Genomic DNA, 55,836 nt, shown 5'->3' on the forward strand with positions numbered 1-55,836 from the left:
ACGCTGGCCGGCGCACGTGGCGGGACGGGCAATTTCTCGATCGTCGTTCGCGGTCGCGCCGCCCATGCCGGGCGCAATCCCGAGGACGGACGAAACGCGATCGTCGCGGCCAGCGCGCTGGCGGTGCGGCTGCATGCGGAGCGCTCGCCCCGACTGGCGGTCAATCCCGCCCGGATCGAGGGCGGCGGCCCCAACAATGTCGTGCCCGATCTGGCGGTGCTCCGCGTCAACTTCCGCCCGGCCGATGACGCCGAGATCACGCGCGCGCAAACCGCAATCGATGCCGCGGTCGCCGCGGTGCAGGCGGCACATGACGTGTCGATCGCGGTGCATGGCAGCTTCAACCGCCCGCCCAAGCCGATCGACGCGGGCGCGGCGCGGTTGTTCGAGCTGGTGCGCAGCGCGGGTGCCGATCTGGGGCAGCCGATTGCGTGGCGCGACACCGGGGGCGTCTGTGACGGCAACAACATCGCGGCATGCGGCGTGCCGGTGGTCGACACGATGGGCGCGCGGGGCGGCGCGATCCACTCGAACGACGAATTCCTGATCGTCGACAGCCTGGCCGAGCGGGCCGCGCTGTCGGCAGTGACAATGCTGCGACTGGCCGAAGGAGCGCTGGCATGACGTTCGTGATCCGCGCCGCCGACGCGCACGATCTGGCGCATCTGTACGAGATGGCGAAGCTGACCGGCGGCGGTTTCACCAACCTGCCCCCGGATCGCAATGCGCTGACCGCGAAGCTCGAGCGGAGCGCGCTGGCGTTCGGGCATGACGATACGTCGATGTCCGACGAGCTGTTCGTGCTGATGCTGGAGAACAACGTCACCGGCGACGTGCGCGGGACGGGCCAGTTGTTCACGCATGTCGGGCAGAAACATCCCTTCTACAGCTATCGGCTGGGGACGCTGGCCCAGCACAGCCGCGAATTGTCGCGGACGTTCCGGGCCGAGATGCTGTCGCTGACCACCGATCTGGAAGGGGCGAGCGAGGTCGGCGGGCTGTTCCTCCACCCCGGCGAGCGCGCGGGCGGCCTCGGATTGCTGCTGGCGCGGAGCCGGTACCTGTTCATCCGCACGCATCGTCCGCGCTTCGCCGACCGGACGCTCGCCGAACTGCGCGGCGTGATCGACGAGGCGGGCGGGTCGCCGTTCTGGGACGGGCTGGCCGGGCGGTTCTTCGGGATGGGCTTCCAGGAGGCCGATGAATTCAATGCCGTGCACGGGCACCAGTTCATCGCCGACCTGATGCCCAAGCATCCGATCTACACCGCGATGCTCTCCGACCATGCGCGTGCCTCGATCGGGCTGCCGCATCCCTCCGGCCGCGCCGCGATGCGGATGCTGGAAAATGAAGGGTTTGCGTACGAGAATTACATCGACATCTTCGACGGCGGCCCGACGATGACGGTCAAGACCGACCAGATCCGCACCGTTCGCGATGCGCAGGATGCGGCCGTCGTGGCGGTGCGCGAGGGTGGCACCGAGGAAGCGCTCGTGGCTACCGGGCGGCTGGCGGCGTTCCGCTGCGCCTATGCCCGGATCGGGACGGTCGACGGGGGTGTGACGCTGGACCCCGCTGCGGCGACGGCGCTACGGCTGCGCGAGGGCGACCGCGTGAGCTGGATCGGACGGATATGATACGCGAGATCAACTTCGACGGGATCGTCGGCCCCAGCCACAATTATGCCGGGCTCAGCCCCGGCAATCTCGCCGCCACCGCCAATGCCGGACAGGTTGCGCATCCGCGCGCGGCGGCGTTGCAGGGGGTGGCGAAGATGCGCGCCAATCTCGCGCTCGGGCTGGTGCAGGGCGTGCTGATCCCCCCGCCCCGCCCCGACCACGACTGGCTGGCGCGGCTGGCGATCGATTACGATGCAGCGCCGGCGCACCTGAAGGCGCAGGCGTTGTCCGCCTCCTCGATGTGGGCCGCCAATGCCGCGACCGTTTCTCCCGCGCTCGATACCGCGGACGGTCGCTGCCACCTGACCGTCGCCAATCTGGTGACGATGCCGCATCGCAGCCATGAGTGGCGCGCGACGCTGGCGCAGTTGCAGCTCGCCTTCGCCGACGCCGCGCATTTCGTCGTGCAGCCGCCGGTGCCGCCGCCGTTCGGTGACGAGGGCGCGGCGAACCACATGCGGCTGTGTGCCGCGCATGATGCGCCGGGTGTCGGGGTGTTCGTCTACGGCGTGGCGGGCGGCGCGTTTCCGGCGCGGCAGCATGTCGAGGCCAGCCGTGCGATCGCGCGGCATCATGGGCTCGACCCGGCGCGGACGCTGTTCGTTCAGCAATCGGTCGAGGCGATCGCCGCTGGCGCTTTCCACAACGACGTGGTCGCGGTCGCCAACGAGCGCATCCTGCTGGCGCACGAACAGGCGTTTGCGGACCGTGACGGCTTCTACGCCGACCTTCGCCGCTTGCTGCCCGAGGTCGAGATCGTCGAGGTGCCGGCGGCGGAGGTGAGCCTGACCGACGCGATCGGCTCCTACCTCTTCAACGCGCAACTCGTCACCCCGCCCGACGCCGTACCGACGCTGATCGTGCCCGAGGAAGCACGCGCCAACCCGCGCGTGTGGCAATGGATCGAGGCGCATCTGGCGGGCAACGGGCCGATCCGGCGCATCGAGGTGGTGGACGTTCGCGAGTCGATGGCCAATGGCGGCGGGCCGGCGTGCCTGCGCCTGCGCGTCGTCTGCGATCCCGCGACGGTCGATCCGCGTTTCCTGGTCGACGAACAACGGCTCGACCGGATCGCGGCGGTGATCGAACGGCATTGGCCCGAGGCGATCGCGCCGGACGATCTTGGCGACGGCGCCTTGCTGGAGCGGATCGCCGCCGCCCGCGCGTCGCTCGTCGAGGAATTGGGCCTGCCGGAGTTACAGGGATGACCGCGCGGTTGCAGCGCTGGTGGCGCGGGTTCGCGCGACTGTTCGTCGTCAAGACGAAGTTCGAGGCGTTCATGCTGATCTACGCGATCGCCACCGGCGCGGTCGAACGGGGGATGACCTATCTGCATCGCTTCCCCGGCACGTCGGGCTGGATCATGTTCGGCGCCTGCACGATCGTCGTGTTCATGGCCGGTGGCAAGATCATCGACGGCGTGGAGCGTGACGCCAACACCTGAGCGGATCGGCTATTGATATGTTGTAACATGCCGCTAATGGGAGACCCATAAGGGAGTCGCCCATGAAGACCATGTTGTTTGCCGCGGTCGCGCTTGCACCGCTCACCCTGCCCGCCGCCGCCCAGACCGCCGACCCGGCGCGACAGTCCGACCCGCATCGCTCGGACGAGGTGATCGTCACCGCGCCGATCCAGACGAGCGAGACCGATGTGCTGCAGGGCACGTCGGTGCTGACCGGCGCGAACCTGACCCGCGAGCTTCGCCCGACGATCGGCGAAACCCTCGCGCGGCTGCCGGGCGTGTCGGCGACCTCGTTCGGGCCGAACGCGTCGCGGCCGATCCTGCGTGGTTTTCAGGGCGACCGTATCCGGGTGCTGACCGACGGGATTGGCTCGATCGACGTGTCGAATACGTCTGTCGATCATGCGGTGGTGATCGATCCGCTGCTCGCCGAGCGCGTTGAGGTGCTGCGCGGGCCGGCGGCGCTGCTGTATGGGTCGTCGGCGGTGGGCGGTGTGGTCAATGTCGTCGACCGGCGGATTCCGCGCGCGCTGCCGCAGAACGGCTACCGCGCCGATGCGATCGGCACCTATGGCAGTGCGGCAAACGAGCGCTCGATCGGCGGCGCGGCGGACGTCACCGCTGCTGGACCACTCGTGCTGCACGTCGACGGATCGTACCTGAAGGCGGACGATCTGCGCACCGGCGGGTTCATCCTGTCCCGCGCCGCGCGCCGCGCCTCGCTGGCGCTGGCAGGCGCGCCGCAGAACGGCGACGAGCCGATCGACTTTGCGGCGAACGCGGCGCTGAGCGGCAAGCTGCCCAACAGCGGGGCGGAGACGTGGACCGCTGGCGCGGGTGCATCGATCATCACCGATGGCGGGATGCTGGGCGTCTCCTATGGCCATTACGACAGCCTGTATGGCGTCCCGGTCCGCTATGCGACCGCACTGGGGCAAGAGCAGGAGGCGCCGCGGCTCGACGTGGTGCAGAACCGCTATGATTTGCGCGCCGAGGTGACGCCGCACGGCTCGCTGATCGATACCATCCGCATCCGCGCCGCTCACGCCAATTACCGGCATTTCGAGCTGGAGGAAGACGGTTCGATTGGCACCGCCTTCTACAACAAGGGGCTGGAGGGACGGCTCGAGCTGGTGCAGGCCAAGCGCGGGGCGTGGCAGGGTGCCAGCGGCGTGCAATATTTCAGCCGCGCCTTCGACGTGGTCGGCGACGAGGCATTCCTTCCGCGTAACCAGACCGAGCAGACTGGGCTCTTCACGCTCCAGCAATATGAGGACGGCCGGTTCAAGGCGGAGGGCGGGCTACGCTACGAACGGACCCGGCTCACCGCCGATCCCGGCTTCCGCGAAGGGACCGAGCGGTTCACCGGCGCGGATCGCAGCTTCGGGACATGGTCGGGGTCGCTGGGCGCGGCCTACACGCTGGCGGACGGTGTGCGGGTCGGGTTGAACGGATCGCGTACCGCGCGCGCACCGTCCGCAGAGGAGTTGTTCGCCAACGGGCCGCACGCTGGGACGCAGGCGTATGAGCTGGGGAACCCCAACTTTCGTGCGGAAACGTCATGGGGTCTGGAGGCGACACTTCACGCGCACAATCAGATCTTCAGCCTTGATGCGTCGGCCTATTACAACTGGTTCGACAATTACATCTATGAGTCGCAGGTCGCCGGAGCGGCGTGCGTAACCGCGGCGCAGGGCGAGGTCGACTTGCCGTGCTTCCGATACGATCAGGCGAAGGCGCGCTACTACGGCTTCGAAGCGGATGCCTCGGCGCGGCTGGCGACGATTGGCACGCATGTCATCACCGCCGATCTGCTCGGCGATTACGTCCATGCCGAGGTGGTGGATCGCGGTCCGGTGCCGCGCATCCCGCCGCTGCGACTGCTCGGCGGGATCGAGGCGCGCAGCGACACCAGCGCCGCGCGCGTCGAGGTCGAGCGCGCCTTCGCGCAGAACCGCACCGCGCCCTTCGAGACACGGACCGACGGCTATACGATGGTCAATGCCTCGCTGTCGTTCCATCCGTGGGGCGGCAGCGACCGGCGCAGCATCCTGCTGGCCGCGAATAACATCTTCGATGTCGAGGCGCGGCGCGCCGCGAGCGTGCTGAAGGATTTCGCGCCGCTGGCCGGGCGAGACGTGCGGGTGACGTTCCGCGTGGGTATCTAGACCATGATGACGTGAGGTCGACCGTATCGTTCGTCAATGCGAGCGTAGCGAAGCAATCCAGGGCCGGACCAGGACGCCCTGGATCGCTTCGCTACGCTCGCAATGACGGATCAGGCTGACGTCATCACGTTTGAAGATTGTCGTCGCCCGGCTGAATTGCGGGACGACGCGATTATATCGCGCGCGCGTAGATCAGATCGTCGTGCCACGTTGCGCCAACGCGGAAGCGGCGGGTGCCCGCTACCGTAAAGCCCTGCTTTTCGTAGAAACGCTGCGCACGCTTGTTGCGGCCGTAGACGCCGAGCAGCAGTCGCCGACAGCCCCGCATCCGCGCATCTTCTATCGCGCGGGCCATCAACGCCGGCCCTAGACCCGTGCCGTGGGTGGGGAACAGAGCATAGATGCGCTTGAGCTCGACATCACCGGCTTCCGGCCCGACCGGCAGGTCGGGCGTGGTCAGCAGGGTGTAACCGATTGGCGCACCGCCCGCTTCGGCCTCGGCCAGCGTCGCAATCGCGCCATCGGCCAGATACGCCTCGAACGCCGCCACGCTGCTGTTGCGCGACACATGCGCAACGATATCCGGGCCGTCGAGAATGCCCGCGAACGCTTCGAGAAAGGTGGCGCCCGCTACCAGCGAGAGCGCGGCGGCCTCCGCCGGCCCCGCACGGCGCAGGCGCCAGTCCATATCAGCCGACGATTTCTTCCGGCTTGAAGAAATAGGCGATCTCGATCTCGGCATTTTCGTCCGAGTCCGACCCGTGCACGGTGTTCGCCTCGATCGACTCGGCCAGTTCCTTGCGGATCGTGCCCGGTGCGGCGTTCTCGGGGTTGGTGGCGCCCATGATGTCGCGGTTGCGCTGCATGGCGTTCTCGCCTTCCAGCACCTGCACGACGACCGGGCCCGAGATCATGAAGCCGACCAGATCGTTGAAGAACGGGCGCTCCTTGTGGACGGCGTAGAAGCCCTCGGCCTGCTCCCTGGTCATCTGGATGCGCTTGGACGCGACGACGCGCAGGCCGGCCTCCTCCAGCATCTTGGTGACTGCGCCGGTCAGGTTGCGGCGCGTGGCATCGGGCTTGATGATCGAGAAGGTACGGTTCGCGGCCATGACGGTCACGGGCTCCTGAAATGAATAGGATGGAAGTGGCGTCGCCCTAGGCGGACGCGCGCGGTGATGCAAGCGAGCGCTCAGGCGGCCTGTTCCCAGCGCCCCGCGTCATTCTGCTTCCAGTAGCGCCGCTCGACGCCGTCGCGCGCCGCCAGTTCCTTCCACGCCCCGCGGGCGGCACGGATGTGTTCCTCGTCGAAAAAGTGGAAGGCGCGGTCGAAGTCGAGCGCGGCATCACGCCACTCGCCGTCAACCAGCGCGATGTAGCGCGCGCGATTGGCGGGGTTGACGTCGGCGGCGATCAGGATCGGCTGGCGCTCGTCTGCCGCACCGCCCTGCTGGGCGTGCGGCAGGAAGCTGTCGGGCGCGTAGTTCCACAGCAGCCGGTCGAGCGCCGCGCGCCGCTCTTCGTCGGCGGCAACGATCAGCAACCGCGCGCCCGACGCCACCACCTTCGCCGCGATCTGCGGAAGCGCACGCTCCAGCGGCATGCGGGTCAGGTGGTAGAAGTCGACCTGCATCGCCCGGCCCTAGCGCTCGCAGGTGTCGGCGACGAAGCGGTCGAGGACGCGCACGCCATAGCCGGTCGCGCCCTTCGCCCAGGTCGGACCGTCCTTGTCCGCCCACACCATCCCGGCGATGTCGAGATGCGCCCAGGCGACGCCCTCGTCGACGAAGCGCTGCAGGAACTGCGCCGCGGTGATCGATCCCGCGCCGCGCGGTCCAACGTTCTTCACGTCGGCAATCGGCGAGTCGATCAGCTTGTCGTACGCCTCAGAGAGGGGGAAGCGCCACAGTTTGTCGCCGGTGCTGAGGCCCGCCGCCAGCAGCTGCCCGGCCAGCGTGTCGTCGTTGCTGAACAACCCGCCAAATTCGTTACCGAGCGCAACGATCATAGCCCCGGTCAGCGTCGCAAGGTCTACGATCCGCGTCGGCTTATGGGTATTTTGGACCCAGGTGATGCAATCGCATAGCACCAACCGCCCCTCGGCGTCGGTGTTGATGACCTCGATCGTCTGGCCCGACATGCTGGTGACGACATCCCCCGGCCGCTGTGCATTGCCGTCCGGCATGTTCTCGACGAGCCCCATCACCCCGATAACGTTGGCTTTCGCCTTGCGCGCAGCGAGCGTCAGCATCGCGCCGGCCACCGCCGCCGCGCCGCCCATGTCCCACTTCATGTCTTCCATTCCGGCCGCTGGCTTGATCGAAATGCCGCCGGTATCAAAGGTCACGCCCTTGCCGACCAGCGCGGTCAGCGGCACGTCGCTTTCCGCCCCGCTCCACTTGAGCGCGAGGACGCGCGCCTCCCGCCGCGAGCCCTGCGAGACGCCGAGCAGCGCCCCCGCGCCCAGATCAGCAAGTTCTTTCTCGCCGAGGACGGTAACCTCGAGTCCGAGACCGTCCACAGCCTCCAGCACCCGCTCGACGAAGCTCTCCGGGTAGAGGATGTTCGGCGGCAGCGTCGCCAGCGTCCGCGCGAGCTCCAGCCCGCGCGTCACCGCCTCACGACCCGGCCACTCGGCATCGTCGCCGACGATCGTGATCGCGGTCAGCGTCGGCTTCTGCTTTTCGGGAAGTTTGGTGCGATATTCGTCAAAGCGCCACGCGCGCTGCGCCACCGCGGCCGCGAAGCGCGCGGCGGCGAGCGCCGGCTCGCCGTGCAGATCCGCGACCGCAGTGGTGACGCCCGAGGTGAGCAGCCGGGCGGTCAATGCGCCGCCCGCACGCTCGAACGCAGCATCATCGCCGTTGCCGACACCCAGCAGGAGCACGCGCTGCGTGCCCTGCGCGGCGGTCACGAACACTTCCGCAACGCTGCCCACCTCACCGGTGAAACGCTGTCCCTCCGCTGCAGCAGCGAGCAACGTGTCGGCGCCCGCGATCAGCCCGGCGGTGCCCGTGTCCTTGCGCACCGGCAGCGCCAGCACCGCGGCATCGGCGGGGCGTTCGGCGGTGAAGGCGATCTGCATTCGTGTATCCTCTTCCAGCATGCCGCCTACCTAGGCACCGCACCACCAAATGGCAAAGCGTTGCAGGCTCGACGTGGCGATGCGATAGGCGGCAAGGGCGTGGCCGCCATTCCGGTCGGTCGCGCAAACGGGGCAACGACGACGACGTGATGCGTTTCGATCTTCTCGCCGGCGGTGCGCTGTGCCTGGCGCTCGCCGGACCGGCCGCTGCGCAGTCGCTTTTGGGTCGCGCGGGCGGCGCCCCCGCCCCGGCGGCGGAGGCATCCGCCGCCGACGACCAGGTGCAGTTCAGCGCCGGCGCGCTCGAATACGACTATAACGACGATGTCGTCACTGCGACCGGCGAAGTGCGCATGTCGCGCGCCGGTGAGCGGCTGCGCGCCGAGAAGGTGCTGTGGAACCGCAAGAGCGGCAAGGTCGTCGCCACCGGCAACGTCGCGGTGACCAACCCGCAGGGCGATATCGCCTATGGCGATTCGATCGAACTGACCGATACGCTGAAAGACGGCGTGGTCGACAATTTGCTCGTCGTGCTCGAACAGGGCGGCCGGCTGGCGGCGGTCCGCGGCGTCCGCAATGCCGACGGGACGATGAATCTCGACCGTGCCGTCTATTCGCCGTGCGCGGTCACCGGATCGGATGGTTGCCCGCGCGAGCCGTCATGGAAGATCACTGCGGTGAAGGTCGTCTACCGCCCTGACAAGAAGCGCGTCTATTATGAGGGCGCCCGCTTTCATCTATTCGGAATGACCAGCCCGGCGCTGCCACGCTTCAGCAATTCGGTCGTCGCGAGCAACGACACCGGATTGCTGACCCCGTCGATCGGATTGACCCGATTGAACGGCGCCGAGCTGGTGCTGCCGTTCAATCTGGCGCTCGGGCCCAGTCAGTCGCTCGTGCTCGCTCCCCACATTTTCACGTCCGAAGTCCCGATGATGGAAGCGCGTTACAGCGGGTTGAACGAGCTGGGTGCCTATACCATCCGGGGCTTCGCGACGAGCAGCCGACGCACGCAGAACCTTACCGATCTGGCCACCAGCGATACGGAGCGCGCGTTTCGCGGCTATCTCGATGGGGCGGGCCGGTTCCAGTTCGACCCAAATTGGAGCCTCTCTGGCTCGTTACGGCTGGTGACGGACCGGACTTTCCTGCGCCGTTACGACATCTCGAACGAGGACCGGCTGCGCACAACGCTGGCGCTCGAGCGTGTCGATACGAATAGCTACCTGTCCATTGCCGGTTGGGCGGTGCAGACGCTACGCGTCGGCGACCGGCAAGGGATGCAGCCCGTCGCGTTGCCCGAACTCGACTATCGTCGCCGCGTGCCGGACGCGCTGCTCGGCGGGACGTTGCAGTTCCAGCTCAACTCGCTGGCGATCGGCCGCAAGGCCGGACAGGATACGCAACGTGCGTTCGGCAGCGCGCGGTGGGACTGGCGCGGGATCACCGTGCTCGGGCAGGAAGTGACGCTGACCGCTTTCGGGCGTGCAGACGCCTATGATACGCAAAACGTCGCGGCAACCTCGATCGCCAGCTATCGCGGCATCGAAGGCTTTCAGACCCGCTTCATCGGCGCCCTGGCGGCAGACGTTCGCTGGCCGTTCGTCGGCGAGCTGTTCGGCGGCTTCCAGCGCTTCACGCCGCGCGTGCAGATCGTGGCGACGCCGAAAACCCGCAACATCCAGGTGCCCAACGAAGACGCTCGCGCAGTCGACCTAGAGGATTCTAACCTCTTCGCGCTCAATCGCTTCTCCGGTTACGATCGCTGGGAGGACTCGAGCCGCGTCACTTACGGCGCCGAATGGGCGCTCGACCTCGACCGGATCGCGATTTCGGCAAACGTCGGGCAAAGCTATCGCCTCAACGAACGGCCGAGTATCCTGCCCGACGGCACCGGGCTGTCGGATCGCTTCTCCGACATCGTCGGCCGCACCAACATCCGCTTCGGCGAGTTGGTGACGCTGACGCACCGTTACCGCATCGACAAGGACAATTTCGCGATCCGCCGCAACGAAGTGGACGCGACGGTCGGCACGCGCCAGACTTACGCCACGGTTGGCTACCTGCGGCTCAATCGCGACATCAACGTGCTGGAGGATCTGCAGGATCGGGAGGAAGTACGCGTCGGCGGCCGCGTCGGGATCACGCGTTTCTGGTCGGTGTGGGGCTCGGCAATCGTCGATCTCACCAATCGCGCCGAGGACCCGCTGTCGACCTCGGATGGCTTTTCTCCCATCCGCCACCGCGTCGGCGTCGCCTATGAGGACGATTGTCTCAATCTGGGGCTGGCATGGAAGCGCGATTATCGCAACGTCGGCGATGCGCGGAGTGGCAACAGCTATCTCTTGACGCTTTCCTTGAAGAACCTCGGTCGCTAAGCCGCGGTTCAGTTGTTTTCCGGCACAAGCGCCGCGGCGGCGACAGGCGCACCTCATCGGGATTTCGAAACGGACGTGATGATGAAGACGAATGGCGCGGCGCTGACCCGCCGGTTGCTGGCAACGATCGTGGCGCTTGGCGTGACGGGCGTTGCGCTGGCGCAGGATGCCGACAGTGCGCGCGACGCCACCGGGCTCAATCTGCCGAAGGATCTCCAGATCTTCGGCAAGGTCGATCCGAACATCCGCAAGGCGACCGCGATCGTCAACGAAGCGATCATCACCGGAACCGACGTCGATCAGCGTGTGAACTTCATCGCGGCGGCGAATAGCGCCAAGCTGAACGCCGAAGAGCGCGAGAAGCTGCAATTGCAGGTGCTGCGCCAGTTGATCGACGAGACGCTGCAGATCCAGCAGGCCAAGGTCGCGGATATCACCGTGACGAAGGGCGAGATCGACCAGGCGTTTGCCGGGGTCGCGCGCAACCTGCAGAAGACACCGGCTCAGCTGACGACGTGGTTGCGCGAGCAGGGCTCATCGGATCGCTCGCTGCGTCGCCAGATCGAGGGCGAGCTGGCGTGGAACCGCTATCTGAGCAAACGCGTCGAGCCGTTCGTCAACGTCGGTGATGAGGAGGTGAAGGCAATCCTCGACCGGCTGGAGGCCGCCAAGGGCACCGAGGAATATCACCTCAACGAAATCTATCTGGCCGCGACCCCCGACCGTCAACAGCAGGTGTTCGATAACAGCAAGCAGCTGATTGCGGAGATCAGCAAGGGGCAGGCGCCATTCAGCTATTTCGCGCGTAACTTCTCCGAGGCATCGACGCGCGGCGTCGGCGGCGATCTGGGCTGGGTGCGGGCCGCGCAGCTGCCCGGACCGCTCGCCGAGACCGCACAGATCATGCAAATCGGGCAGGTCGCCGGCCCGGTCTCGACGCCGGGCGGTTTCTCGATCCTCTACCTGGTCGACAAGCGGCAGGTGCTGACCGCTGACCCGCGGGACGCGCGGCTCAGCCTCAAGCAGCTGACGATCAAGTTCCCGGCTGGCACGACGCAGACGCAGGCCACGGCGCGCACCAGCGCCTTCGCCGAGGCGATCCAGAAGCTGCAAGGCTGCGGCTCGGTCGCGAAGGTCGCCGCGTCGCTGAACGCCGAGGTGGTCGACAATGACGCCATCCGCATCCGTGACCTGCCGCCGCCGTTGCAGGCGATCATGCTGAAGTTGCAGGTCGGCCAGGCGACACCGCCGTTCGGCTCGCCGAGCGAGGGCGTCCGTACCCTGGTGATGTGCGGACGCGACGAAGCGCAAGGCGGGCAGCTGCCGGGCGCGCAACAGATCCAGAACCAGCTCGAACAGCAGCGCGTCAACTTGCGCGCGCAGCAAGCGCTGCGCGATCTGCGGCGTGATGCGGTGATCGAATATCGCTGAGGCAGCAATGATGGATGGGCCGATCGTCATCTCGATGGGGGATCCTGCGGGGATCGGGCCGGAGACGATCGCCAAGGCATGGGACGCGCGTGTCGAGCGCGCGCTTCCTCCATTCGTCGCGGTCGGTGACCGGCGCGCCATCGCACGCGTCTGGAACGGGCCGGTTGCGGCGGTGTCGGACCTGAACGCGGTGGCCGACGTCTTCGCTGCGGCACTTCCGGTATTGACGGTGCAGGATGCCGGCGAGATCGTTCCCGGCGTACCGGACATCGATGGCGCGCGCTGCGCGGTTCGCGCGCTGGAGCTGGCGACGGGACTGGTGCGATCCGGCGCGGGGCGTGCGCTGGTGACCGGGCCGGTGTCCAAATCGCAGCTCTACCAAACCGGTTTCACCTATCCCGGACAGACCGAATTTGTCGCTGAGCGCTGCGGGATCGCGCGCGACAATGCGGTGATGATGCTCGCCGGGCCGGGGCTGCGGGTGGTGCCGATAACGACGCATGTGCCGCTGGCGGCGGTGCCTGGGTTGCTGACCGCCGAGCTGATCCTCGCCAAGGCGCGGGTGACGGCGCGCGCCATGATGCGCAATTTCGGCATCGAACGTCCGCGGCTCGCCTTCGCCGGGCTCAATCCGCATGCGGGCGAGTCCGGGGCGTTGGGGCGCGAGGAGATCGATGTGATACAGCCGGCGATCGAGCAGCTGCATGCCGAGGGCTTCGACGTGCGCGGGCCGCTGGCGGCGGATACGATGTTCCATACCCGGGCGCGCGCCACTTACGACGTCGCACTGTGCCCTTACCACGATCAGGCGCTGGTGCCGTTGAAAACCCTGTTCTTCGACGATGGCGTCAATATCACGCTCGGGCTGCCGATCGTGCGGACCTCGCCCGATCACGGCACGGCCTTCGGGATCGCCGGCAAGGGTCAGGCGCATCCCGGCGCGACGATCGCAGCGATCCTGATGGCGGCCGAGGCGGCGACACATCGTGCGCGCTCAGCAATCGCATGAGCGCCGCTGAGTTGCCGCCGCTGCGCGATGTGATCGCGCGGCATGGTCTGTCGGCGTCGAAAGCGCTGGGGCAGAACTTCCTGTTTGACGCGCAATTGCTGGCACGGATCGCGCGGATACCGGGTGATCTCACTGACGCCGAGGTGCTGGAGATCGGCCCCGGCCCCGGCGGGTTGACGCGGGCGTTGCTGGCGAAGGGCGCGCGGGTGACCGCAATCGAGCGCGATCGGCGCTGCATCCCGGCGCTGGCCGAGCTGGAGGCGGCGTATCCCGGCAAGCTGCGCGTGATCGAGGGCGATGCGACCGAGATCGAGGCGCGGACGCTGTTCGACGGCGCACCGCACATCGTTTCCAACCTGCCCTATAACGTCGGCACCGCTTTGCTGATCGGCTGGTTGTCGGCCGATTGGCTGCCGTGGTGGACGTCGCTGACGCTGATGTTCCAGCGCGAGGTCGCGGAGCGGATCGTCGCGCCGGTCGGGGGTGATGCTTACGGGCGACTGGCAGTGCTGGCGCAGTGGCGGTCGACGGCGCGGATCGCGATGCCGGTGCATCGCTCCGCCTTTACCCCGCCGCCCAAAGTGATGTCAGCGGTAGTGCACATTACCCCCACCGAAGCGCCGGGAGATGTCGCGCTATTCGTCCTCGAACGAGTGACCGCGGCGGCGTTCGGGCAGCGGAGGAAGATGTTGCGGCAGTCGCTGCGCGGGGTGCCGGGCGCGCTGGAAGCGCTGGAGGCCGAGGGGATCGAGGCGACCCGGCGGGCAGAGACAGTGAGCGTCGCCGAGTTCGTCGCCGTCGCCAGGCGGCTGAGCTGACGCCTTAATCATCCGATGTCGGCGCCGCCCCCGTCGCGGCAGTGGTGGTGTTCGCGCCGACCTGCGCCGTGGTGACCGGTGGACCTTTCGCGATCACTGCCGCGAGCGTCGTCGCCTGCGGGCAGCCGCCCTTGCACAGTGACCGTACCTTGGCGAGATTCTGCCGCGCGCGCTCGACCGCGCCCTTGGCGACCATCGCCTCGCCCTGCCCGGCCAAAGCGTTGACGTCATTGGGTTCGAGCAGCAGCGCCTCGCGATAAAGACGGATCGCCTTCCCCGGCAGGCCACGCGCCTCCGCCACATCGGCCAGCGCGACGAAAGCCTGACGGTTGCGCGGGTCGACCGTCACCGCGGTTTCGAGCAGATCGGTCGCACCGTCGAGATTGCCCGCCGCGCGCGCCGCCTTGCCCTGCTGCAATAGCGCCATGCTGCGCGCATCGATCTGGTCGTCAGGCCGCTGCCCGTGGAGCGCGGTGGAGATCGACACCAGCGCCAGCGAGGCGGCCATGGCGACGGCGGTGAAACGCATGAACGGCTCCAGCTTCGACACGATCCGGCCCGGTTAGCATGGCGCCCGCAGCCGTGCGACGAAAAAACCGTCGGTATCGTCACCCGCAGGGGTCAGGCGGGTGCCGGCATGATGCGGGCGGCCGAACGGCAGGACGAGCGGCTCGGCCTGCCAGCCCGGATAGGCCGCGAGAAAGGCGTCGACCTGCGCCGCGCCCTCGCCCTCGAGCAACGAACAGACGATGTAGACGAGCGCGCCGCCGGGCTTCACCGCCCCCGCGCCAATCGAGAGAACGTGGCGCTGAGTTTCGATTAGCCGGTCGAGCCGCGCCGGGGTGAGGCGCCAGCGCGCCTCGGGGTTGCGCCGCCACGTGCCGGTGCCCGAGCACGGCGCGTCGATCAGCACCACGTCCGCCTGCACGTCCGCCAGCGCTTCGGCTTCGTGGTTTGGATCCAGCAGCCGCGTTTCGATGATCGTGGCGCCGGCCTTTTCGGCGCGCGGGGCGAGTCGCGATAGGCGGGCGCGGTCGATGTCGCTGGCGATGATGCGGCCTTCGTTCGCCATCTGCGCCGCCAGCGCGAGGCTTTTGCCGCCAGCGCCGGCACAGAGGTCGAGCACGGTCATGCCGGGCGCGACCGCCGCGGCGAGCGTGACAGTCTGGCTCCCGGCGTCCTGTACCTCGAGCGCGCCCGCGTGCGCGGCGATGTCGCTGCCGGCGGGAAGCCGGCGCGCGAGCGGAAGGCCGGGGATCGGCTCGGCACCCGGCAGGTCGAGATCGGCGTGATCGGGGTGGAGGCGAATGTCGAGGGGCGCACGGTCGATCAGCGCCGCCTGCTCTGCGTCGTCGATGCCGGCAGCGGCGAGCCGCTCGCTCAGCCAACGCGGATGGAGGCCCTCGGCGGCGGGGGCTTCGTCGCCGATCGGTGCGGGGCCGTGGGTCGAGCCGTCGAAGGTGGCGGCAAGCGACGGATCGGTCGCCGCGAGCGCGAGCATCGCGGCGCGGCCGTCGGCGGGACGCTCGCCGAGGCGGCGGACCGCGGCATAGACGAGTTCGCGCACGGCGCGGCGGTCCTTGGAGCCGGCGTAGCGGCGTTGCGCGAAATAGCGGGAGATCAGCGTATCGGCGGCCGCCCCGCCCTCACGCGCGGCGGTGACGATCGCATCGAGCAGGTCGATCGCGGCTTGGGTGCGGGCGGCGGGGGTCATTGCAATGCTTTCGGCAGGAGATGCGGCGCGGTGGTGGCGAGCGGCCCTTCGAGACGCGGCTTCGACAGGCTCAGCCGTTCCGCAGGGCGAACGGTGGGTGGAAGCGAATGTTGCGAATATTGAGACGCGGGTGGGGTGTTGATGAGGCGGATGGTGGGGTGAACGGGGACGCGCTTGCGGTTTGGCACTCTGCGTCCGTCGCTTCCGTCACCCCGGCGCAAGCCGGGGTCCAGTCGGGAAAACGCCCGTGGCTGCCACGGCCGTTCCGTTGCTGGACCCCGGCCTGCGCCGGGTTGACGATGAGGAGAGGAGTAGCGCGTGCGAATGTTGCGAATGCTCAGACCGTCGCGCGGTGTCGATGGCGTCCTCGCCCGGCCAGGACTAAGAAGCGGGATCCCGGCTTTCGCCGGGATGACGGCGTCGGGGCCGGACGTGAGCGCCACGCCGCCACGTCGGCGCTGCCCGCAATCTTGCGCGATCGTCATTCCGCCAATCTGCCAGACGCGCGCCGCGTAGGACAGCGGCGCGCGCCTCGGCGCCTCAGCGGGTCGGATAGTTCGGCGCCTCGCGGGTGATGGTCACGTCATGGACGTGGCTTTCCTTGAGCCCGGCCCCGGTGATCTGGACGAATTGCGCGCGCGCCTGCAGGTCCTTGATCGTCGCCGAGCCGGTATAGCCCATCGCCGCCTTGATGCCGCCGACGAGCTGGTGGATCACGTCGCGCGCCGGGCCCTTGTACGGCACCTGCCCTTCGATCCCTTCCGGCACCAGCTTGAGCTGGTCGCGCACCTCACCCTGGAAATAGCGGTCGGCCGAGCCGCGGCCCATCGCGCCGACACTGCCCATGCCGCGATAGGATTTGTACGCACGCCCCTGATAAAGGAAGGTCTCTCCCGGCGCTTCCTCGGTCCCGGCGAGCAGCGAGCCGACCATGCAGGTCGAGGCACCTGCCGCCAGCGCCTTGGCGAGATCGCCCGAGGTGCGCAGCCCGCCATCGGCGATCACCGGCACGCCGGCCTTTGCGGCGGCTTCGGCGCAGTCCATCACCGCGGTGAGCTGCGGCACGCCGACGCCCGCGACGACGCGCGTGGTGCAGATCGAGCCCGGGCCGATTCCGACCTTGATCCCGTCCGCGCCCGCATCGATCAGCGCGCGGGTCGCCTCGCCGGTGGCGACGTTGCCCGCGATCACCTGCACCGAATTGGAGAGCTTCTTGACGCGCTCGACCGCGCGCGCGACCTCGCTGTTGTGGCCATGCGCGGTGTCGATGACGATCAGGTCGCACTCGGCGTCGACGAGCGCCTCGGTGCGGCCGAAGCCCTTGTCGCCGACCGTCGTTGCGGCGGCGACGCGCAGGCGGCCGGCGGCGTCCTTGGTCGCCTCGGGGTACATGACCGCCTTTTCAATGTCCTTGACGGTGATGAGCCCGACGCAGCGATAGGCGTCGTCGACGACGAGCAGCTTCTCGATACGGCGCTGGTGGAGCAGGCGGCGCGCCTCTTCCTTGGCGACCCCGGTCGAGACGGTGACGAGATTCTCGCGGGTCATCAACTCGGCGACCGGCTGGTTGGGGTTTTCCGCGAAGCGCACGTCGCGGTTGGTGAGGATGCCGACCAGCTTGCCGTCGCTCTCCACCACCGGGATGCCGCTGATGCGGTGCGCGGCCATCAGCGCCTGCGCCTGTGCCAGCGTCGCCTGCGGCGCGATCGTGATCGGGTTGACGACCATCCCGCTCTCGAAGCGCTTGACCTGCCGGACCGCCGCGACCTGTTCGTCGACGGTCAGGTTGCGGTGGAGCACGCCCATCCCGCCGAGCTGCGCCATGACGATCGCCATGTCGGCCTCGGTGACGGTGTCCATCGCCGAGGACAGCACCGGGATGTTGAGCGAGATGCCGCGCGTCACCTGCGTCCGCGTATCGGCCTCGCCAGGGAGCACGCTCGACTCCGCCGGCACGAGCAGCACGTCGTCGAAGGTAAGGCCGAGGCGGATGTTCATGGAACGCCGAATCCTGTGGGGTGAGGAAGTGGCGCGCCATGTAACCGCAACGGGGGCGAAGGGCTAGTACCCTGCCCACGCCGAAGCCCCAATCCGTGTCGTCGCCCCGAAGGATGGCCAGGCTTTACGGCGTCGCTAGCCCCTCCCCTTCAGGGGAGGGGTTGGGGTGGGGCTGTTACAAACGACTGTCTCGGTGAGACACGCCCCACCCCCGACCCCTCCCCTGAAGGGGAGGGGTGAACACCTTCAGGCGTCGGCCCTTACCGCCTTCGGCGCGGCTTCACGAACGCCCTGGTCGACGTGCTCGGCGAATTGTGCGAAATTGTCGTTGAACAGGTCGACCAGCTTCGCCGCGGTCGCATCATACTCGGCCTTGTCGGCCCAGGTCGCGCGCGGATCGAGGATCGCGCTGTCGACGCCGGGCACCGACACCGGCACCTTGAACCCGAAGTTCGTGTCGGTGCGGAAGTCGGCGTGGTTGAGGCTGCCGTCGAGCGCGGCGTCCAGCAGCGCGCGGGTCGCCTTGATCGGCATCCGGTGGCCGGTGCCGTATTTGCCGCCGGTCCAGCCGGTGTTGACCAGCCAGCAATCGACCCCGCCCTTGGCGATCCGCTCCTTGAGCAGATTGCCGTAGACCGACGGATGACGCGGCATGAAGGGCGCGCCGAAGCAGGTCGAGAAGGTCGCATCCGGCTCGGTGACGCCGATCTCGGTGCCCGCGACGCGCGCGGTGTAGCCCGAGAGGAAGTGGTACATCGCCTGATCGGGGGTCAGCTTCGCGATCGGCGGCAGGATGCCATAGGCGTCGGCGGTCAGCATCACGATGCTGCGCGGCGTGCCACCCATATTCTCCTCCGACGCATTGGGAATGAAGTCGATCGGATAGGCACCGCGGCTGTTCTCGGCGAGGCTGTTGTCGTCGAGGTCGAGCTGACGGGTCACCTCGTCCATCACGACGTTTTCGAGCACGGTGCCGAAGCGCTTGGTGGTGGCGAAGATCTCGGGCTCGGCGTCGGCCGAGAGGCGGATCATCTTGGCGTAGCAGCCGCCCTCGAAATTGAAGACCGCGTCGTCGGACCAGCCATGCTCGTCATCACCGATCAGCATGCGCTTCGGATCGGCGGACAGCGTGGTCTTGCCGGTGCCCGACAGGCCGAAGAACACCGCGGTGCGCCCGTCCGCGCCCATGTTCGCGGAGCAGTGCATCGGCATCACGCCGGTCGGCGGGAGCAGATAGTTGAGGATGCCGAACACCGACTTCTTCATTTCGCCGGCATAGCGCGTGCCGCCGATCAGGATCAGCTTCTCGGTCATGTTGACCGCGATCACCGTCTCGCTGCGGCAGCCGTGGCGCGCGGGATCGGCGCGGAAGCTGGGCAGGTCGATGATCGTGTAATCGGGGACGAAGCCCTTGAGATCCTTCTCCTCGGGGCGGACCAGCATCGTGCGGATGAACAGATTGTGCCACGCCAGCTCGTTGATGACGCGGACGCGAACACGGTGCGACGGCTGCGACCCGCCGAACAGGTCCTGGACGAACAGGTCGCTCTTCGACCCGAGCGCGGTGAGGAAATCGGCCTTGAGCGCGGCGAAATGCGCCGGGTCCATCGCCTTGTTCGACTTGCCCCACCAGACGGTCGTTTCGGTTTCGGCGTCGCGGACGATGAACTTGTCCTGCGCCGAGCGGCCGGTGTGTGCGCCGGTTTCGACGACCAGCGGGCCGTCGGCGGAGAGCTTGCCCTCGCTGCGCGCGACGGCGGCTTCGGTCAGGCGCGCGGTGACGAGATTCCAGTGCAACGTGGCGCGGGTTTCGATGCCCTGCGTCTCCAGCCCGGCGTCGGGAATGCGATGGCTCAAGGGTCCGTCCTCCAAAGTGCGCCGTCATGGGCGCGTTCGATAACGGCGAAATACGCCGGTCCGTCGGCTGCGTCAAACATGTTAAACACACCGTTGTCCTGTTGTACTTGCCATTGAGCGACGCCGCGCTTTGGCTTACCCCGAACGTCGTGATGCACGGGACCAATCCATGACCGCCACGATCGCGCTGGTCGACGACGATCGCAACATCCTGACCTCGGTGTCGATCGCGCTGCAGGCCGAGGGGTTCATGACCCGGCTGTATTCGGACGGCGAGGCGGCGTTGAAGGCGCTGACCGACAATCCGCCCGATCTCGCGATCTTCGACATCAAGATGCCGAAGATGGACGGGCTGGAGCTGCTGCGGCGGCTGCGCGAAAAGAGCCGGCTGCCGGTGATCTTCCTGACCAGCAAGGATGACGAACTCGACGAGGCGTTGGGCCTTGCGATGGGTGCCGACGATTATATTGCCAAGCCGTTCAGCCAGCGGCTGCTGATCGCCCGCATCCGCGCGATCCTGCGCCGCACCGAGCCCGCCCAGGCCGGCGCCGAGGGGCAAGCCGACGCGGAAGGTCCGATCGAGCGCGGGCGGCTGGTGATGGACCCCGCGCGGCACCGCGTCACCTGGGACGGCAAGCCCGTCACGCTGACCGTCACCGAATTCCTGATCCTCGAGACGCTGGCGCAGCGTCCCGGCATCGTAAAGACCCGCAACCAGTTGATGGATGCGGCCTATCAGGATGACATCTACGTCGACGATCGCACGATCGACAGCCATATCAAACGCGTGCGCCGCAAGTTCCGCGAAGCCGACCCCGCCTTCGATTCGATCGAGACATTGTATGGCGCCGGCTACCGCTTTTCGGAGGAGTGACGCCGCCGAGCAGGCGCGCGCGTGGTCGGGCAAGGTCTCGCTCACGCCGCGCATTCTGGCGGTCAACGTCCTCGCGCTGCTGTTGCTGGCAGGCGGGTTCTTCTACCTTGAATCGTTCCGCAGCCGCATTCTCGACCAGCGCTCGACGCAGGCCGGGCGCGAGGTGCGGCTGATGACCGAGGCGCTGACGCCAATCGCGCTGGATGCGCGCGACGCGACGATCGCGCGGCTGGCGCGGGAGACCGGGACGCGCGTGCGGCTGTACGATCGGGGCGGCGCGCTGCTGGCCGACAGCCGTGCGCTCGGGATCGGCAATTTCCGCCTCGACGATCCCGACGACGACCCGCTCGCCCGGCGCAGCGCGCGCTGGCTCGACGCCGCGATCGACCGGATCGTCCGCGCCCCGCTCGCGCCCGGCTATCGCGAGCAGCGCGACGGCCGGCGCTGGCCCGACGTCAGCGCGGTCTTCACAGGCGCGGCGAGCGCGCAGACGCTGTGGCGCGCGCCCGACCGCACCCCGGTCATCACCGCCGCCGCTCCGCTGGGGCCGCACCTTGCGCTGCTGACCGCGGTCAACGCGCGCGACGTGACCGAACGCGTGCGCGCCGAGCGTTACCGGCTGAGCGTGGTGGTGCTGGTGGCGAGCGCGATCTCGATCGGGCTGTCGCTCTACCTCGCCCGGACGATCGTGGTGCCGCTGCGGCTGCTGGCGCGCGCGGCGGTGCGGGTGCGGCTGGGGCGCGCACGCGAGGTGACGGTGCCGCGGCTGCCCGAACGCCGCGACGAGATCGGGATGCTGGCGCGCGCGCTGTCCGACATGACGCTGGCGCTGCGCGCGCGGATCGACGCGACCGAGGCGTTCGCGGCCGATGTGACACACGAGCTGAAGAACCCCCTCGCCTCGTTGCGCTCCGCCACCGATGCGCTCAGTCGCGTCGAGCAGCCCAAACTGCGCGCCAGATTGCTCGCGATCGTCAACGACGACGTCCACCGGCTCGACCGGCTGATCAGCGATATCTCCGACGCCTCGCGGCTCGACGCGCAATTGAGCCGCGCGACCTTCGAGCCCGTCGACGTCGCGGCGATGCTGGCGGCGATGGTCGCGGAGCGTGAGGCGCGCGGGCCGGCGCATCACGTTCGCGTGCGCTTCGATCCGCTCGACGACGAGCTGGTCGTGGCGGGTGAAGGCGCGCGGCTGGAGCGCGTGTTCGCCAATCTGATCGACAATGCGATCTCCTTCTCGCCAGACGGCGGGACGGTGACGATCGCGGCGCGGCGTGACCGCTCGATGCTCGAGGTCTGGGTCGAGGACGAGGGTCCCGGCGTGCCCGAGGAAGCGCGCGAGGCGATCTTCCGCCGCTTTCATTCGGTGCGCCCGTCGCAGGAGACGTTCGGGCAGCATTCCGGGCTGGGGCTGGCGATCGCGCGGACGATCGTCGAGGCGCACCAGGGCGAGATTGGCGTTGAATCGCGCGAGGACCGGCTGAGCGGCGCACGCTTCGTGGTGCGGTTGCCGCTGGCGACGCGCGCATGACCGCGACCATCCATGCGACCTGTGTCGCGATCGGCGCGCGGGGCGTGCTGCTGACCGGGCCCTCGGGCGCGGGCAAAAGCGACCTCGCGATGCGACTGATCGACCGCGGGGCCGTTCTGGTCGCCGATGACTACACACTCCTTTCGTGCGAAAACGGCATGTTGATCGCGCGCTCCCCCGCCACGATCGCCGGCCGGATGGAGGTGCGCGGCATCGGGATCGTCGCGCGCCCGGCGTGTGCGGCGGTATCGGTGGCACTGTCGGTGGTGCTCGCGACCGAGGACGAACGGCTGCCCGAGCCCCGCACGATCATGCTCGACGGCGTTGCCGTGCCGGAGATCGTCATCGACCCGCGCTGGCCCTCCGCCCCGATCAAGGTGGAATGGGCGCTGGCCGGACAACCGCCTGTCAGGGAGGCCGAGCGATGAACGAAGTGCTGCTGGTGACCGGCATGGCCGGGGCGGGCGTCTCGACAGTGTTGAAGACGCTGGAGGATCTCGGCTGGGAAACGATCGACAACGTGCCGCTGTCGCTGTTGCCGCGGGTCGTCGCGCCGCCCGCCGACCCCGACGAGACCCCCCGCCCGCTGGCGATCGGCTTCGGGACGCGGACGCGCAACTTCGACGCCGACACCGCGCTGCGCCGCTTCGAGGAATTGCGCCAGCGCGGCGACAATGTCGGGCTGCTGTTCCTCGACTGTTCGGGCGAGGAGCTGACGCGGCGCTTCGCCGAGACGCGCCGCCGCCATCCGCTCGCCGACGATCGCCCCGCCGTCGAGGGTATTCAGCGCGAGCGGCGCCTGCTCGCGCCATTGCGTGAGCGCGCCAACCGCCTGATCGACACGACAACGTTCAAGGCCAATACGTTGGCGCAACAGGTGCGCGAGATGTTCGCGCGCGACACCGGAGTCGGTACGACGCTGACGATCGAGTCGTTCGGCTTCGCACGCGGCATCCCGGCCGGGGTGGATATGGTGTTCGACATGCGCTTCCTGCGGAACCCGCATTGGGACCCGGCGCTGCGTCCCCATACGGGACAGGACCCGGCGGTCGCGGCCTATATTGCCGCCGACCCGGCGTACGAGGAAGCGGTGGGCAGGATCGAGGACCTGCTGCTGTTGCTGCTGCCGCGCTACCGTGCGGAGGGAAAACCCTACGTCACGGTGGCGTTCGGGTGCACGGGGGGCAAGCATCGCTCGGTTCATGTCGCCGAGCGCGTCGCTGGACGGTTGCGCGATGCGGGTTTATGCCCCACCATCGTGCATCGGGACCTTGCGGCGGCCCCGCAGGATGCGCTCGAGGGACGCCCACACGGTCAATGAACGGATTGTCGAAGCAAATGTCGGGGCCAGTGATCGGATTGGTGCTCGTCACCCATGGGCGGCTTGCTGATGAATTCGTGGTCGCGATGGAGCACGTCGTCGGCCCGCAGCGACAGGTGCGGACCGTCGCGATCGGGCCGGAGGACGATATGGAGGCGCGCCGTGCCGACATCGCCGCCGCGATCGCCGAGGTTGACGAAGGCCGCGGCGTGATCGTGCTGACCGACCTGTTCGGCGGCACACCCTCCAATCTCGCCATCTCGCTGATGGAGCGCGGGCGCGTCGAGGTAATCGCGGGGATCAACTTGCCGATGCTGATCCGGCTGGAATCGGCACGCAAGGCGATGACGGTGGTTGCCGCGGTCGCCGCCGCGCGCGAGGCGGGGCGGAAGTATATCTCGGTCGCGTCCGAGGTGCTGGGCGAGGCCGCGGCATGACGGTGTCGCGCACGGTCGAGGTCACCAATCGCCGCGGGCTGCATGCGCGCGCCAGCGCCAAGTTCGTGACGCTGGCCAGCGGCCAGCCTGCGCCGGTCAAGGTCGCCAAGGGCGATTCGGAAGTGATCGGGACATCGATCATGGGTTTGATGATGCTCGGCGCTGCAAAGGGCGATCACATCACCATCTCGGCCGACGGCGAGCAGGCCGAGCATGTGGTCGAGGCGATGTGCGCGCTGGTCGAGGGCAAGTTCGGCGAGGACTGATCCTCCGCCGTTTGCTTCCTATGCCCAAAGTCATCACCTCCTTTTCCAATCCGCTGGTCAAGCGCGTGCAGGCGTTGCGCGACAAACGCCATCGTCGTGAGGAAGGGCTGTTCCTCGCCGAGGGGCTGCGAATCCTGACCGAAGCGCTGGAAACCGGGCGCATCCCGCGCATCCTGTTTTTCGCGGCGGCGAGCGCGGGGCATCCGTTGGTCCGCGCGTTGATCGACGCGGTCGAGGGGGATTATGGCGAAGCGGTCGAGACGACACCCGACATCCTCTCCAAATTGTCGGGCAAGGACAATCCGCAGGCGGTGGTCGGCGTGTTCGACACGTTCGAGACGGTGCTCGGCGAGCTGGACCGCAGCGCTGCGCCGATCTGGCTGGTGGCGGAGCGGCTGCGCGATCCGGGCAATCTCGGAACGATTTTGCGCACCGGCGACGCGGTCGGCGCGGGCGCGCTGATCCTCGTCGACGAATGCGTCGATCCCTTCTCGACCGAAGCGGTGCGCGCCAGCATGGGGGCACTGTTCACCGTTCCGATCGTGCGCGTGATCTGGCCGGAGTTCCTGTCGTGGCTGCGCGAGGGGCCGGGGCAGCTGGTCGGGCTGAGCCTGCAGACCGAGAACGGTTACCGCGACGCGCCCTACGCCGCGCCGACCTTCCTGCTAACCGGCAACGAGGCGCAGGGGCTGCCGGAAGAATATGAGTCGGAGTGCGATCTGCTGGTGAAGATGCCGATGCTGGGCAAGGCGGACAGCCTAAACGCGGCGGTGGCGACGGCGGTGATGGCGTATGAGGTGCTCGCGCGGCATCGGTGAGGTGGTGGCGGGTCATCCGTCCGTCAGCGCCTCGACCGTTCCGACAGGATCGAGCACGAACTCGCGGTAGAGGCGGTAATGGTCGGTATCCTCCAGCCGGATCGGATCGATACCGGCGCGGGTCATCGACAGCAGCCGAACGTCCGGCGTCGCCATCAGGATCGGCGAGTGGGTGACGACGATCACCTGCGCCACGCGGGCTTCGGCAATGGCACGCAGTAAGGTGACGAACTCGAACTGTCGTCGCGGCGACAGCGCCGACTCCGGTTCGTCAAAGAGGAAGATACCGGGATTTAGGCAGCGTTCGGCAAAGAATCTCAGGAAGCCCTCGCCATGCGAGTGCGAAAGGAAGTCCGGTGGTGCGGCCCCAACGTCGAGCGCAGCCTGGTCCAGATAACGCGATACGCCGAAGAAGCTTTCGGCGCGGAAGAACCAGCCCTGCCCCATCTTCGGTAACCAGCTCGCGCGCAGGACGTCCTGCAGGCGATCGCCATTCTGCTCGACCGCCGTGCTATGATCGAGGGGGCGATATCCCGGGCCGCCGCCGGCGTGATCGAAGCCCGCCAGCGCGCCAATCCCTTCGAGCAGCGTGGATTTGCCGACGCCGTTCTCCCCGACGATGATCGTCACCGCGCGATCGAAGTGCAGGACGAAATCCTCGTCGCGGAACAGCGGCAGATTGAAGGGATAGGTCGAACGATCGAGCGTGACATCGTCGCGCAGCCGCACCTGCTTGAGATAGGGCGGCGCAAGCTTCGTCCGATAACCCCGTGCCATCGCTATTCCGCCGCATCCTCCACCGCGACCAGCTTGGTCAGCGGACGTGCGGCCTGTTCGCCGACCGGCAAAGTCTCAATTGACTTGTTGCCGGTGTCAATGTTGAGCGACTCGAACCGCCGCGCGCTGGTCAGCACCTGACTTTCGAGGCTACCGACAAAGCTGTTGTACGCGCCCATCGCGGTGTCGAGGTTCTTGCCGAGCCGTGCGACGTGCCCACCCATCACGGCGAGCCGCTGGTACAATTCCTTGCCGAGCGCGCCGATCTCCTGCGCCTCGCGCGCCAGTTTCTCCTGTCGCCACACCGCCGAGACGGTGCGCGCGATCGCGATCAGGTTGGTCGGGGTGGCGAGCAGCACGCGGCGCTCGAAGGCGTAATCCCATAGCCCGGCGTCATGTTCGAGCGCGGCGGAGAGGAAATGCTCGCCGGGGACGAACATCACGACATATTCGGGCGTATCGTCGAACTGCGTCCAATAGGCCTTGGCGCCGAGCGCGTTGACGTGCGCGCGCATCGAGGCGGCATGCGCGGCGAGCCCCAGCTGCCGCTCGGCCTCGTCAACCGCGCCGAATGCGTCCTGATAGGCGTTGAGTGACACCTTGGCGTCTACGATCAGCGACTTGCCGCCGGGGACGCGGACGATCGCATCGGGACGCAGCCGCGCGCCTTCGTCGCCGGTGACGCTGACCTCCATGCGGAAATCGGTGTGTTCGGCCAGCCCGCACGATTCGAGGACGTTGCGAAGCTGTTGCTCGCCCCAGCGGCCGCGCGCCTTGGGGGCGTTGCGGAGTGCGTTGACCAGCTTGGCCGCCTCGCCCGAGACACGCTCCTGCCCGACGCGCATCGCCTCGATCTGGCCCTTGAGTTCACCGAAGGCATCGCGGCGCTCGGCCTCGACCCTGGCGACGCCCTCCTCGTAGCGGAGCAGACGGTCGTTGACCGGCTGGAGCAAGGCGCGCAGTCCCTGCCCCGATTGCTCCTCGGCCTGGCGGAAGCGCGCCTCGGCGCGTTCGAGGAACTGCTTCTGTGCCTCACCCAGCGCGTTCTGCGCGACCTCGCGGAAGCGCAGGCTCATCTCGTCAGCGGCGGCGCGCAGGTCGGCGATGCGTTGCTCGGCAGCCCGGCCCTCCGCCTCCAGCCGTGAGACCTGCAAGCGCGCGGCCTCGCGCTCGTCGCGCGCCTGCGCCAGCTCGGTGCGGAGCGTCTCGGCAGCCCGGGCGCGCTCCTCGGCGCCGGCGAGGTCGGTGATCGCGCGCTTGAACTGTTCGGCGTGCGCGTCGCGCTCGCGGCGGAAGCCATCCGCCCCGCGCTTCCCGGCCAGCCATCCGAGCAAGGCGCCGAGCGCGAGCGCGATCAGCGCGACGAGGATATATTCGACCATCTATGGAACATAGATCGAACGGGGCAGTGGCGACAACCGCTAATTGCCGCCCGCTCGCCTGCGATCAGCCGCGGCGGAGCTTGTCGAGCTTCTTGAGCAACATGCCGCGCTTCAGCCGCGAAATGTGGTCGATGAACAGGACGCCATTCAGATGATCGATCTCATGCTGCATACATGTCGACATCAAACCGTCGAACTCGGCCTCCTGCCGCGCACCGTCGGTGTCGAGCCATGTGACGCGACAGCGGGTCGGACGCGTGACTTCGGCATATTGCTCCGGGATCGACAGACAGCCTTCGTTGTAGCTTGCGGTTTCCTCGCTAACCCACGTGAGTTCGGGGTTGATGAAGGCGTGCGGGTCACGCGCCGCCTCGCGCGGCTCGTCCTCCCCCAGCTCACGTTCCTGCAGGTCGATGACGACGATCCGCTGCATGATGCCGACCTGCACCGCCGCCAGCCCGATGCCATGCGCGTCGTACATGGTGTCGAACATGTCGGCGACGATCGCGCGGACAGCGTCGTTTACGTCCGGCGCCGGCGCGGCGGTTTCGCGCAGACGCGCGTCGGGAACTTCTACGATCGGGAGAATGGCCATGGCGCGGGGCTAGAAGCGCGTCGCCGGCCCGTCAAGCGACCGGGCGGCGCGCGCGCAGCGCCTGCGCCAGCGTGCCCTCGTCGAGATAATCGAGCTCGCCGCCGACCGGCAGGCCGTGCGCGAGCTGCGTAAGCCGGACCGGATAGCGCTCCAGCCGCTCCGCCAGATAATGTGCGGTGGTCTGTCCCTCCAGCGTGGCATTCATCGCCAGCACGACCTCGTCGACCACGCCGCCGGCGACCCGCGCGATAAGGCCCTCGATCGCGAGATCCTCGGGCCGGACGCCCTCCAGCGCGGACAGTCGCCCGCCAAGCACATGGAACCGGCCCGGAAACAGCCGCCCGCGTTCGAGCGCCCACAAGTCGCTGACATCCTCGACCACGCACAGGCTGCGCGCGTCGCGGCGCGGATCGGCGCAGATCTGGCAGGGATCACTGGTGTCGACATTGCCGCACAGGCCGCAGGTTGCGAGTCGTTCCTCCACCGCCGTCAACGCTGCGCGCAACGGCGCGAGCGACGCCTCGCGACGCTTGAGCAGATGGAGCACCGCGCGTCGCGCCGAGCGGGGGCCGAGACCGGGGAGCCGCGCCAGCGCGCTCGTCAGCGCCTCGATCTCGGGTGATGCCATGCGGAACAGATAGGGGGTTGCGCGGCGCGCCGCCAGCGTGTCGAGAGAGGCGATGCGGATCATCTTCATGGGAACCCCGGCGTTCGCGGTGCCGACGCTGGAGGCGCTCGTCGCAGACGGACACGAGGTAGTCGTGGCGTACAGCCAGCCGCCGCGGCCGGGTGGGCGGCGCGGACGCGAGCTGGTGCGCGCGCCGGTGCATATCCGGGCGGACGAACTCGGCATACCGGTCGTGACGCCGATGACGTTGCGCAACGCTGCAGCGCAGGCCGCGTTCTCCGCGCACCAGGCGGACGTCGCAGTCGTGGCGGCCTACGGGCTGATCCTGCCGCGCGCGGTGCTCGAGGCGCCGCGGCTCGGGTGTTTGAACGTCCACGGATCGCTGCTGCCGCGCTGGCGCGGAGCCGCGCCGGTACAGCGCGCGATCCTTGCCGGGGACGCGGAGACCGGTGTCGGGATCATGCAGATGGAAGCCGGTCTCGATACCGGGCCGGTCCGGCGCGAGGCGCGGACGCCGATCGATGGCAAGAATGCCGGACAACTGACTGACGAGCTGGCCTTGATGGGCGCACGGTTGATGGTGGAGGTGTTGCGCGATCCGGACGCCTGCCCACCCGTCGCGCAGCCGGTTGAAGGCGTCACTTATGCCGAGAAAATCCGCAAGGACGAGGCGCGGATCGACTTCGGTGCGGATGCCGCGCAGGTCGTGCGGCAGGTCGCGGCCTTTTGTCCGGTGCCGGGTGCCTTCTTCGAGCGTCAGGGCGAACGGGTGAAGGTGCTCGAAGCCGAACTGGCGGAGGCTCACGGTCCGCCGGGCGAGGTATTCGACGATACCTTGACGATCACCTGCGGGAAAGGCGCGATTCGACCGGTACGGGTGCAGCGGGCGGGTCGCGGCGTGATGAGCGTTGCGGAGTTGTTGCGCGGGTTCCCGATCCCGGTCGGCACGCAGCTGTGACGCGTTTCGCGCTGACTGTCGAGTTCGATGGCCGGCCGTTCATGGGCTGGCAGCGGCAGGCGCATGGGCCGAGCGTCCAGCAGGCGATCGAGGAAGCAGCGCTGGCGGTGACCGGCGAGCAGGTCGTGGTACATTGCGCCGGACGCACCGATGCCGGCGTCCATGGACTGGGCATGCGCGCGCATCTGGAGATCGCCAAGCCGATCGGCGCGTTCCGGCTGAGCCAGGCGCTCAACGCACGGCTGCGCCCCGCACCGGTCTCGATCCTCGATTGCACCGAGGTCGGCGAAGAATTTCACGCGCGTTTTTCGTGTCTTGCGCGCGCTTATGAATATCGGATCGTCAATCGTCGCGCCCCGCTGACTTTCGAGAAAGGGCTGGCGTGGCAGATCCCGCAACCGCTCGACGCGGCGGCGATGCACACAGCGGCGCAGCGACTGGTCGGCACGCACGACTTTACCACCTTTCGCTCGGCGCATTGCCAGTCGGCGAGCCCGCTCAAGTCGATCGACTGGTTCGAGGTGGTGCGAGACGATGAGCGGGTGACCGCACGGGTCGAGGCGCGCTCGTTCCTCCACCATCAGGTGCGTTCGATGGTCGGCTGCCTGGCGCTGGTCGGCACGGGGCGTTGGTCGACGGACGATCTCGGCGACGCGCTGCGCGCCGCCGATCGCGGGCGGCTGGGGCTGAACGCACCACCGGACGGGCTGTTCTTCGTGAAGGCGCTCTATGCAGGCGACCGGCTGAAGCGCGACGCCAGTTCGACGTGCGTCGACCAGCGGAACTGACCGACCGGCTGGACCCAATCGAGCGTGTAGCCGGCTTTGCACAAATCCTGCGCATCCCGCGCGAAGCTGCCGGGATTGCAGGAAACATAGCCGATCGTCGCGACCTTTGACGCGGCGAGTTGCAGCACCTGCTCGCGTGCGCCCGCGCGCGGCGGATCGAGCACGACCGCGTCGAAGCGATCGAGCTCGGCAGTGGTCAACGGTCGGCGAAAAAGGTCGCGTTGCTCGGTGAACACCGGCCGCTGCGCGCGCCCTGCCGCCGCCTTGAGCGCCATGATCGCGTCGCGCGCGCTCTCGGCCGCATAGACGCGCGCGTCGAGCGAAAGCGCGAACGTACCGAGCCCGGCGAACAGATCGGCGACGATCCGCGCGCCTTGCACCGCTTCGCGTGTCGCAGCGACCAGCGCGGCCTCGCCTTCGACGGTCGCCTGCAGGAACGACCCCGGCGGCAGCGGCACCGCGACGCCGCCGAGCGTGATCGTCACCGGCTCCGGCTCCCAGTGCGTTTCCGGTCCGATGCCGTCGTCGAAGGCAACGCGAGCAACGCCATGCGCCTGCGCAAGGGCGGTGAGCGCATCGTGGTGGGCGAGCCCCTCGGGCGCCACGCCCCTGACCAGCACGTCGACGCCCTGGTCGGCGAGCGTCAGATGAACGTCGAGGCGGCGCTTGGCCTTTAAGCTCGGCAGCAACCGCTTGAGCGGGCGGACCAGCGCGAACAGTTCGGGCGCAAGCACATGGCACTCGTGAAGGTCGACGATCTGGTGGCTGCGCTCGGCGGTGAAGCCCATCCGTCCCGATGGCTCGACGTGGAGCGAGGCACGACGGCGCGTGCGCGGCGGCGACAGCGCGGGCGGGCGGATCGGTGCGGGCACGCCATGTGCATCGAGTACGGAAGCGATCCGATCGGTGATGAATGCCGACCAGCTTTCGTCGTCGAGATGCTGGAGCTGGCAGCCGCCGCATTCGGGATAGTGGCGACAGGCCGGATCGATATGGTGCGGGCCGGCGATGATCGCACCGTCGTCGGTCAGCGTGTCGCCGGGGGCGGCGAGCGCGACATGCCGGCCGTCCCCGGCGATCCCTTCGCCACGCGCGGCGACGCGGACGATCACGCTCATGCGCGGGCTCCGGCAAGCGCAACGGCGAGATCGTCGGCGATGAACGCGGGGCCGAGCCGCCGCGCGGCCTCCGCGTGCAGCCACACACCGGCCGAAGCGCCGTCGAGCGCAGTGCGACCGTCGGCGAGCATTGCGGCGATCGCGCCGGCCAGCACGTCGCCGCTGCCGGCGGTCGACAGCCAGGACGTCGCCTCCCCGGCGATGATCGCGCGGCCATCAGGCGCGGCGATGACGGTGTCGGGCCCCTTGAAGACAATCGTCGCATCCGCGCGGGCCGCAGCATCGCGCGCCGCGGCGAGCTTGCTGCCGGCCGGCGCGCCGAACAGCGCCGCGAACTCGCCCGCGTGCGGGGTCAGGATCAGCGGTGCACGCCGGTCGCGGAGCCGCTCGGGGGTGACGAGATGGAGCGCGTCGCCGTCGACGACCAGCGGGTGGTCGGTGGCGAGCGCCTGTTCGAGCAGCGCGCGGGCGTCGTCGTCGCGTCCAAGGCCCGGGCCGACCAGCAGCGCGCCGATCCGCGGGTCGGCGAGCGCTTCCGCGTCGCAGCGGCGGCGGACCAGTGCGTGCGGCGCGCCGGGTATCGTCGGCCCGAGCAGCTCCACATACCCCGCGCCCGCGTGCATCGCCGCGCTGGCGGCGAGCTGCGCCGCGCCTGCCATCCGCCCGCGCACCACCGCGACCATGCCGCGCGTGAACTTGTGCGCGTCGACCGGCGGCGCGGTGGGGTCGGGGTGCGCAAGGACCTGCGTGGCGCTGTCCGTGGCGACGCCGATCGGGATCACGCGGACCGCGCCGCAGCGCGCCGCGGCGGGCTGGAGCAGATGCGCCGGCTTGGCGGCGCCGAGCGCGAGCGTGACATGGTACGGCGGGACGTCGCCGAGCAGTGCCCCATCATCGGTGGCAACGCCGCTCGGCACGTCGACTGCAATAGCCAGATTAGCTTGTCGAATCAGTTTGTTGAGGAACGAACTTGTGTCTTCTTCGAGCGCGCGCGTCAGCCCGGTGCCGAACAACGCGTCGACCAGCACCGGCGCCGGCGCGGCGGTGGCGAGCTGCTCGACCGGGCCGCCCCAGAGCGCGCGTGCGGCGATCGCGGCGGGTGTGCGCGGCTCAACCGCTGCGGCGACGCGAACCAACCGCCCCGCGGCGTGGAGACGGGCCGCTGCGACATAGCCGTCTCCGCCATTGTGGCCCGGGCCGCACAGAATCAGCACGTCGTTGACACCCGCGAGCCGCCGGACCGCGCCGGCGATCCCGGCCCCGGCACGCTGCATCAGCGTGTCGACACTGGTGCCAGCGGCGATGGCGGCCGCTTCCGCCGCACGCATCTCGGCGGCGGTGAGCACGGCGGTTCCGGCGATCGGGATCATGACCGCCGCGCCTATGCCACCTCCCCGCTGCCGTCAAATATCGGCGAACACGTGCCGTTCGGCCTTTGCTCCCGGGTGGGTCACCGCGCCCTTGTACGCCGGGCCGACGTTCTGCGCATAGCGCCACAAGGCGCCCGCGCCGTAATCGTTCTGGCGCGCCTGCCAGCGCGAGCGCCGCTCGGCGAGCAGCGCCTCGTCGACGAGCAGGTCGATCGTTCCCGCCTCGGCGTCGATGCGGATCGAGTCGCCATCCTCCACCAGCGCGATCGGGCCGCCATCGGCGGCCTCCGGGCCGACATGGCCGATGCAGAAGCCGCGCGTCCCACCCGAGAAACGCCCGTCAGTGATGAGCGCAACCTTCTCGCCCATCCCGAGCCCGTAGAGCGCGGCGGTGGTCGAGAGCATCTCACGCATGCCGGGTCCGCCCTTCGGCCCTTCGTAGCGGATGATGATGACTTCGCCCTCGTTGATCCGGCGCGCCTCGACCGCCGCGAAGGCGTCCTCCTCGCAATCGAAGCAGCGCGCCGGCCCTTCGAATTGCAGGCGGTGCATTCCCGCGACCTTGACGATCGCGCCATCGGGAGCGAGCGACCCGCGCAAGCCGACGACGCCGCCGGTCGGCGTGATCGGGGTCGCGACGTCGTAGATGACCTTCTGGTCGGGGTTCCACGTCACCTCGTCGATGTTCTCGCCCAGCGTCTTGCCCGTGACGGTCAGGCACTCGCCATCGAGCAGCCCGCCGGCCAGCATCGTCTTCATCAGCATGTAGACGCCGCCCGCCTCGTACATGTCCTTGGCAACGTATTGGCCACCCGGCTTGAGATCGGCGATGTAAGGCGTTGATTTGAACGCCTCGGCAACGTCGAACAGGTCGAAGTCGATCCCCGCCTCGCTCGCCATCGCGGGCAGGTGCAGCGCGGCGTTGGTCGAGCCGCCGGTCGCCGCGACGACCCGCGCGGCGTTGATGAACGCGCTGCGGGTGCAAATGTCGCGCGGGCGCAGGTTGCGCGCGACCAGCTCCATCACTTGCGCGCCGGCCGCGACCGCGATCTGCTCGCGCGTGGTATAAGGCGCGGGGACCATGTTGCTGTTGGGGAGCGACAGGCCGATCGCCTCGCCGACGCAGGCCATCGTGTTGGCGGTGAACTGCCCGCCGCACGCACCGTGGCCGGGACACGCGACCTTTTCCAGCTCGTGCACCTCGGACAAGGGGCACGCGCCCGCGGCATATTTGCCGACCACCTCAAAGACATCGACGACGGTCACGTCGCGATCGTGGAAGCGGCCGGGGAGGATCGAGCCGCCGTAGACGAAGATCGACGGCACGTTGAGCCGCAGCATCGCCATCATCATCCCGGGTAGCGACTTGTCGCATCCCGCGAAGCCGACCAGCGCGTCATAGCAATGGCCCCGCACCGACAGTTCGACCGAGTCGGCGATCACCTCGCGGCTGACCAACGAGGATTTCATCCCCTGGTGCCCCATCGCGATCCCGTCAGTGACGGTGATCGTATTGAAGCGGCGCGGCATCCCGCCGCCCTGCTCGACCCCGCGCCGCGCAGCGTCGGCCTGCGCGTTCAGGGTCGTGTTGCACGGTGCACTGTCATTGCCTGCGGAGGCGAGCGCGACGAACGGGCGCGCGATCTCCTCCTCGGTCAGCCCCATCGCATAATAATAGCTGCGGTGCGGCGCGCGTTCGGGGCCGACCGACACGTGGCGGCTCGGCAGGCGGGACTTGTCGAAGGTCTGGGTCATGATGCGCACGCCTATGTCGCCGAAGGCGGGCGTTGCGCAAGTATTATGCGTCAGACGAGTTGGCTGAGCGCCTTGTCGACCCCGTCGATCGTGAACGGCTTGGCGAGACGCGGACGTTGACGGTGGGTCGGCGCGATCTCCTCGCCGCCACCGCCCGTGGCGAAGACGAACGGGATGTTGCGCTCGGCCAACGCGTCGGCGATCGCGAAGCTCTTCTCGCCGCCACGCAGGTTGACGTCGAGGATAGCGGCGTCGAAGCCACCCGCCTCGACCATCGGCAATGCCGAGGCGACGCTGTCGGCGGTGCCGGCATGCGTCTTGTCGAGTGCGTCGAGAAAATCCTCGAGCATCATCGCGATCAGGGGTTCGTCTTCGACCAAAAGCACACGCATCGTCATGGCAAAACGCCATAGCGCGCTCGCGCGCTCGCGCAACAGCTGTCAGGAGTCGGCGCGGGCGCCTTCCTCCTGCGCAACGAGCACGTCGCGGGTCGCCTCCGCCAGTTGCTGTACCGAGAAGGGCTTGGGAAGGAAGGCGACATTGTCGAGGTCGATCGAGCGGCGCAATTGCTCCTCCGCATAGCCCGACATGAACAGGATCGGGATTCCCGGGTGGATCTTGCGCAGCTGGCGCGCGAGCGTCGGGCCGTCCATCAGCGGCATCATAACGTCGGAGATGACCAGCGCCGGACGGTCGACGCCCTGCATCAGCTCCATCGCCGCCTCGCCGTTTTCGGCGGCAAGCACGGTATAGCCCTGCCGCGCCAGCGCGCGCTCGGCCACCGCGCGGACCATGTCCTCGTCCTCGACCAGCAGAATCGTCCCGCTGCCCCAGAGGTCGCCCGAGCGATGTCGCGCCGCCTGCTTGACCTGCGCCGCGACGGTCACGGCATCGGTAACTCCTGCGGTATGGACCGGCAGATAGATGGTGAAGGTCGCGCCGCGGCCGGGCCGCGAGTCGGCGAAGATGAATCCGCCCGACTGCTTCACGATGCCGTAGACGGTCGACAGCCCGAGGCCGGTGCCCTTGCCGACCTCCTTGGTGGTGAAGAACGGCTCGAAGATCTTGGGCAACACCTCCGGGGGGATGCCGGTGCCGGTGTCGGAGATTTCGAGCGCGGTATAGTCACCGCTCGGGATGATGTCGCCGCGACGGCGGATTTCGGCGATCGGCACGGAACGGGTCTGGATCGTCAGCTTGCCGCTGTTGCCGGTGCTGAGCATCGCATCGCGCGCGTTGACCGCAAGGTTGACCACCACCTGCTCCAGCTGCCCCGGATCGGCGCGCACCGGGCCAAGATCGCGGCCGTGCTTGACCTCCATCGTCACCGTCTCGCCCATCAGGCGGCGGAGCAGGTTCGACACTTCCGAGACGACATCGGGAAGTTGCAACACCTGCGGACGCAAGGTCTGCTGCCGCGAGAAAGCGAGCAATTGCCGCGTCAGGCTGGCGGCGCGGTTGGAGTTGGCGCGGATCTGCTGGATGTCGTCGTAATCGCTGTCGCCGGGCGAATGGCGCATCAGCATCAGGTCGCAATGGCCGATGATCGCGGTGAGGATGTTGTTGAAGTCGTGCGCCACGCCACCCGCAAGCTGGCCGACCGCCTGCATCTTGGTCGCCTGCGCCACCTCGCGCTTCAGGCGATTCTCCTCGCCATTGTCCTTCAGGCTGAGCAGTACCGCGGCATCGCCGAGCCCGCGCGCCGCCGCAATGGACAGCGCGACCGGCTCATCGGGGTGATCCTTCAGCCGCACCGCCAGGTCGGTCGAGCGCGCCGCGGTGCTGGTGAAGCGGCGGATCGCGTCGGCGACCGCGCTCTTGTCCTCGCGCACCACCAGATCGCCCGGATAGATCGGCGGCGCAGCGGTATCGACATCCGCCGCCCGCGCGAAGGCGCTGTTCATCTGCAGGAACCGCCCCTCACGATCGACGAGCGCGACTCCGAACGGCATCAGCATCAGCAGCGCCTCGATCCCGTCGCCCGACCCACCGCCCAGCGATGGATCGCTGTCAACCAACGCGACGAGGATCGCCGCCTCGGGATCATCGGCAAGCGGGATTTGCACCAGCCGCAACGGGTTCGCGGTGCTGCCCTCCGCAACGAAACGCACCAGCCCGGCCCGATCCTCGGCCAGAAAGCGTGCAAGATCCTCGCCGATGATCGGCTGGTCAGCGGACGCGCCCGCACGCGTCCTCAAGACGGCGTTGGCGGAAATCACATAGCCTTCGGCGGTGATCAGCGCCGCCATCACGCCCGCCGCGCCAAGCTGCGTGCCCAGCGCACCGTCGAGCGCCTCCATTAACCGCGCCGGCAGACCGGGTGACACGGTACGCGCAGCGAACCGCCAGACCAGCACGTCCTGCTGCTGCCCCGCGCGGGTGATCGTCGCCTCGATCGCGCCGACCGCACCCTTCAGCGTGACGCTCGCCCGACCGTCGCGCCACGCCGTACGCCCCGCCACTTCCAGCTCGCCCGCGCCATCGCCGGCCAGTGGCAGCGAAGGCGGGGTCGGGAAGCCGGCGAACAGTTGTTCGTAATGGTCGTTGGCGCACACCAGCCGACCGCTGCGATCGGTGATCGCGACGCCTTCGGGACTCGACTCCGCCATGACGCGCAGCAATTCCCAGTCATAGGTGACCGAGATCGGCTCGCCGGTCGCCCGCCGCAACCGGACGATCGCGATCCCTGCGCCGCCCAATACCAACGCTGCGGCGAGGAACCCGCCTGCGACGGTCGCGTCGCCGACCAGCCACAGGATCAGCGCGGCCGCCGCCAGCCCGGCGATCCCCGCGATCGCCAGCGCGGCGACCCCGCCGTCGAGCCACCGGCGCTTTCCCTCGATCGTGGCGAGCCGCATCACCGTCGTTCAGCCGATCACCAGATCCGCACCCGCGCATCGGGCGCGAGATACAGCTTCTGCCCCGGCTGCGGATTGAACGCCGGATACCACGGATCCATGTTGCGAACGATATTGCCGCGCTGCTCCGAGGGCGCATGCGGATCGGTGAGCAGGCGCTGGCGGAGGTTCGCCTCGCGATAATTGCGACGCCAGACCTGCGCCCAGCCGAGATAGAAACGCTGATCGCCGCTGAAGCCGTCGATCACCGGCGCCGGCTTGCCGCCGAGCGTGGCGACATAGGCGTCATGTGCCGCGGCAAGCCCGGCGAGATCCGCGGAGTTTTCGCCGAGCGTCAGCTCGCCCTTTACATGCATCCCCGGCAACGGTTCGTAGGCGTCATATTGCTTGGCGAGCCGTTCGCTAAGCGCCTTGAACTTCTGGACGTCGCCGTCGGTCCACCATTGCGTCAGCCGGCCCTTGCTGTCGTATTTCGCGCCCTGGTCGTCGAAATGATGGCTGATCTCGTGCCCGATCACCGCGCCGATCCCGCCATAATTGACCGCCGGATCGGCCTTGGGATCGAAGAACGGCGGCTGGAGGATCGCGGCCGGGAAGGTGATCGCGACCAGCCCGAAATTGGCCTGTGCGTTCACCGTCATCGGCGCCATGCCCCATTCCCAGCGATAGATCGGCTTGCCGAGCTTGGTGACGTTGTAATCGTGCCGCCACTGGTTGGCGCGCAGCATGTTGCCGAACGCGTCGTTGCCGCGGACCTCGAGGTTCGAATAATCGCGCCACTGGTCGGGGTAGCCGATCCGCGGGGTGAAGGCGGCGAGCTTGGCAAGCGCCTTCTGCTTGGTCTCGGGCGCCATCCAGTCGAGCTTTTCGACGCGCTGGCCGAGCGCGGCGAGCACGTTCTTGACCATCTCGTCCGCCGCCGCCTTGGTCTCGGGCGGGAAGTAGCGCGCGACATAGACCTTGCCGACCTCGTCGGTCAGCGCCTCCGAGGTGAAGGCGACACTGCGCTTCCAGCGCTCGCGCTGCTGCGGGGTGCCGCTCAGCACCGTGCCGTTGAACGCGAAGCTCTCCGCGTCGATGGCCCTGGGCAGCACGTCGGCGAAGCCGTCGAGGCTGCGCACCAGCAACTGGTCGCGCAGCACCGCGATCGGCGTGGCCGCGATCAATCTGGCGGTGCCGGCGATCGCGGTCGGCTGTGCGACGATCAGCGTCGGCGCGCTCGCCTTTTCGGCCTTGAGGAAAGTCGCGAAATCGAAGCCGGGCGCGCTCTGGCGCAATTGCTCGAGCGTCATCTTGTTATAGGTCTTGTCGGCGTCGCGGCTGTCGATGCGGGTCCAGTGGACGCGCGCCAGCTCGGTCTCGAACGCCACCAGCGCGGCGGCGCGCGCCTCGCCGTCCGGCTCACCCGCCAGCGTCAGCAGCTTGGCGAGATGCGCCTGATAGGCCGCCTTGGTCTGCATCAGCTTGGCGTCGGTCGACAGGTAATAGTCGCGGTCGGGCATCCCCAGCCCGTTCTGCATCAGGTTCACCGCATAGGTGTCCGGGTCCTTGTCGTCCTGCCCGACGTACAGGCCGAACGGGATGTCGACGCCGTTGCGATCGGCCTCGGCGAGAAGCGCGGGATAGCCGGCCTTGTCGACCTTGCGGATCTTCGCCAGCCACGGCTGGATCGGCTTCAACCCGGCATTCTCGATCGCGTTCGTGTCGAGGAAGGCGGCATAGGCGGCGCCGATCTTCGAGCGCGGATCTCCCTTCGCCGCCTCGAGGATGGTGCGGGTGCGGTCGCGCGACAGATCCTGCAACACGTTGAACGCGCCGTAGTTCGACTCGTCGGCGGGGATCGCGGTGTTCTTCGCCCAGGTGCCGTTGGCGAAGCCGTAGAAATCGTCGCCGGGCTGGACGCTGCGGTCCATGCCCGCGGCGTCGAACCCGAACGTGCCATAGGTCGGGCGGTCGCCGGAAGCCGACACGCCAGGGGCCGGCGCGCCCGGCGCCGCCTGCTGCTGCGCGGACTGGGCGAGCAACGCGGCGGGGACCAGCGCGAACAGCGAAGTAACGGTGACGGCAAGAAAACGCATGTACAAGGCATCCTTCGGGAAAGCCGCTGAATGCCGGGTTTGTAACGAGCCGTGACCGCGTGTGCTAGTTACCGTGGTGACGGTGTCGCCACTTGCGCGCGATCCACAGCCGCCACATCAGCGCCGCCAGCCCGTAGCCGAGCAGCGCACCGATTACCGAACAGACGACCATCCCGACCGCCGTGGCGGGGCCGACGTCCTGCAGCAGCCAGTCGACCCAGCCCGGCGCGGCCTGCACCGCATCGCCCAGCGGCTGCCCGGGCACCGCCCGGTCGACGTGCAGCAACCAGCCGCCGACCTTATAGTACATGATGAACAGCAGCGGCGTGGTCAGCGGGTTGGTGAAGAAGGTGGTGAGCGCGGCCGCCGGCACGTTGGCGCGCAGAGGCAGCGCGAGCACCGCGGAGGCCGGGATCTGCCCAAGCGGAATCAGGATGCCGGTGAACATCCCCAGCGCCACGCCGCGCGGGACCGAGCGGCGGGTGAAGCGCCACAGTTCCGGCGCGAGTACGCGGTGCGCGACCGGGCGCAGCACGCGGCTGTTCTCCATCGATTCGCGCGTCGGCAGGTTGCGGCGGCTCCACGCCGCGAGACGTTCCCACAGGGTCACGGGCCGCGTCGCCACGGATCAGCCGTGATCGCGCAGGATGCGCCCGGCCTCGCGCTTCCAGTCACGCTCTTTGATATGCTCGCGCTTGTCGTGCGCCTTGCGCCCCTTGGCGAGTGCCAGTTCCACTTTCGCGCGACCCTGCCCGTTGAAATAGATCATCAACGGCACCAGCGTCATGCCGTCCCGCGCGACGGCGCCGTGCAGCTTGTTTATCTCACGCTCATGAAGCAGCAGTTTACGGGGCCGCTTGGGTTCGTGGTTGAAGCGATTGCCGTGGCTGAATTCGGGGATGTTCGAATTGACCAGCCACACCTCGTCGCCCTTCACCTCGGCATAGCTCTCCGCAATCGAGCCCTCGCCGAAGCGCAGCGATTTCACCTCGGTACCGGTGAGTACGATCCCCGCCTCATAGGTGGTGTCGACCGCATAATCGAAGCGGGCGCGGCGATTCTCGGCGACGATCTTCTTCTTGTCGAAGGTGGCGGGTTTGGGACGCGACATGCGGGCGATGTAGGCGCGACCGGCGTGAGGGGCAAACGGCTAACGCCGAGATTTTCCGAGCGGGATCTTGAGCCGGATCATCGCGCGGTTGCTCTGCACACCGCCGACTGTCGCGGCCTCGGCCTCCGCGACCAGTGCGGCGCGGCCGCCAATGATGCCGGTTTCGGCTTTCGGAAATGCCGGGGCGTCGGGGTCGTAGCGGTCGGTCAGCGGGCGGAGGCGGTAGCGGTCCGGATCGGGGCGACGGCCGCAGACGACGACATCGTTGCCGGTCGGCGCGCGGCATGGATCAGCGACCGCGGGCTTGTCGAGCAATGGACCGGCGACGACGGACTGGAAGAAGAACCAGAGCGCCGTCATGTCCTAGCTCCGAAGAGAGGCCGTCATCGCGAGCGCAGCGAAGCAACGAGGGCGTCCTGATCCGAAGCTGGATTGCTTCGCTGCGCTCGCAATGACGGAGGGGTCACGTCAGAGCCCCGCGCGTTGCAGCCCGAGGTCGACCGCCGCGCGGCTCGCTTCGGACGGCCAGGTCATCGGCAGGCGCAGCCCGTCGGGGAAGCCGGGACGCATTTTGGCCATCGCATGCTTGACCGGGCCGGGCGACGCGTCGGTGAACAGCGACGTGTGTAGCGCGAACAGCCGGTCGTGGAGGTCGCGCGCGGTCGCATAATCGCCCGCCGCACAGGCACGCTGGAAATCGGCGCACAGCCGCGGCGCGACATTGGCGGTCACCGAAATGCACCCGACCCCGCCGTTGGCGTTGAAGGCGAGGCCGAGATCGTCATTGCCCGACAGCTGACAAAAACCGGCGCCGAGCCCGGCGCGGTGCTGCGTCACGCGGGTCAGCACGCCCGAGGCGTCCTTGACCGCGACAAACACGTTCGGGAACGCCGACACGATGCGGATCAGCGTTTCCGGCTGGATGTCGGTCACGGTACGCGCCGGCACGTTATACAATACGATGGGTAAGGGTGTTTCGGCGGCGAGGGCCTCGAAATGACGGTAGATGCCCTCCTGCGAGGGGCGGTTGTAATAAGGCGGCACCATCAGCGCGGCATCCGCCCCCGCCGCGCGCGCGGCGTGCAGGTTCGCCGCAGCGACGCGCGTGTCGTTCGATCCGGCGCCGGCGATCACCGGCACGCGCCCCTTCGCCTGATCGACGCAGACGCGGACGATCGCGAACTGCTCCTCCTTGGTCAGCGTCGCCGCCTCGCCGGTGGTGCCGCACGGCACGAGCGCAGACGAGCCCTCGGCGATCTGCCACTCGATCAGATCGCGATATGCCGACTCGACGAAATCGCCCTGCGCATCGAACGGCGTGACCAATGCGGGGATGGAACCTGAGAACATGAGACGAATTTGCTCCTGACGCGCGTTTGGGGGACGCCGTTCAGCGCAGATACGGCTACGGCTGCTATGCTGTCCACCACGGGCGTCGGTCAAAAACAGTGAAGGCGGGTGCGTTGATCCTTTTCGTTGCAGCAGCAGGAACCCTGGCGGCGGTCGCCGGGCAATATGGCGCGGTGCCCGCGACGCAGCCGGTACAGCCGCCGATCGCGACGACCGCGCTGCCGGGCATGGCGCAGCCGGTCGCGCAGTGGAAGGCGCTGCAACAGACCGATGCGCTGCCGTTCGACAGCTATTTCTCGTTCATCAGCGCGCATCCGGGCTGGCCGGGCGAGGCCGGGTTTCGGCGGACGCTGGAGCGCAAGGCGGCGACCGACCCGAACACGCCGGTAACCAGCGTCGCGGCGTTCTGCCGCCGCTGGAAGCCGCTGACCGCAGCAGGCTGGATCGCCTGCGCGCGCGCCTATCAGGCGACCGGCGCGAGTGTAGACGCGCAGGTGGCGGCGCGGACCGGCTGGCGACTCGGCAACCTGTCGCCGCAGGACGAATCGACCGTGCTGACCCAGTTCGCCAGCGCGCTGTCGCCCGCCGATCACGACGCGCGCACCGATGCACTGCTGTGGCAGGGCGCGACCGGCAGCGCGCAGCGGATGCTGACCTATACCAGCGCGGCGGCGCGCTCGCTGTTCACCGCGCGGCTGGCGTTCCGCAGTAATGCCGAGAACGCCTCGGCGCTCGCCGCCAGCTATGACGCGATCGGCGCCAGCGACGCCGGCTATATCGCCGACAAGGCGATGTGGCTGCGCAACTCGGGCGCGAGCCCCAGCGCGCGCGGCTGGCTGGCGCGCACCCGCACCGGCATGACCCGACCGGGCAATGTCGAAAAATTCTACGAGGCGTTGCTGGTCAATGCGCGCGCGGCGGCGGCGGACGGGCAATGGCAGACCGCCTATGACATCGCGCGGCAGATCGACGACGCCTACCCCGCGGGTACCGACGTCTCGACCAAGCCCTATGGCGAGCGCGACGATTATACCTCGCTGGCGTGGCTGGCGGGTCAGGCGGCGCTGAAGCTGGGGCGGCCCGCCGATGCGCGCGCGATGTTCGAGCGCTACGGGCTCGGCAGCCAGTCGCCGCAGACGCGCGCCAAGGGGCTGTATTGGGCGGCGCGCACCGCCGAGCAGGCGCGACAGCCCGACGCCAATGCCTTGTTCGAGCGCACCGCGGGCTATCGCGACCAATATTACGGGCAGTTGGCGATCGAGCATCTCCGCCGCCCGCTGACCGCGCCCCCTGCCCCCCCGACGCCGGTGATCGCCGCGACCGCGCGCTCGGCTTTCTACGGGCGTGAGGTGGTGCGCGCGGCGCAGTTCCTCGGCCAGGCCGGGCAGTATCAGGACCAGACCGCGTTCGTGAAGCAGATCGCCGCCGACGCGACCAGCGACACCGACCATTATCTAGCCGATGAATTGTCGCGCGCGCTCGGCCGCCCGGATCTCGGCGTGTTGCTGGGGCGCAGCGCGATGCAGAACGGGCTGACCGAATATAGCGCCACCGGCTTCCCGACCGTCGCGGTGCCGAGCGGGTACGAGGCGGAATGGCCGATGATCCACGCGGTCGCACGGCAGGAAAGCCAGTTCGACCGCATGGCGCGCAGCCCGGTCGGCGCGAGCGGGCTGATGCAGCTGATGCCCGGCACCGCGCGCGAGCAGGCGGGCAAGCTCGGGCTCGGCTACGATCCGCTGCGGCTGACCAGCGACACCAATTACAATATCCAGCTCGGCTCGAGCTATTTCCAGCGCATCTTCGCGCTATACGGCAGCTATCCGCTGGCGATCGCGGCGTACAATGCCGGGCCGGGCAACGTGAACAAGTGGCTGCGCGCCAACGGCGACCCGCGCACCGGCGCGGTCGACGCGGTCGATTGGGTCGAGGCGATCCCGTACAGCGAGACGCGCAATTACGTGCAGCGCGTGCTGGAGAATGCGGTCGTCTACGACCTGATGAATCCGGCGCGTGCCAAGAGCCGCGGACCTGCCAACCTCAGCTGGTATCTGGGCCGGGCGCGCGGCGCATGAACGAGCGCCCCAATTACATGACGCCGGCCGGCTATGCGAAGCTGCGCGCGGAATATGAACAATTGTTCGCGAAGGACCGGCCGGCGCTGGTCGAGACGATCAGCTGGGCGGCCGGAAACGGCGACCGCTCCGAGAACGGCGATTACATTTACGGCCGCAAGAAGCTGCGCGAGATCGACCGGCGGCTTGGCTGGCTGTCGAAGCGGATGAAGGCCGCCAAGGTCGTCGATCCGGCGCAGCAGCAGGATCGCTCGCGCGTGTGGTTCGGCGCGACGGTGACGATTGCGGACGAGGACGACAACGAACGCGTGCTCACGCTGGTCGGCGACGACGAGGCCGAAGCGGGCGTCGGCCGCGTCGGCTGGAACGCGCCGATCGCCCGGGCCTTGCGCGGAGCGGCAGTCGGGGATTTGCGACGGGTGACGCTGCCGGCGGGGGAGCGCGAATATGAGATCGTCGCGATCGGGTATCCGGCTGCGGAGAAATAGCAAGCTGCGCGGCTGGCCGAGCCCCCGCCTCATACCGTCATCCCGGACTTTGATCCGGGATCCCGCTTCTTACCTCCGGGGCCAAGAAGAAGCGGGGCCCCGGATCACGTCCGGGGCGACGGACGACGGGTAGCTGGATCGATCGGGTAAAATCCGGCATGAAGGTGTCATCTCGCTCGTTTCCAGCTCTCCTGACGGTTGCGATTGACCCCGCCCCTTTCGCAGTCGATGCAGCGGACATGGCTTCCGACGACAATCCCAATCGAAACATCGCCCTGCTGATCGACGCCGACAACGCGTCGTGGCAGGCGCTCGACCCCGTGCTGACCGCGCTCGCCGAATTCGGCCGCGTCAACGTGCGACGCGTCTACGGCAACTGGTCGAAGGAAGGGCTGAAGGGCTGGCGTGACATGAGCGTCATGCACGGCATCGAACCGCAGCAACAATTCGACCTGACGCGCGGCAAGAACGCCACCGACATGAAGATGACGATCGATGCGATGGACCTGCTCCACCGCGGCCGCGTCGACGCGTTCGGGATCATGTCGTCGGACAGCGACTTCATGCCGCTCGCCACGCGCATCCGGCAGGACGGGCTCGACGTCTACGGCTTCGGCAACAGCAACACGCCCGCGGGATTCCGCAACGCCTGCACGCGCTTCATCGACGTCAATGCGCTGATGGAGACGACCAAGCCCAAACGGGCGCGCCGGGTCGAGGTGCCGATCGGCGAATCGGTACCGCCGCCGATCGGCATGCCGTCCGCCGCCCCGGCGCCCGCCGCCGTATCAGCGGCGACGCGGCCGGCCGACGATCCCGAATTGCTGCAACTGCTCCACGACGCCTATGACTCGCTGAAGCCCGACGCCAAGGGCTTCGTACGACTTTCGGCATTGGGGCAGCGTGCAGCCAACCGGTCGAGCTTCGACGTGCGTAACTACGGCTACAAGCGGCTTTCGGATCTGGTCGATGCAATCGGGTCGATCGATGTCGACCGCCGCGAAAATCACGTGCTGGTCCGTTGGAAGGATTGATGATGCGGCTTTCTCTCGCGCTGGCGCTGGCCGCAACGATCGCCTCCCCGGTGCTGGCGGAAGATGCCGCGCCGCAGCGGTTGTCCGAAGACGTGCGCGTGCTCGCCTCGCCCGAATATGGCGGACGCGCGCCGGGTACCCCGGGGGAGAAGAAGACGCTCGACTGGCTGATCGCGCGCTTCACTTCACTGGGGCTACAGCCCGGCGGGCCGGACGGTCAGTGGCTGCAGAAGGTGCCGCTGGTCCACACCCGCGTCGCGCCTGACGCGATGATGACGATCGGCCGAACGACGCTGACGCAAGGCAAGGAGGTCGCGGTCACCACGGTGTGCGCCGCGCCGACGGTCGCGATCACCGACTCGCCGATGGTGTTCGTCGGCTACGGCGTGTCCGCCCCCGAGGCCGGATGGGACGACTTCAAGGGCGTGGATCTGCGCGGCAAGACGGCGGTCTTCCTCGTCAACGATCCCGATTTCGAGGCCGCCCCCGGCGACGACGCCAATGGCAAGTTCGGCGACCGTCGCATGACCTATTACGGACGCTGGACCTACAAATTCGAGGAAGCCGCGCGGCGGGGGGCGGCCGCGGCGCTGATCGTCCACGATACCGGCGGCGCCGGCTATCCATGGTCGACGGTCAACGCCTCGAACGGCGAGAACTACGACATCGTCCGCACGGCGAGCGATCCGCGCGTGCCGTTGCAGGGCTGGATCGAACATGCCGCGGCCGACCGGCTGTTCGCCGACGCGGGACTCGATCTGGCCAGGCTGCGCATCGCAGCGCGGTCGAAGGCGTTCCGCCCGGTTGAGATGAAGCCGCGCTTCTCGGCGTCGGCACGTGTTGCGGTCGAGCGGATCGAGAGCGCCAATGTGCTGGCGAAGATCCCGGGCACCAGGCATCCCGACGAGACCGTGATGTTCGCGGCGCATTGGGACGCCTATGGCGAGGGCCCGGCGGATGCGTCGGGCAAGACGCTGCGCCCCGGCGCGAACGACGATGCGCTGGGGACGGCGGGCGTGGTCGAGCTGGCGCGGCTGTTCAAGGCGGCACCGGCTCCGGAGCGGACGCTGGTGTTTGCGCTGTGGACCGGCGAGGAACGCGGGCTGCTCGGCTCCGAACATTATGCGGCGCATCCGGTCTATCCGCTTGCCAAAACCGCCGCGAACCTGACGCTCGACATCCTCCAGACCGCCGGCCCGGCGAAGGACGTGGTGTTGGTCGGTCAAGGGCAGTCGTCGCTAGACGGACTGCTGACGGAGGCGGCGCGGGCGCAGGGACGTGCGGTGACGCCAGAGACGTTCAGCGAGCGCGGGCTCTTCTATCGCGCCGATCATTTCTCGGTGGTGCGGCGGGGGGTGCCCTCGCTGCTGCTGATGGCGCTGGGCGGTGCGGCGGACCTGCGCGACGGCGGCCGCGCGGGCGGGCAGAAGTGGCTCGACGATTACATGGCCTGTTACCACAAGACGTGCGACGCGTGGGATGCGGGGTGGAACCTGCAGGGCGCTGCGGCGGATGTCGACCTGTTCCATACGATGGGGGACCGGCTGTCTAAGGCAGGCGTGTGGCCGACATGGAGCGCCGGGAGCGAGTTTCTGGCGCTGCGTGACAAGAGCGCGGGCGAGCGGCGATAGGCGCTGATACATGAGACGATTGTCTCATCGCCCATCCCGCCTCCTGTCTTCGCGGACAGGAACCGAAGGTCCGCGAGGGGCCGGCGCTGCGACGAAGCCGGATCGCTGATCCATTCGGGCGCGGGCTGGTACAAATCTCCAGCTCAACCTGTTGTGCAAATCGCCCGCTATCGTCGGCTCCGACCAGCCGCGCACCCGACGAGATCGAACATCTGCCGAACATGAAAAACGTCGTCCTGCGAACCGCCAGTCGTCGGCAGCAGGAAATGGGCAGGAGCAGCGCCACCCCGATGTGGCGCACCGAAGGCCACCCAATAATGTGCATCCATACCGATGAATTCTCGATCGCCGTGCGGCCTCGGCCCGCCGTCCGGATCTGGCGGTTGCCAGCCGGGCGCATCCGGATTTTCGGTCGAGCTGATATTCTGAAGTTCGTCCGTCCCGCCGTTCCACGGTAACCACCAAGACGTCGTCTTCGTCTTTGCGTCGCGCACCATCAGCACGACCCCGTTCGGCCAGTCGTCGCCGCTATCCACCGCATGGAAGATCGCGGTCACCTCCGGGTGGTGCCGTAGCGTGTAGCGTGCCCGTTCGACCGGGCACGTTCCGATCGCAGCCGCGGCCAGCGCGAACAAAACGATCATCAGCTGAACCCTCCTGCGCCATCAGCAGATGGCGACCGGCATGATCCTATGATGCGGTCGGCCGCGCCTCAACGTCCGCTCGCCGATCCGGGTCATCCGACCAACAGGACGGAGCGCACCCACGCCCCGCCCCTTACCCGGTCAGCGCGTCAGCTTCTTGTACGCCAGCCGCGTCGGTCGGTCGGCGGCGTCGCCCATGCGACGGCGCTTGTCTTCCTCGTAGCTTTCGTAATTGCCCTCGAACCATTCGACGTGGCTATCGCCCTCGAACGCGAGGATGTGCGTGCAGAGGCGATCGAGGAAGAAGCGATCGTGGCTGATGACCACCGCGCAGCCCGCGAACGTCTCCAGCGCCTCTTCGAGCGCGCGCAGCGTCTCGACGTCGAGATCGTTGGTCGGCTCGTCGAGCAGCAGGACGTTGCCGCCCTCCTTCAGCATCTTGGCCATGTGGACGCGGTTGCGCTCACCGCCCGACAGCTGGCCGACCTTCTTCTGCTGGTCCGGCCCGCGGAAGTTGAACGCGCCGACATAGGCGCGCGTCCCCATCTCCTGCTTGCCGAAACGGAAGATCTCCAGCTCGTCGGAAATTTCCTGCCAGACGTTCTTGTTCGGATCGAGATCGTCGCGGCTCTGGTCGACATAGCCGAGCTTGACGGTCGAGCCGACCTCGATCGTCCCCGAATCGGGCGTTTCCTGCCCGGTGATCAGCTTGAACAGCGTCGACTTGCCCGCGCCGTTCGGCCCGATCACGCCGACGATGCCGCCCGGCGGCAACGTGAAATCGAGGTTGTCGAACAGCAGTTTGTCGCCATAGGCCTTGGTCAGCCCCTTGGCCTCGATCACCTTGCCGCCGAGGCGCGAGGGCAGCTGGATCAGGATCGCGGCCTTGCCGGCGACGCGATTCTCCTGCTTCTCCATCAGCTCGTCGAACGCGCGGATCCGCGCCTTGCTCTTGGTTTGCCGCGCCTTGGGCGTCTGGCGCATCCACGCCAATTCGTCGGCGATCGCCTTCTGCTTGCCGGCTTCCTCGCGCTCTTCCTGCTCGAGGCGCTTGGCCTTCTTTTCGAGATAGCCGGAATAGTTCGATTCGTAGGTGTAATAACGCCCGCGATCCAGCTCGAGCACCCAGTTGACGACGTTGTCAAGGAAGTAACGATCGTGGGTGACGAGGATGACGTTGCCGGTATATTCCTTAAGATAATTCTCCAGCCACGACACGCTTTCTGCGTCGAGGTGGTTGGTCGGCTCGTCGAGCAGCAGGATGTCGGGCTTTTCCAGCAACAGCTTGCACAGCGCGACGCGGCGCTTCTCACCACCCGACAGGTTCGTCACCGCGGAATCGCCGGGCGGGCAGCGCAATGCCTCCATCGCCTGTTCGAGCTGGCTGTCGAGCGCCCAGCCGTCGACCGCGTCGATCTTCGCCTGAAGATTGCCCATCTCTTCCATCAGCGCATCGAAATCGGTGTCGTCCTGCGGATCGCCCATCTCCGCCGAGATCGCGTTGAAGCGATCGACCAGATCCGCAACCGGGCGCACGCCGTCCTTGACGTTGCCCATCACGTCCTTGGTCGGATCGAGCTGCGGCTCCTGCGCCAGATAACCGACCCGGACCCCCTCGGCAGCCCAGGCCTCACCGACGAAATCGGGATCCATCCCGGCCATGATCTTCATCAGCGTCGATTTGCCCGAGCCGTTCGGCCCGATGATCGCGATCTTCGCCGAGGGGATGAACTGCAGGTGGATGTTGTTGAGAACGGGCTTGTTCGCGCCCGGGAAGGTCTTGGTCAGACCTTTCATGACATAGGTGTACTGAACGGCCATCTGGCGCGCGGCTCCGTGTAAAGAGGGTGCAGCGAAAAAATCGTCGGCGCGCATGTAAGCGCAGCCCACGCCGTTGGCAAACCGCGCGGTGCCGGTTACGCCCCCGGCCATGAAGCATCTTTCCTCGCTGACGATCGCCTTGCTCCTCGCCACGCCTGCCGCCGCGCAGCGAACCGCGCCGCCGACACCGGCTGCGGTCGATCCGCAGGTCGCGGCGTTGCGCGACGCCGCACTGAAGGACGATATCGCTTACGATATCGTCGAGGGACTGACGACCGAGGTGGGGCAGCGGCTGGCCGGCACCGAGGCGGAGGCGCGCGCACGCGACTGGTCGGTCAAGAAGCTGACCGCGCTCGGCTTCAGCAACGTCCGCGCCGAACCATACCGGATGCCGGTGTGGGTGCGCGGCGACGAAGCCGCCGAGATCGTCGCGCCGGTGCCCCAGAAGCTGACGCTCGCCGCGCTCGGCAATTCGGCGAGCACCGGGCCGCGCGGGTTGACCGCCGAGCTGGTCGTGTTCCCCTCCTACACCGAATTCGCCAACGCCCCGAACGCGGCGGTCCGCGGCAAGATCGTCTATATCGGCAATGCCATGCAGCCGACGCAGGACGGGTCGAGCTACGGCAGCAGCGGCCCGGCGCGCTTCACCGGCCCCGCAACCGCCTCGCAAAAGGGCGCGGCGGCGATCGTGATCCGGTCGATCGGCACCGATACGCACCGACTGCCGCACACCGGCGTCACCACTTTCCCGGCCGGCGTGAAACCGATCCCGGCCGCCGCACTTTCCGCCCCGGACGCGGCGTTGATCGAGCGTCTGGCGAAGCGCGGTCGGCCTATCCAGCTGAAATTGCTGCTCACCCCGAAGATGATCGGCGAGCGCGAGTCGGGCAACGTCATCGCCGAGGTGCCGGGTACCGACCCGACGGCGGGCGTGGTGCTGGTCGGGGGGCACCTCGACAGCTGGGATCTCGGTACCGGCGCGATCGACGATGCCAGCGGCGTCGCGATCAGCGCCGCCGCAGCGAAGCGGATCATGGACAGCGGGCAGCGTCCTCGCCGCACGATCCGCGTGGTGTGGTTCGGTGCCGAGGAAGTCGGCGGGTTCGGTGGCGCGGAATATTCCAAGCGCCATGGCGCCGAGCGTCACGCCACTGCCTCCGAGAGCGACTTCGGTGCGGATCGTATCTGGCGGTTCGAGACGCAGTTCCCCGACAGCGCCACGGCGGTGACCGCGCGGCTCGCCAGCGCGCTCGCCCCGCTCGGGATCGTCGCGGGCGGCGGCCGCGCAGGCGACGGCACCGACATCGCCCCGACGATCGCGACCGGCGTGGCGGGCGTCGACCTCAACCAGTCGGGGCTGCGCTATTTCGATACGCATCATACGCCCGACGACACGCTGGAACGCGTCGATCCCGAACAATTGCGACAGAACGTCGCGGCCTGGACCGCGATGCTCGCGATCGTTGCCAACGCGCCGGAGGAAATCGGGCCGGTAAAGCGGCCGTGAAACCTGCATGAAAGGTGCGCCGCGGCGGGTCACCATTCGTCGCAACCTTTCGCAAAGGTGAATTTTGCTTATTGACCCCCCCGGTTGGTAGGGTATTGCGAGGGTTCGCGACGGCGCTGGGGTCGGGCGCGAGTTTTTTTATGTAATGCTTGGGAGCATTCCGATGAAGAAGATCCTGCTCGTTGCCGCCGCCGCTGGCCTGATGTCGGTCGCCGCTTGCTCGAAGTCGCCTGAGGCTTCGGCGGTCGAGAACAATGCCGACATGATGGCGGACAACATGGACGCGATGGCGGCCAATGTTGCTGACATGTCGAACACCACCGCGAACCCGTTCGCCGAGGACAACGCCGAGGCGGTTGCCGAGAACGTTCACTCGGCCGCGGACAACGTCCGTGACGCCGGCGAGGACGCCGCGAAGAACATGTAATCGACGGGAGCCGTGCCGGTGGTCATGAGGAAGTTGCTTCCCCTGCTTGCGATTGCGCTTTGCGGCGTGTCGGCGTGCAGTGACCGTTCCGGCACGGCTTCGATCGGTAACAATGCCGAGGCGGTGGCCGATGCGCTGGAGCGCAAGGCCAATGACCTCGACGCGATGGCCGAAGCCACCGCCAACGACAGCGCCGCCGCAATGCTGGAGGGTGCTGCCGACAATCTTGCGGATCAGGCGGACAATGTCCGAGATCTGGCCGAGGAAAGTACCGCCACGCGCTGAGCGACCGGCGGTTTGGCGGCGGTGACGTCGCGTTTCGGGGCGCCCGCGGGCGCCTCTTCTTTTGTACGAGACTTCGATACGGAGCTTGCGCGCGCTGTACGTGCGGCCTAGGTCGATCCTCATACCCGCGTCGGGGAGTGGCGCAGTCTGGTAGCGCGCCTGCTTTGGGAGCAGGATGTCGCAGGTTCGAATCCTGTCTCCCCGACCATCATTTCGACACATCAAGCGGCAAGCGCCGCCGCGCCTGGCCGGCGTCGTAACGCCAGCAGCAGCACGAGCGCCAGCGCCGCCATCCCCGCGCCCGCCAGCGAGACCATCGGCAGCTGCAGCCCCGCGCTGATCACCCCGCCGCCCACTGCCGCACCGATCGCATTGCCGAGGTTGAACGCCCCGATATTGACCGCGGACGCGAGGTTCGGTGCGTCGGCCGCAGCGTCCATCACGCGCATCTGCAAGGGTGGCACGATGGCGAAGCTGGCAACGCCCCAGAGCAGGATCGCGACGGCCGCCGTAACGGGCCAGTGCATTGCGGCCGCGAACACGATCAGCACCACGACCAACCCCGCGAAGCTGCCGGCGAGGGTCCGTTCGATCGATCGATCAGCCCATCGACCACCGAGCATGTTCCCGATCGTCAGCCCGATGCCGTAAAGCATCAGCATCGCCGTGACGAAGGTGGTGGAGGCGTGTGTTTCCGTGCGCAGGATCGGAACGATATAGGTGAAGACGGTAAACATCGCACTCGCCCCGATGACGGTCAGCACCAGCGCCGTCAGCACAGTCTTGCGCGCCAGCACGCGCAGCTCCGCGCGCATGTTGCCCGCCTCGGACGGCGGTAGCGGGGGGACGGCAAGCCGCAGCGCGACCATCGCGACCCCGCCGACGCCTGCGATCCCTGCGAAGGCGCTGCGCCAGCCGATCGTCTCCCCGACCCAGGTCGCCATCGGTACGCCACCGATCGTTGCGACGGTCAGCCCGGTGAACATCGCGGCCAGCGCGCCGGCGCGCCGCTCCGGCGGCACGAGCTCGGCTGCGACGACCGATCCAACGCCGAAGAAAGCGCCATGGTTGAGCGAGGTGACGAGCCGTGCCGCCAACAGCATCCAATATCCGTGCGACACCGCCGACAACAGGTTGCCAAGCGTGAATATCGCCATCAACCCGATCAGCAGCGTCCGGCGGTCGAGGCGTGCCGTGGTGAGCGTCATCAGCGGCGCACCGATGAGCACCCCCATCGCATAGCCGCTGACCAGCAACCCGGCGGCGGGGATCGAGACACCCAGATCGGCCGCGATCACCGGCAACATGCCCGTCGGGGCGAATTCGGTAACGCCGATGCCGAACGCCCCGATCGCGAGCGCGAGCAGCCCAGGATTCAATTTCATGCGACCAGCTCCTCAGACCAGCGGCGGCGCGAGACGACGAAAGCCCTCCTGCTGCCGGTACGGTGTGTGTGGGTAAGGCGGGAGCATTTCGCTCGCCGCATCAAGCGTCGCGACCTGCGCGGCTGTCAGCGCCCAGCCGACCGCGCCGAGATTGTCGCGCAGCTGCGTCTCGTCGCGCGCGCCGATGATGACCGATGACACCGTCGGTCGCCGCAGCAGCCAGTTGATCGCGATTTGCGGGACGGTCCTGCCGGTCTCGGCCGCCACGGCCTCCAGCGCGTCGACGACACGGTAGAGATGATCGTCGGCCACCGGCGGCGCCCACTGGATGGTCTCGTGCAGCCGGCTGCCCGGTGGGATCGGCCGCCCCCGCCCGATCTTGCCGGTCAGTCGCCCCCAGCCGAGCGGACTATAGACCAGCGCACCGATCCCCTGGTCTGCAGCAAGCGGCAGCAGGTCCGCTTCGTAGCCCCGGCCGATCAACGAATAATAGACCTGATGCGCGACGAGCCGTGGCCAGCCGTGCCGCTCGGCGAGCGCCTGCGCCTTCATGATCTGCCAGCCGGGATAGTTGGAGACGCCGGCGTAAAGGACCTTGCCGTCAGCGATCAGCCGGTCGAGCGTGGCCATCACCTCCTCGGTCGGGGTGGACGCATCGAAGGCATGAAGCTGGAGCAGGTCGATGCGATCGGTGCCGAGCCGCCGCAGTGCCGTCTCGACCGCGCCGATCAACCGTTTGCGCGAAACGCCCCAATCCTGCGGACCGTCACCGGTCGGCAGGCCGGTCTTGGTCGAAATCAGCACGGCATCGCGGCGCCCCCTGATCGCCGCGCCGAGCACCGTCTCGGACGCGCCGTCCGAGTAGACGTCGGCGGTGTCGAACAAGGTGACGCCAGCATCGAGGCAGATATCAAGCATTCGCCGCGCCTCGGCGGCGTCGCTGGTGCCCCATGCGCCGAAGAGAGGCCCCGTACCGCCGAACGTCCCCGCGCCGAACGACAAGGCGGGCACCCGCAGCCCGGATGTACCCAATTGACGATATTCCACGATGCTGCCCTTTGCGTGTCTGCTTGCCGCACGCATAGATGGACCACGCCTCCAGCCGCCGGAAGTCCGATCATGAGCAAAGGATCTATGCCTTGAACGCAAAGATTACCGGCAATGACGATCGTGCCCGATCGCTGGCGTTCTTCTCCAGCGTCGTGGAGGAAGGCAGTTTTTCCGCCGCCGCCCGCGCGCTGGGCCTGACGCCATCGGCGGTGGCCCGCACGATCGACCGGATCGAGGCGCGGCTCGGCGTCCGGTTATTGCTTCGTTCCACGCGCGCGCTGACGCTGACCGCCGAGGGACGGGCGTATCTTCTCGCCGCGCGCCGTATCCTTGCCGATCTTGACGATGCCGAACAGCAGATCGCCGACCAGGGAGCGCCGCGCGGACGGCTGCGGATCAGCGCGGCACTGGCGCACGGGCGGCTGTGCGTTGTGCCGCTGCTCGGCCACTTCGCATGCGCTTTCCCGCACATCCTGATCGACGTCGCGCTGACCGACACCCTCGTCGATGTCGCGGCGGGACAGGCGGATGTGGCGATCCGCTTCGGCCCGCTCGCCGACAGCGGACTGACCGCGCGAAAGCTTGGCGAGTCGCGGCGCGTGATCGTCGCGGCACCGGATTATCTCGCGCGGGTCGGTACGCCGACGGTCCCGGAGGACCTGCTCGCCCACCACTGCCTCAACTTCAACTTTCGCCGTGCCGAGCCGATCTGGCCGTTCCGCCGCGAAGGTCGTGATTTCTCGCTGTCCGTCGAAGGTCCGATCGTCGCCAACAACGGCGAGACACTCGGCCAGCTCGCCGCCGCCGGGGTCGGCGTTACGCGGGTCGGCCGGTTCAGCGTCGCGGCCGAAATCGCCAGCGGCCAGCTCGTGCCCTTGCTGGAGGACTATAATCCCGGCGATGTCGAGCTGATCCACGCCGTATGGGTCGGGGGTGCGACAACTCCCGCCCGCGTCCGGGTGTTCGTCGACTTCCTCGTCGAACGACTAGCCGGACACGGCGTCGCGGAGAAAGGCTGATAGCCGGTCATCGTCGCTCATCGCGACGTTGAAGCGCATATGATCGCGCCAGCCGCCGCTGGTGCTGAACACCGGCCCCGGCGCCAGCACGATCCCGGCCGCGAGCGCGCGGCGTGCGAGATCGACCGCGTCGATGCCGTCCGGCAACCGCGCCCAAAGGAATATTCCCGCCGCCGGCTCGATCCACGGCTCGACCCCGACCGCGCGAAGTCGGGCAGCGACCTTGGCAGTGGCGCGCGCCAGCCGGGTCCGCACCGCCTCGACGTGGCGACGGTAGCTGCCGTCGGTAAGCACCGCGTGGAGCAGGCTGGCGGCGAGCGGGCTGCCCGCCATCGAGGTCGCGATCCGCAGATCGGCCAACGCCTCGATCCAGTCGGCGCGCGCCGCAATATGCCCGCAACGCACCGCGGCCGACAGTGACTTGGAAAAGCTGCCGATGCGGATCGTCCGGTCGAGGCCGTCGAACGCCGCCAGGCGCGGCGCGGGCGTATGTTCGAAATCGGCGAAGATATCGTCCTCGACGATCACCATATCGTGCGTCTCGGCGACCTTCAGCAGGCGGTGTGCTGAGGCAGCACCGAGCGAGGCACCGGTCGGATTGTGGACGCCGGCGTTCGTCAGGTAAAAGCGCGGGCGATGCGTCGCGGCAGCGGCGGCAAAGGCGGTGACCTCCGGTCCGGTTGCGGTCACCGGCACGCCGATCGCGGTGGCACGATGGGCACGCAACAAGGCGAGAAAATTGAAATAGCAGGGATCATCGACCAGCACCGTGTCGCCTGGCTGGAGCAGGAAGCGACAAACCAGATCGAGCGCATGGGTTCCGCTGTCAGTCAGCAGGATCTGGTCCGGA

The 55,836-nt window shown here is 68.0% G+C and carries 53 protein-coding genes and 1 tRNA gene (2 of these 54 running past the window's edge); 27 read left to right on the forward strand and 27 right to left on the reverse strand.

Features of this window, described 5'->3' with window-relative positions; all coding sequences use genetic code 11:
* The 5 genes from BACI71_RS13565 to BACI71_RS13585 all read left to right on the forward strand — a co-directional run.
* Positions 1-624: the 3' portion of a hydrolase gene (locus BACI71_RS13565; RefSeq protein WP_159759456.1), read on the forward strand. Its footprint begins 579 nt before the window's first position; 624 of the gene's 1,203 nt are visible here — the last part of the coding sequence; its start codon lies off the left edge, out of view; it ends in the stop codon at positions 622-624.
* Entirely contained in the window at positions 621-1,637 is a 1,017-nt protein-coding gene (locus BACI71_RS13570) for an arginine N-succinyltransferase (protein WP_159759458.1), read from the forward strand. Before BACI71_RS13565 ends, BACI71_RS13570 begins: the two co-directional genes overlap by 4 nt.
* A complete protein-coding gene (locus BACI71_RS13575) occupies positions 1,634-2,887 on the forward strand; it encodes an N-succinylarginine dihydrolase (protein ID WP_159759460.1) in 1,254 nt (417 codons plus the stop codon). Before BACI71_RS13570 ends, BACI71_RS13575 begins: the two co-directional genes overlap by 4 nt.
* The gene (locus BACI71_RS13580; protein ID WP_159759462.1) at positions 2,884-3,123 is read left to right on the forward strand and encodes a hypothetical protein; all 240 of its coding nucleotides are present in this window, start codon (positions 2,884-2,886) and stop codon (positions 3,121-3,123) included. Before BACI71_RS13575 ends, BACI71_RS13580 begins: the two co-directional genes overlap by 4 nt.
* A 62-nt stretch (positions 3,124-3,185) precedes the next feature.
* The gene (locus BACI71_RS13585; RefSeq protein WP_159759464.1) at positions 3,186-5,312 is read left to right on the forward strand and encodes a TonB-dependent receptor; all 2,127 of its coding nucleotides are present in this window, start codon (positions 3,186-3,188) and stop codon (positions 5,310-5,312) included.
* Positions 5,313-5,484: 172 nt separating this feature from the next.
* Here the strand turns inward: BACI71_RS13585 and BACI71_RS13590 are convergent, their stop codons facing one another.
* The 4 genes from BACI71_RS13590 to BACI71_RS13605 form a co-directional block, all read right to left on the reverse strand.
* Positions 5,485-6,000 carry a GNAT family N-acetyltransferase gene (locus tag BACI71_RS13590; RefSeq protein WP_159759466.1) on the reverse strand — a complete coding sequence of 172 codons (516 nt, stop codon included), beginning with the start codon at positions 5,998-6,000 and terminating at the stop codon, positions 5,485-5,487.
* A gap of 1 nt (position 6,001) precedes the next feature.
* The gene (ndk, locus tag BACI71_RS13595; RefSeq protein ID WP_022686546.1) at positions 6,002-6,424 is read right to left on the reverse strand and encodes a nucleoside-diphosphate kinase; all 423 of its coding nucleotides are present in this window, start codon (positions 6,422-6,424) and stop codon (positions 6,002-6,004) included.
* A gap of 80 nt (positions 6,425-6,504) precedes the next feature.
* Positions 6,505-6,945, reverse strand: a complete 441-nt coding sequence (locus BACI71_RS13600) for a DNA polymerase III subunit chi (RefSeq protein ID WP_159759468.1) — start codon at positions 6,943-6,945, stop codon at positions 6,505-6,507.
* Positions 6,946-6,954: 9 nt separating this feature from the next.
* A complete protein-coding gene (locus BACI71_RS13605; RefSeq protein ID WP_159759470.1) occupies positions 6,955-8,397 on the reverse strand; it encodes a leucyl aminopeptidase in 1,443 nt (480 codons plus the stop codon).
* A gap of 149 nt (positions 8,398-8,546) precedes the next feature.
* Here BACI71_RS13605 and BACI71_RS13610 point away from each other — a divergent pair, with 149 nt between their 5' ends.
* The 4 genes from BACI71_RS13610 to rsmA all read left to right on the forward strand — a co-directional run bounded on the left by BACI71_RS13610 (position 8,547) and on the right by rsmA (position 14,033).
* The gene (locus BACI71_RS13610) at positions 8,547-10,775 is read left to right on the forward strand and encodes an LPS-assembly protein LptD (RefSeq protein ID WP_201297376.1); all 2,229 of its coding nucleotides are present in this window, start codon (positions 8,547-8,549) and stop codon (positions 10,773-10,775) included.
* 78 nt (positions 10,776-10,853) lie between these two features.
* A complete protein-coding gene (locus BACI71_RS13615; protein ID WP_159759474.1) occupies positions 10,854-12,206 on the forward strand; it encodes a peptidylprolyl isomerase in 1,353 nt (450 codons plus the stop codon).
* A 10-nt stretch (positions 12,207-12,216) separates the two neighbouring features.
* Entirely contained in the window at positions 12,217-13,215 is a 999-nt protein-coding gene (gene pdxA, locus BACI71_RS13620; RefSeq protein ID WP_201297377.1) for a 4-hydroxythreonine-4-phosphate dehydrogenase PdxA, read from the forward strand.
* Positions 13,212-14,033, forward strand: a complete 822-nt coding sequence (gene rsmA / locus BACI71_RS13625) for a 16S rRNA (adenine(1518)-N(6)/adenine(1519)-N(6))-dimethyltransferase RsmA (protein ID WP_159759478.1) — start codon at positions 13,212-13,214, stop codon at positions 14,031-14,033. The genes pdxA and rsmA overlap by 4 nt, the downstream gene beginning before the upstream one ends.
* Before the next feature lie 4 nt (positions 14,034-14,037).
* On the opposite strand, the gene BACI71_RS13630 is transcribed toward rsmA, so the two are convergent.
* The 4 genes from BACI71_RS13630 to BACI71_RS13645 all read right to left on the reverse strand — a co-directional run bounded on the left by BACI71_RS13630 (position 14,038) and on the right by BACI71_RS13645 (position 19,602).
* Positions 14,038-14,562 carry a tetratricopeptide repeat protein gene (locus tag BACI71_RS13630; RefSeq protein ID WP_159759480.1) on the reverse strand — a complete coding sequence of 175 codons (525 nt, stop codon included), beginning with the start codon at positions 14,560-14,562 and terminating at the stop codon, positions 14,038-14,040.
* 33 nt (positions 14,563-14,595) lie between these two features.
* Positions 14,596-15,747, reverse strand: coding sequence for an RsmB/NOP family class I SAM-dependent RNA methyltransferase (locus tag BACI71_RS13635; RefSeq protein WP_159759482.1), 1,152 nt, complete (start codon positions 15,745-15,747; stop codon positions 14,596-14,598).
* A gap of 540 nt (positions 15,748-16,287) precedes the next feature.
* The gene (guaB, locus tag BACI71_RS13640) at positions 16,288-17,745 is read right to left on the reverse strand and encodes an IMP dehydrogenase (RefSeq protein ID WP_159759484.1); all 1,458 of its coding nucleotides are present in this window, start codon (positions 17,743-17,745) and stop codon (positions 16,288-16,290) included.
* 246 nt (positions 17,746-17,991) lie between these two features.
* Positions 17,992-19,602 carry a phosphoenolpyruvate carboxykinase gene (locus BACI71_RS13645; protein WP_159759486.1) on the reverse strand — a complete coding sequence of 537 codons (1,611 nt, stop codon included), beginning with the start codon at positions 19,600-19,602 and terminating at the stop codon, positions 17,992-17,994.
* Positions 19,603-19,771: 169 nt separating this feature from the next.
* Here BACI71_RS13645 and BACI71_RS13650 point away from each other — a divergent pair, with 169 nt between their 5' ends.
* The 7 genes from BACI71_RS13650 to BACI71_RS13680 are packed head-to-tail and all read left to right on the forward strand — an operon-like array spanning position 19,772 to position 24,852.
* Entirely contained in the window at positions 19,772-20,476 is a 705-nt protein-coding gene (locus BACI71_RS13650; RefSeq protein WP_159759488.1) for a response regulator transcription factor, read from the forward strand.
* Positions 20,445-22,010: a sensor histidine kinase gene (locus BACI71_RS13655; protein ID WP_159759490.1), complete on the forward strand. Its 1,566-nt coding sequence runs from the start codon at positions 20,445-20,447 to the stop codon at positions 22,008-22,010. Before BACI71_RS13650 ends, BACI71_RS13655 begins: the two co-directional genes overlap by 32 nt.
* The gene (locus BACI71_RS13660) at positions 22,007-22,438 is read left to right on the forward strand and encodes an HPr kinase/phosphorylase (protein ID WP_159759492.1); all 432 of its coding nucleotides are present in this window, start codon (positions 22,007-22,009) and stop codon (positions 22,436-22,438) included. The genes BACI71_RS13655 and BACI71_RS13660 overlap by 4 nt, the downstream gene beginning before the upstream one ends.
* On the forward strand, positions 22,435-23,331 hold the full coding sequence (gene rapZ / locus BACI71_RS13665; protein ID WP_159759494.1) for an RNase adapter RapZ: 897 nt from the start codon (positions 22,435-22,437) through the stop codon (positions 23,329-23,331). The genes BACI71_RS13660 and rapZ overlap by 4 nt, the downstream gene beginning before the upstream one ends.
* Positions 23,332-23,360: 29 nt before the next feature.
* Positions 23,361-23,768: a PTS sugar transporter subunit IIA gene (locus BACI71_RS13670; protein WP_028965961.1), complete on the forward strand. Its 408-nt coding sequence runs from the start codon at positions 23,361-23,363 to the stop codon at positions 23,766-23,768.
* Complete coding sequence (locus BACI71_RS13675) at positions 23,765-24,034, forward strand: HPr family phosphocarrier protein (protein ID WP_159759496.1); 270 nt, start codon at positions 23,765-23,767, stop codon at positions 24,032-24,034. Before BACI71_RS13670 ends, BACI71_RS13675 begins: the two co-directional genes overlap by 4 nt.
* A gap of 20 nt (positions 24,035-24,054) precedes the next feature.
* Positions 24,055-24,852, forward strand: a complete 798-nt coding sequence (locus tag BACI71_RS13680; RefSeq protein WP_159759498.1) for a TrmH family RNA methyltransferase — start codon at positions 24,055-24,057, stop codon at positions 24,850-24,852.
* A 12-nt stretch (positions 24,853-24,864) separates the two neighbouring features.
* Here the strand turns inward: BACI71_RS13680 and BACI71_RS13685 are convergent, their stop codons facing one another.
* The 4 genes from BACI71_RS13685 to recR all read right to left on the reverse strand — a co-directional run bounded on the left by BACI71_RS13685 (position 24,865) and on the right by recR (position 28,234).
* Positions 24,865-25,581 carry an AAA family ATPase gene (locus BACI71_RS13685; protein WP_236552985.1) on the reverse strand — a complete coding sequence of 239 codons (717 nt, stop codon included), beginning with the start codon at positions 25,579-25,581 and terminating at the stop codon, positions 24,865-24,867.
* A 50-nt stretch (positions 25,582-25,631) separates the two neighbouring features.
* Positions 25,632-27,011, reverse strand: coding sequence for a DNA recombination protein RmuC (locus tag BACI71_RS13690; protein WP_159759502.1), 1,380 nt, complete (start codon positions 27,009-27,011; stop codon positions 25,632-25,634).
* A gap of 64 nt (positions 27,012-27,075) precedes the next feature.
* The gene (gene def, locus BACI71_RS13695; RefSeq protein WP_159759504.1) at positions 27,076-27,606 is read right to left on the reverse strand and encodes a peptide deformylase; all 531 of its coding nucleotides are present in this window, start codon (positions 27,604-27,606) and stop codon (positions 27,076-27,078) included.
* Between the two features lie 31 nt (positions 27,607-27,637).
* Positions 27,638-28,234 (reverse strand): recombination mediator RecR, encoded by a 597-nt coding sequence (gene recR, locus BACI71_RS13700; RefSeq protein ID WP_159761219.1) that lies wholly within the window; start codon positions 28,232-28,234, stop codon positions 27,638-27,640.
* Between the two features lie 52 nt (positions 28,235-28,286).
* On the opposite strand from recR, the gene fmt reads away from it, so the two are divergent.
* Together fmt and truA are read left to right on the forward strand one after the other, a co-directional pair.
* Positions 28,287-29,192, forward strand: coding sequence for a methionyl-tRNA formyltransferase (gene fmt, locus BACI71_RS13705; protein WP_159759506.1), 906 nt, complete (start codon positions 28,287-28,289; stop codon positions 29,190-29,192).
* Positions 29,189-29,980, forward strand: a complete 792-nt coding sequence (gene truA, locus BACI71_RS13710; RefSeq protein ID WP_159759508.1) for a tRNA pseudouridine(38-40) synthase TruA — start codon at positions 29,189-29,191, stop codon at positions 29,978-29,980. The genes fmt and truA overlap by 4 nt, the downstream gene beginning before the upstream one ends.
* Here the strand turns inward: truA and BACI71_RS13715 are convergent.
* The 10 genes from BACI71_RS13715 to dapA form a co-directional block, all read right to left on the reverse strand.
* Complete coding sequence (locus BACI71_RS13715; protein WP_159759510.1) at positions 29,920-31,098, reverse strand: class I SAM-dependent RNA methyltransferase; 1,179 nt, start codon at positions 31,096-31,098, stop codon at positions 29,920-29,922. The two genes, truA and BACI71_RS13715, sit on opposite strands and share 61 nt — an antisense overlap.
* Positions 31,095-32,468: an NAD(P)H-hydrate dehydratase gene (locus BACI71_RS13720; RefSeq protein WP_159759512.1), complete on the reverse strand. Its 1,374-nt coding sequence runs from the start codon at positions 32,466-32,468 to the stop codon at positions 31,095-31,097. Before BACI71_RS13720 ends, BACI71_RS13715 begins: the two co-directional genes overlap by 4 nt.
* 33 nt (positions 32,469-32,501) lie before the next feature.
* On the reverse strand, positions 32,502-34,223 hold the full coding sequence (gene ilvD / locus BACI71_RS13725) for a dihydroxy-acid dehydratase (protein WP_159759514.1): 1,722 nt from the start codon (positions 34,221-34,223) through the stop codon (positions 32,502-32,504).
* A 50-nt stretch (positions 34,224-34,273) separates the two neighbouring features.
* Positions 34,274-34,621, reverse strand: coding sequence for a response regulator (locus BACI71_RS13730; RefSeq protein ID WP_159759516.1), 348 nt, complete (start codon positions 34,619-34,621; stop codon positions 34,274-34,276).
* A 42-nt stretch (positions 34,622-34,663) separates the two neighbouring features.
* Positions 34,664-37,081, reverse strand: a complete 2,418-nt coding sequence (locus BACI71_RS13735; RefSeq protein WP_159759518.1) for an ATP-binding protein — start codon at positions 37,079-37,081, stop codon at positions 34,664-34,666.
* A gap of 17 nt (positions 37,082-37,098) precedes the next feature.
* Entirely contained in the window at positions 37,099-39,159 is a 2,061-nt protein-coding gene (locus BACI71_RS13740) for a M13 family metallopeptidase (RefSeq protein WP_159759520.1), read from the reverse strand.
* A gap of 64 nt (positions 39,160-39,223) precedes the next feature.
* A complete protein-coding gene (locus BACI71_RS13745; RefSeq protein WP_236552986.1) occupies positions 39,224-39,784 on the reverse strand; it encodes a DUF2062 domain-containing protein in 561 nt (186 codons plus the stop codon).
* Between the two features lie 3 nt (positions 39,785-39,787).
* Positions 39,788-40,270 (reverse strand): SsrA-binding protein SmpB, encoded by a 483-nt coding sequence (gene smpB / locus BACI71_RS13750; protein WP_159759522.1) that lies wholly within the window; start codon positions 40,268-40,270, stop codon positions 39,788-39,790.
* 39 nt (positions 40,271-40,309) lie between these two features.
* Positions 40,310-40,630, reverse strand: coding sequence for a hypothetical protein (locus BACI71_RS13755; RefSeq protein WP_159759524.1), 321 nt, complete (start codon positions 40,628-40,630; stop codon positions 40,310-40,312).
* A 108-nt stretch (positions 40,631-40,738) separates the two neighbouring features.
* Complete coding sequence (gene dapA / locus BACI71_RS13760; RefSeq protein ID WP_159759526.1) at positions 40,739-41,620, reverse strand: 4-hydroxy-tetrahydrodipicolinate synthase; 882 nt, start codon at positions 41,618-41,620, stop codon at positions 40,739-40,741.
* Positions 41,621-41,733: 113 nt separating this feature from the next.
* Between dapA and BACI71_RS13765 the strand changes: the two genes are divergently transcribed.
* The 4 genes from BACI71_RS13765 (at position 41,734) to BACI71_RS13780 (ending at position 46,848) form a co-directional block, all read left to right on the forward strand.
* Positions 41,734-43,695, forward strand: a complete 1,962-nt coding sequence (locus BACI71_RS13765; protein ID WP_236552987.1) for a lytic transglycosylase domain-containing protein — start codon at positions 41,734-41,736, stop codon at positions 43,693-43,695.
* Positions 43,692-44,183 (forward strand): transcription elongation factor GreB, encoded by a 492-nt coding sequence (gene greB, locus BACI71_RS13770; protein ID WP_159759528.1) that lies wholly within the window; start codon positions 43,692-43,694, stop codon positions 44,181-44,183. The genes BACI71_RS13765 and greB overlap by 4 nt, the downstream gene beginning before the upstream one ends.
* A gap of 239 nt (positions 44,184-44,422) precedes the next feature.
* Entirely contained in the window at positions 44,423-45,217 is a 795-nt protein-coding gene (locus tag BACI71_RS13775) for an NYN domain-containing protein (RefSeq protein ID WP_159759530.1), read from the forward strand.
* A complete protein-coding gene (locus tag BACI71_RS13780) occupies positions 45,217-46,848 on the forward strand; it encodes a M28 family peptidase (RefSeq protein ID WP_159759532.1) in 1,632 nt (543 codons plus the stop codon). Before BACI71_RS13775 ends, BACI71_RS13780 begins: the two co-directional genes overlap by 1 nt.
* A 167-nt stretch (positions 46,849-47,015) precedes the next feature.
* Here the strand turns inward: BACI71_RS13780 and BACI71_RS13785 are convergent, their stop codons facing one another.
* Positions 47,016-47,492, reverse strand: coding sequence for a hypothetical protein (locus tag BACI71_RS13785; RefSeq protein ID WP_159759534.1), 477 nt, complete (start codon positions 47,490-47,492; stop codon positions 47,016-47,018).
* 141 nt (positions 47,493-47,633) lie between these two features.
* Positions 47,634-49,313: an energy-dependent translational throttle protein EttA gene (gene ettA / locus BACI71_RS13790; protein WP_159759536.1), complete on the reverse strand. Its 1,680-nt coding sequence runs from the start codon at positions 49,311-49,313 to the stop codon at positions 47,634-47,636.
* Positions 49,314-49,422: 109 nt separating this feature from the next.
* Between ettA and BACI71_RS13795 the strand changes: the two genes are divergently transcribed.
* The 4 genes from BACI71_RS13795 (at position 49,423) to BACI71_RS13810 (ending at position 51,740) form a co-directional block, all read left to right on the forward strand.
* Complete coding sequence (locus BACI71_RS13795; protein WP_159759538.1) at positions 49,423-50,820, forward strand: M20/M25/M40 family metallo-hydrolase; 1,398 nt, start codon at positions 49,423-49,425, stop codon at positions 50,818-50,820.
* A gap of 163 nt (positions 50,821-50,983) precedes the next feature.
* The gene (locus BACI71_RS13800) at positions 50,984-51,247 is read left to right on the forward strand and encodes a hypothetical protein (RefSeq protein WP_159759540.1); all 264 of its coding nucleotides are present in this window, start codon (positions 50,984-50,986) and stop codon (positions 51,245-51,247) included.
* Positions 51,248-51,271: 24 nt separating this feature from the next.
* Positions 51,272-51,532 carry a hypothetical protein gene (locus tag BACI71_RS13805; RefSeq protein ID WP_159759542.1) on the forward strand — a complete coding sequence of 87 codons (261 nt, stop codon included), beginning with the start codon at positions 51,272-51,274 and terminating at the stop codon, positions 51,530-51,532.
* Positions 51,533-51,663: 131 nt separating this feature from the next.
* A tRNA-Pro gene (locus tag BACI71_RS13810) sits at positions 51,664-51,740 on the forward strand.
* Between the two features lie 13 nt (positions 51,741-51,753).
* Here the strand turns inward: BACI71_RS13810 and BACI71_RS13815 are convergent.
* The gene (locus BACI71_RS13815) at positions 51,754-52,917 is read right to left on the reverse strand and encodes an MFS transporter (RefSeq protein WP_159759544.1); all 1,164 of its coding nucleotides are present in this window, start codon (positions 52,915-52,917) and stop codon (positions 51,754-51,756) included.
* Positions 52,918-52,929: 12 nt separating this feature from the next.
* Positions 52,930-53,964 (reverse strand): aldo/keto reductase, encoded by a 1,035-nt coding sequence (locus BACI71_RS13820; RefSeq protein WP_159759546.1) that lies wholly within the window; start codon positions 53,962-53,964, stop codon positions 52,930-52,932.
* 92 nt (positions 53,965-54,056) lie between these two features.
* On the opposite strand from BACI71_RS13820, the gene BACI71_RS13825 reads away from it, so the two are divergent.
* Positions 54,057-54,986 carry a LysR family transcriptional regulator gene (locus BACI71_RS13825; protein WP_159759548.1) on the forward strand — a complete coding sequence of 310 codons (930 nt, stop codon included), beginning with the start codon at positions 54,057-54,059 and terminating at the stop codon, positions 54,984-54,986.
* Here the strand turns inward: BACI71_RS13825 and BACI71_RS13830 are convergent.
* Positions 54,954-55,836, reverse strand: the 3' portion of a protein-coding gene (locus BACI71_RS13830) for an aminotransferase-like domain-containing protein (RefSeq protein WP_159759550.1). It continues 509 nt past the right edge of the window; the window shows 883 of its 1,392 coding nt (coding positions 510-1,392); its start codon lies off the right edge, out of view; the stop codon is at positions 54,954-54,956. The genes BACI71_RS13825 and BACI71_RS13830 overlap by 33 nt on opposite strands.

Source organism: Sphingomonas sp. 8AM (genome assembly GCF_902506455.1).
In the GTDB taxonomy this organism is placed as follows: domain Bacteria; phylum Pseudomonadota; class Alphaproteobacteria; order Sphingomonadales; family Sphingomonadaceae; genus Sphingomonas.

What these genes read in the sequence shown, in the direction of transcription:
- recR (WP_159761219.1), bottom strand. Translation starts at nt 28,234, where the DNA reads ATGGCATCACCCGAGATCGAGGCGCTGACGAGCGCGCTGGCGCGGCTC.
- BACI71_RS13780 (WP_159759532.1), top strand. Translation starts at nt 45,217, where the DNA reads ATGATGCGGCTTTCTCTCGCGCTGGCGCTGGCCGCAACGATCGCCTCC.
- BACI71_RS13805 (WP_159759542.1), top strand. Translation starts at nt 51,272, where the DNA reads ATGAGGAAGTTGCTTCCCCTGCTTGCGATTGCGCTTTGCGGCGTGTCG.
- rapZ (WP_159759494.1), top strand. Translation starts at nt 22,435, where the DNA reads ATGAACGAAGTGCTGCTGGTGACCGGCATGGCCGGGGCGGGCGTCTCG.
- BACI71_RS13740 (WP_159759520.1), bottom strand. Translation starts at nt 39,159, where the DNA reads ATGCGTTTTCTTGCCGTCACCGTTACTTCGCTGTTCGCGCTGGTCCCC.
- BACI71_RS13650 (WP_159759488.1), top strand. Translation starts at nt 19,772, where the DNA reads ATGACCGCCACGATCGCGCTGGTCGACGACGATCGCAACATCCTGACC.
- BACI71_RS13675 (WP_159759496.1), top strand. Translation starts at nt 23,765, where the DNA reads ATGACGGTGTCGCGCACGGTCGAGGTCACCAATCGCCGCGGGCTGCAT.
- pdxA (WP_201297377.1), top strand. Translation starts at nt 12,217, where the DNA reads ATGGATGGGCCGATCGTCATCTCGATGGGGGATCCTGCGGGGATCGGG.
- BACI71_RS13800 (WP_159759540.1), top strand. Translation starts at nt 50,984, where the DNA reads ATGAAGAAGATCCTGCTCGTTGCCGCCGCCGCTGGCCTGATGTCGGTC.
- dapA (WP_159759526.1), bottom strand. Translation starts at nt 41,620, where the DNA reads ATGTTCTCAGGTTCCATCCCCGCATTGGTCACGCCGTTCGATGCGCAG.
- BACI71_RS13775 (WP_159759530.1), top strand. Translation starts at nt 44,423, where the DNA reads ATGGCTTCCGACGACAATCCCAATCGAAACATCGCCCTGCTGATCGAC.
- BACI71_RS13815 (WP_159759544.1), bottom strand. Translation starts at nt 52,917, where the DNA reads ATGAAATTGAATCCTGGGCTGCTCGCGCTCGCGATCGGGGCGTTCGGC.
- BACI71_RS13735 (WP_159759518.1), bottom strand. Translation starts at nt 37,081, where the DNA reads ATGCGGCTCGCCACGATCGAGGGAAAGCGCCGGTGGCTCGACGGCGGG.
- BACI71_RS13785 (WP_159759534.1), bottom strand. Translation starts at nt 47,492, where the DNA reads ATGATCGTTTTGTTCGCGCTGGCCGCGGCTGCGATCGGAACGTGCCCG.
- greB (WP_159759528.1), top strand. Translation starts at nt 43,692, where the DNA reads ATGAACGAGCGCCCCAATTACATGACGCCGGCCGGCTATGCGAAGCTG.
- BACI71_RS13615 (WP_159759474.1), top strand. Translation starts at nt 10,854, where the DNA reads ATGATGAAGACGAATGGCGCGGCGCTGACCCGCCGGTTGCTGGCAACG.
- BACI71_RS13680 (WP_159759498.1), top strand. Translation starts at nt 24,055, where the DNA reads ATGCCCAAAGTCATCACCTCCTTTTCCAATCCGCTGGTCAAGCGCGTG.
- BACI71_RS13715 (WP_159759510.1), bottom strand. Translation starts at nt 31,098, where the DNA reads ATGAGCGTGATCGTCCGCGTCGCCGCGCGTGGCGAAGGGATCGCCGGG.
- ndk (WP_022686546.1), bottom strand. Translation starts at nt 6,424, where the DNA reads ATGGCCGCGAACCGTACCTTCTCGATCATCAAGCCCGATGCCACGCGC.
- BACI71_RS13575 (WP_159759460.1), top strand. Translation starts at nt 1,634, where the DNA reads ATGATACGCGAGATCAACTTCGACGGGATCGTCGGCCCCAGCCACAAT.
- BACI71_RS13655 (WP_159759490.1), top strand. Translation starts at nt 20,445, where the DNA reads ATGGCGCCGGCTACCGCTTTTCGGAGGAGTGACGCCGCCGAGCAGGCG.
- BACI71_RS13600 (WP_159759468.1), bottom strand. Translation starts at nt 6,945, where the DNA reads ATGCAGGTCGACTTCTACCACCTGACCCGCATGCCGCTGGAGCGTGCG.
- guaB (WP_159759484.1), bottom strand. Translation starts at nt 17,745, where the DNA reads ATGAACATCCGCCTCGGCCTTACCTTCGACGACGTGCTGCTCGTGCCG.
- def (WP_159759504.1), bottom strand. Translation starts at nt 27,606, where the DNA reads ATGGCCATTCTCCCGATCGTAGAAGTTCCCGACGCGCGTCTGCGCGAA.
- BACI71_RS13795 (WP_159759538.1), top strand. Translation starts at nt 49,423, where the DNA reads ATGAAGCATCTTTCCTCGCTGACGATCGCCTTGCTCCTCGCCACGCCT.
- fmt (WP_159759506.1), top strand. Translation starts at nt 28,287, where the DNA reads ATGCGGATCATCTTCATGGGAACCCCGGCGTTCGCGGTGCCGACGCTG.
- BACI71_RS13720 (WP_159759512.1), bottom strand. Translation starts at nt 32,468, where the DNA reads ATGATCCCGATCGCCGGAACCGCCGTGCTCACCGCCGCCGAGATGCGT.
- BACI71_RS13610 (WP_201297376.1), top strand. Translation starts at nt 8,547, where the DNA reads ATGCGTTTCGATCTTCTCGCCGGCGGTGCGCTGTGCCTGGCGCTCGCC.
- BACI71_RS13570 (WP_159759458.1), top strand. Translation starts at nt 621, where the DNA reads ATGACGTTCGTGATCCGCGCCGCCGACGCGCACGATCTGGCGCATCTG.
- BACI71_RS13660 (WP_159759492.1), top strand. Translation starts at nt 22,007, where the DNA reads ATGACCGCGACCATCCATGCGACCTGTGTCGCGATCGGCGCGCGGGGC.
- BACI71_RS13730 (WP_159759516.1), bottom strand. Translation starts at nt 34,621, where the DNA reads ATGACGATGCGTGTGCTTTTGGTCGAAGACGAACCCCTGATCGCGATG.
- BACI71_RS13635 (WP_159759482.1), bottom strand. Translation starts at nt 15,747, where the DNA reads ATGACCCCCGCCGCCCGCACCCAAGCCGCGATCGACCTGCTCGATGCG.
- BACI71_RS13630 (WP_159759480.1), bottom strand. Translation starts at nt 14,562, where the DNA reads ATGCGTTTCACCGCCGTCGCCATGGCCGCCTCGCTGGCGCTGGTGTCG.
- ilvD (WP_159759514.1), bottom strand. Translation starts at nt 34,223, where the DNA reads ATGACCCAGACCTTCGACAAGTCCCGCCTGCCGAGCCGCCACGTGTCG.
- BACI71_RS13585 (WP_159759464.1), top strand. Translation starts at nt 3,186, where the DNA reads ATGAAGACCATGTTGTTTGCCGCGGTCGCGCTTGCACCGCTCACCCTG.
- BACI71_RS13755 (WP_159759524.1), bottom strand. Translation starts at nt 40,630, where the DNA reads ATGACGGCGCTCTGGTTCTTCTTCCAGTCCGTCGTCGCCGGTCCATTG.
- BACI71_RS13605 (WP_159759470.1), bottom strand. Translation starts at nt 8,397, where the DNA reads ATGCAGATCGCCTTCACCGCCGAACGCCCCGCCGATGCCGCGGTGCTG.
- smpB (WP_159759522.1), bottom strand. Translation starts at nt 40,270, where the DNA reads ATGTCGCGTCCCAAACCCGCCACCTTCGACAAGAAGAAGATCGTCGCC.
- ettA (WP_159759536.1), bottom strand. Translation starts at nt 49,313, where the DNA reads ATGGCCGTTCAGTACACCTATGTCATGAAAGGTCTGACCAAGACCTTC.
- BACI71_RS13580 (WP_159759462.1), top strand. Translation starts at nt 2,884, where the DNA reads ATGACCGCGCGGTTGCAGCGCTGGTGGCGCGGGTTCGCGCGACTGTTC.
- BACI71_RS13690 (WP_159759502.1), bottom strand. Translation starts at nt 27,011, where the DNA reads ATGGTCGAATATATCCTCGTCGCGCTGATCGCGCTCGCGCTCGGCGCC.
- rsmA (WP_159759478.1), top strand. Translation starts at nt 13,212, where the DNA reads ATGAGCGCCGCTGAGTTGCCGCCGCTGCGCGATGTGATCGCGCGGCAT.
- BACI71_RS13590 (WP_159759466.1), bottom strand. Translation starts at nt 6,000, where the DNA reads ATGGACTGGCGCCTGCGCCGTGCGGGGCCGGCGGAGGCCGCCGCGCTC.